Below are 55719 nucleotides of genomic sequence, written 5' to 3'. Positions count from 1 at the left end.
AGGAGACGGCGATCGGCGGCGAACCCCGGGGGCCGCCCACCGACCTGCGCGTTCCGCCGGAGGCGACCCGTCGGGCCGTCGAGGACGCGAGCGATCTGCGCCTCGCGCGGGAGGTCGACCTCCCGCCGTACCACTACGGGCTCGTCTTCGAGCGCTGAGGTAACGGGGTCAGTCCAGCGCCGCCAGCGCCTCCGCCGCCTCGCGGGCCGCCCGCAGGTGGTCGCGGGCGCGCCGCGGGTCGTCCGTCTCCTCGGCCGCGCGGGCGAACCGCGCCAGCGTCCGCGTCAGCGACGCGCGGGCGTCGGCGACGGTCCCCGATCCGGCGGGGTCGGTCGGCGGGGTCGCGGTCGGGTCCCCGCCGGACTCCTCGGCGTTCGCCGGTGACGACGCCGCCTTCGGGTTCACGGCGCTCTGCTCCGCCGCAGTCGGACGCCTCGGGTTCCGGCTCGTGGCGCCCGTGTCCCTCGGGTCTCGGCTCGCGTTTGCGGGGGACGACCGCGCCGGCGGCGCCGACGCGTCTCGGGCGTCTCCCCGCGGCGGGATCTCGTCGCCGTCGGCGGTCTGCGCGTCCGCCGGCGAGTCACCCCGTGTGTCCGCCGGCGAGTCCGCCTGCGCCTCCTCGCCCGACCCGGTCGCCTGACACGTCGGACAGAACTCCTGCCCGTCGTGGCGGAAGATGGGGTCGCCGCAGTCGTCGCAGTGGCGGTTCGTCATCGTCGCGCCCTGCAACAGCAGTTCGGACATCCGCTGGGTGTGTTCGCGCTCCTGTTCGTCCTCCGCGAACTTCTCGCGGAGCTTCTCGCGTTCGGCCTCCTTGTCGAACCCGTCGCTCATACGGGGACGAACGTGGCTCACGAGCAAAAGTCCGGTGGGCTCGGGACGGGGCGGAGCCGATCGAGGCAAGCGGGGAGGGGCGAGACGGGCGGACGGAGAGCCTACTCCTCGGTCTTCGTGCGGTCGTCGGGGTCGAGCTCGCCGCGGTGGATCTTCGAGCCGTCCTGCGCGACCTGCCGGCCGAGCACCGCGCACTTCACGCGCATCGGGGAGATGTCGACGCCGAGCATCTCGGTGACGTCGTCGGTGTCGAGCGCGTCGAGCTGCTCGATCGACATCCCGTGAAGGCGCTCGGAGAGCATGCTCGCCGAGGCCATCGAGATGGCGCAGCCGTCGCCGGTGAACCGCACCGCGTCGATCGTCTCGCCCGCGTCGTCGAGGGCGACCTGCATCTGGATCGTGTCGCCGCAGGAGGGGTTCTCGCCGACGTGCGTGAAGTCGGGGTCCTCGAGTTCCCCGTAGTTGCGCGGGTTCTTGTAGTGGTCGAGGATCTGCTGCCGGTACATGTCCGAGCCCAGTCCCATATCGGTCACGAGTAGGTCCGTGCGAGTCAAAAGGGTTCCGTCGGGACGAGAGGGCTCCGTCGGGACGAGAGGGCTACTCCTCCGACCGGGTCGTTTCCGGGAATCCGCCCGCGGCGGTCGTCGCCGAGGGGCGGGAACGGCGGTCGGCCACGATCGACAGGAGGCGGTCGAGGAGCCGGTCGTACTGCCCGCGCTCGGACCGCTTCTCGAAGTACGCGTCCGCGCCGGCGCCGAACGCCCGCGCCTCCGCCCCGGCCTCGCGACAGGTGGTGTGGAACACCACCGGGAGGGTTCGCCCCTCGCGGCGGAGCCGCTCGACGAGCTCCACGCCGGACCCGTCGGGGAGCCGCTGTTCGGTGATCACGCAGTCCGCTCCGTCGACGGCGTCATACGCCGCGTCCAGCCGGTCGACCGACCGGACCGACAGGCGGTCCGAGACGCGCTCCGCGAACGCCGCCAGCAGCTCCGTCGACCGCGGATCGGGCTCGACGTGAAGGACCGCGATCGGCCCGCCGTCGGAGACGATCGAACCGTCGTCCGGACCGACCGAGCCGGTGGAGCCGGCGGGATCGGTGGAGCCGGCGGGATCGGTCGCGGTGGTCTTCGAACTCGTCTCTGCAGGGTCGGACACGGCGGGTTGTTCGTCGTCAGTCATGTGGGTTGGGTGGCGGGCGACAGCTCGTCGAAGGGAGACACAACGTGCGTTGTTATTCTTCTTCAGTTGATGTGTCGGGCGGCGGGATATTAATCATTGCGCGATCACCGTTGTCACGGCCCGTATCGGCCGATAGCGGAGTGTCAGCGGAGAGTGAACGGAGCGGAAGCGACACGGAAGCCGAAACCGCGGGACCGGAGCGGGCCGAGAGCGGAACCGAGCCCGACGACGGCGAGGCGTGCTGTCGGCCGGGGCGTGCTGTCGGCGCGAGGTCGAACGCGATCCGGGACGGTCCGGCAGACCTACGCGAACAGATCGCGGGCCTCGCCGACGGCCTCGACGAGGGCGTCGACCTCCTCGACGGTGTTGTAGAGGTAGAAGGAGGCGCGCGCGGAGGCGGCGACGCCCAGCTCGTCGTGGAGCGGCTGGGTACAGTGGTCGCCGGCGCGGATCGCGACGCCGTAGTCGTTGAGGATGCTGGAGAGGTCGTGGGCGTGGACGCCCTCGACGTTGAACGCGACGAGCCCGCCGCGGTCGTGGCCCGGCGGGCCGTAGATCTCCACGCCGCCGAGGGCGGTCAGCTCGTCGTACGCGTACTCCGCCAGCAGGTCCTCGTGGGCCTGCACGTTCTCCATGCCGATCGCCTCCAAGTACTCGATCGCGGCCGCGAACGCGATCCCCTGCGCGATCGAGGGCGTGCCGGCCTCGAACTTCCACGGGAGGTCCTCCCACGTGGAGTCCTCGAAGGAGACGCGCCGGATCATGTCGCCGCCGTAGAGGTACGGCTGCATCTCCGCTAAGATCTCCTCGCGGCCGTACAGCGCCCCGATGCCGGTCGGACCGCACATCTTGTGGCCGGAGAAGGCGAGGAAGTCGACGCCGAGATCGTCGACGTCGACCGGTCGAGTCGGCACCGACTGCGCGCCGTCCGCGAAGACGTACGCGTCGTGGTCGTGGGCCATCGCCGCGATCTCGGGGATCGGGTTGACCGTGCCCAGCGTGTTCGAGACGTGGACGACCGACACCATCTGCGTGTCGTCGTCGATGAGCTCTGCAGCGTGCTCCATGTCGAGCCGCCCCTCGTCGTTCACCTCGATGAACCGCACGTCGGCGCCGGTGCGCTTGCCGATCTGCTGCCACGTCACCAGCGACGAGTGGTGCTCCATCTGCGTGAGGACGACGTTGTCGTCCGGGCCGAGCTCCTCGAGCCCCCACGCGTACGCGACGACGTTCATCGCCTCCGTGGTGTTCTTCGTAAAGACGATCTCCTCGCGGCCCGACGCGCCGACGAAGTCGGCGACGGTGTCGTGGGCCCGCTCGTAGGCGACGGAGGCCTCCTGGCTCAGCTGGTGGATCCCGCGGTGGACGTTGGCGTTGTAGCCGCGGTAGTAGTCCGCGATCGTGTCGACGACCGCGTCCGGCGTGTGCGAGGTCGCCGCGCTGTCGAGGTAGACGAGCGGGGTGTCGTCGCCCGCGCCCTCGCCCGGCGACTCCGGATCGCCGCCGACCTTCCGGTCGAGGATCGGGAAATCGGCGCGGACGGCCTCGACGTCGAACGGGTACTGTTCCTGAACTCCCATACCCGGATCTGGGTCCCGAGCACTAACACACCTTCGGTCCGGTACGTGTTGCCAGTGTCTCGGAGGTGTATTTGGTGAACCTCACAGCCGGTTCGGCCTTATCAACCCCGTTGTGACCTCTCATACAAGAGAGTACGTTTCGTGTGTTCTTCGCTAGACTCGAAAGTGATCTCGTCCACATACTAAGGGAGTACGTTTCGTCTGTTCTGTGAAATACGGAGAGTACGTTTCGTCTGTTCTGTGAAATACGGAGAGTACGTTTCGTCTGTTCTTCGGTTCTGTATCTACTTGCAGACTTACGATCAAAAAACCCACTCAGCGGGTCTGCTCAGCGATCTTCTTCCGTGTTTCGACAACGATGTTCGGATCGAGATCCAGTTCGTACTCGTAGTACTGTCCGCCACTTCGGCCCTGATTCTGTTCGTGCCGGATGAGAAAGCCGAGCATATGGAGATCGGAGAGGTGGTCCTGCACGCTTTTTAGCGTCGTCAACGGTGACGCCCCGTGGGCGTCGGCAACGGTCTCGTATACCGTCTGGACCTCCTTGGATCGTGCCGGAAGTTCATCTTCCTTGGCCAGCGTAGCGATCGCTTCGAGAATATACTGGGCGTTCTCGGTCTGATCACGGATCTTGTTCTGGAGACGGCCCCGCTGGACGAGCGTCCGTGCCCGCTCAATGTGATCGTCGATCACATGTCGGTCACCCTCCCGTTCTGCGACTTCGGATCCAACACGGAGAAAGTCGATTGCTTGCCGTGCGTTCCCCATGTCCTGTGCGGCGAGTGCCGCCGCCTTCGCGATAGCCGACTGGTCACAGACACCGTCAACGAACGCTTTCTCCGCCCGGTGACGAAGGATCGTTTGGAGTTCGCCCGCGTCGTACGGGCTGAACGAGATCTCCGTCTCCATCAGCGTGTCTTTGACCTTCGGCGACAGCGACTGGCGAAACGTGTAGTCGTTGCTAATGCCGACGATACCGACGAGTGCCTCCGAGATGTAATTGTTCGCGCGTGCCCGCGGCAGCTCGTACAAGAGTGTGTTTGCATCGTCGAGGTGGTCGATTTCGTCGATAACGAAAAGATGAGTTCCACCGATCCGATCGAGTTGTGTGTTCAGTTCGTCGAACGCGTCGCCCGTGCCGAGACCCCGCTTCGGGAAGTTGCTGGCCTCTTCGGGTAACAGACGGTTGACCAGTTGTCGAACGACCATAAATGGCTTCAGGTCACGGCCGAACTAGTGCGCTTTTGAACGCGGGGGACCTCGGTTCGGGTATGACCGATACGCTCAGGCTCGCGACGCGCGGGTCGGACCTGGCACTCCGGCAGGCCGGGACCGTCCGCGACGCCCTATCGAGCCGCCGACGCGACGTGGAACTCCGGCGCGTCGAGACCCGCGGCGACCAGATCCCCGACGAGCTGATCCACCGCCTCGGCAGGACGGGGGCGTTCGTGCGCGCGCTCGACGAGGAGATGCTCGACGGCGACGCCGACCTCGCCGTCCACTCCCTGAAGGACGTGCCCACCGAGGGGATGGACGACGTGGTGATCGCCGGCGTCCCCGAGCGCGCGCCCTCCGGCGACGTGCTCGTCCACCCCGACGGCCTCGGCATCGACGATCTCCCCGCGGGCTCGGTGGTCGGCACCGGGTCGCTCCGGCGGACCGCCCAGATCAAGGCCGCGCGCCCCGACCTCGTGGTCAAGCCCCTTCGCGGCAACGTCGACACCCGGATCGAGAAGCTGCTCGCGCCCCGCCTGCAGGCGGAACACGAGCGTCGGCTGATCGCCTCGGGCGAGGAGAGCGCGATGACGGCGGAAGAGGGCAGAGACGGCGGCGAGGGCGGAGACGGCGGCGAGGGCGACGACGAGAGCGACGACATCGACGAGGAGTTCGACCGCACCGTCGAGGAGTGGTTCGACTCGCTCTCCGATCTGGAGCGCTCGGCGATGGAGCGGAAGGTGGAGACGGAGTACGACGCCATCGTGCTCGCGGAGGCCGGGCTCCGGCGCTCGGAGCTGTTCTACGAGGTGGAGACGACGCGGCTCCCCCGAGAGGAGTTCGTCCCCGCGGCCGGGCAGGGCGCCATCGCCGTCACCGCGACCGATCCGGACGTGATCGAGGACGTGCGCTCCGCGGTCGACCACCCGCGGACCCGGGTGGCCGTCACGGTCGAGCGCACGATCCTCGGCGAACTCAACGGGGGCTGCGTCGCCCCCATCGGCGTCTCGGCGCTCGTGCAGGGCGAGCACGTCCACACCCGCGTCCGCGTGCTCTCGACCGACGGCACCGAGGAGGTGGCCGACACCCGCGATCTCTCGATCCGGTCGCACGCGAAGGCCGCCGAGGAGTTCGCGGCGGACTTGGCCGACCGGGGGGCCGCCGACCTGATCGAGGCGGCGCGCGAGGAGACCGAGGCCGAGGCCGACGAGGGGACCCGGGAAGGGACTGAGGAGGAGGCGGACGATGAGTGAGAGGGACGAGGCGGTGACGGCGACCGAGGAACGAGTCGGCACCGACGACACCGGCACCGTCTCCCTCGTCGGGTCCGGCCCGGGCGACCCGGACCTGCTGACGGTGAAGGCCGCCGAGCTGATCGAGTCGGCCGACGTGGTGCTCCACGACAAGCTCCCCGGCCCGGAGATCCTCGGACGGATTCCCGAGGCAAAGCGCGAGGACGTGGGGAAGCGCGCCGGCGGCGAGTGGACCCCGCAGGAGTACACGAACCGGCGCCTCGTCGAGCTGGCGCGGGAGGGGAAGTCGATCGTCCGCCTGAAGGGCGGCGACCCGTTCGTCTTCGGGCGCGGCGGCGAGGAGGCGGAATACCTCGCCGAGGCCGGTGTCCCCTTCGAGGTCGTCCCCGGCGTCACCTCCGCGATCGCGGGCCCCGCGGTCGCCGGAATTCCGGTGACCCACCGCGATCACGCCTCCTCCGTCTCCTTCGTCACGGGCCACGAGGACCCGACGAAGGAGGAGTCGGCGGTCGACTGGGACGCGCTCGCCGCGACCGGCGGCACCATCGTCGTGTTGATGGGCGTCGGCAAGCTCCAGGCGTACACCGCGGGGCTCCGCGACGCCGGCCTCGCCGGCGACACCCCGGTCGCGCTGGTCGAGCGCGCGACGTGGCCCGACATGCGCGTCGCGACCGGCACCCTCGACACCGTCGTCGACGCGCGCGACGAGGCGGGGATCGAACCGCCGGCGATCACCGTGATCGGCGACGTGGCCGCGACGCGCGAGCGGGTCGTCGAGTTCCTCCGGAACGACGGCAAGCGGGGTGACGACGGATGAGCGACGAGAGCGACGGCGGAAGCGGCGCGGCTGGCGTGAGCGGCGGCAACCCCGACGGTCCCCGCGTCGCCGTCTTCCGCCCCGCCGACGAGCGGATCGAGGACGCGGAGACGCTGTTGGCGTCGCTCGGCGCCGACCCGGTCGCCGACCCGATGCTCGCGGTCGAGCCGACAGGGGCGACGCCCGGTGACGCACCCTACGTCGTCCTCACGAGCAAGACGGGCGTCGAACTCGGGGCCGAGGCGGGGTGGGAGCCGGAGGACGCGACGCTCGTCGCCATCGGCCCCGCGACCGCGGAGGCGGTGCGGGCGGCGGGCTGGACCGTCGACCTCGTCCCGGACGAGTACACCTCCGCCGGACTGGTGGCGGCGCTGGAAGATTGCGTCGACGGCGAGCGCGTCGAGGTGGCGCGCTCGGACCACGGCAGCGACGTGCTCTTAGCGGGGCTCCGCGAGGCCGGCGCGACCGTGACCGAGACGGTGCTCTACCGGCTAACGCGCCCGAAAGAGGCCGGGAAGTCCGCGGAGCTGGCCGCCGCGGGCGACCTCGACGCCGCCGCGTTCTCCTCGTCGCTCACGGTGACGCACTTCCTCGACGCCGCGGCGGAGCGCGGGGTCCGCGAGGCGGCGGTCGACGGGCTGAACGACGCGGTCGTGGGCGTGATCGGTCCGCCGACCGCGGAGACGGCCGCCGAACACGGGATCGAGGTCGGCGTGATCCCCGACGACGCCGACTTCGAGGCGCTCGCGAGGGCCGTCGTCGAGGCGACCGACGGGTAGACCACCGGGGCGATCCATCGGCGAATCTCAGAACCGATACCGAAACGACCGAGCGGAATCAATCGGTCTGGGCGGCAGACCGGCTATTTCTTCGTCTCGGCATAGCTGCAATGCTTGGTAATATCAATTCTGATATCTCGGAGGGTACGTTTATCAGCCGGCGGGTGCGAACGCTTCGCATGGAACCGAGCGAGCGGTGGTCGATGCGGGTCGACGGCGGAGTGCTCGTCGTCGAACTCCCGCACGGGACCGGCCTCTCCCCGTCGGACGGCGAGGCGCTGCTCGATCGGTGGCGGACGCTCGCCGCCGAGCGATCGGTCGACGCGGTCGTCCTCGTGGTCCGAACGACGCGCCCCTGCTCGGACGCGGGCCGGCGGACGCTCCGGCTGGCCGCGCGTGACGCCGCCGAGCGCGGTGCGACGCGGTTCGCGATCGCCGCCGAACGGTCCAAGCGACGCTACCTCGAACGGACCGTCGACGTCGACGGGGCGAGCGTCGAGCCGTTCAACGACGCCGCGGCCGCGGTGCGGTGGGCGAAACGCTCGACCGAGCCGGCATCGTCGGCCGTCTCGGAGTGAGCCGGCGGCGTCGCCGCAGTTCTCTGAGCACGGCTGCGAGTAGCCGCCGCTACCGCCCGCTCTCGACCGCGACGTACATGTCCGTCGCGAGCCGCTCGGCGCGGTCGGGGTCGGCGGACTCGGCGTAGATCCGGATCTTCGGCTCGGTGCCGGAGGGGCGTACGAGCACCCACGCGTCCCCGTAGTCGAGCCGGTAGCCGTCGGTGGTGTTGGGCTCCGCGTCCGCGGTCTCGACGTAGGCCCGCGCGGCCGACAGCATCTCGTCGCGCTCGTCGTCGTCCGCGTACTCGACGTTGCGCCGCACGAAGTGGTAGTCGGTGTACGGTGCGACGACCTCGCTGACGGGCGTCCCGTCCGCGTCCGCGAGCAGTTCGAGGAAGCGCGCGCCGATGTAGGCACCGTCCCGCGAGAGCCGGTACGGCGGGAAGAACACCCCGCCGTTCCCCTCGCCGGCGATGGGGACGTTCGTCCCCTCCTCGTGGAGCTCGCGGGTCCGCGTGATGATGTTCGTCGCGCCGATGGGCGTGAGTTCGAGGTCCGCGTCGTTGACGTCGCAGACATCGACGAGCCGCTGCGAGACGTTCACCGCGCTGACGACGGCGTCGCCGGGGTCGAGGCAGGCGTCCGCCATCGCCGCGAAGGAGGCGTCGCCGTCGACGAACGCGCCGTCCTCCTCGACGAACACGGCCCGGTCCGCGTCGCCGTCGTGGGCGATCCCCACGTCGGCGTCGGTGGTCGCGACGAGCCGTCGGAGGTCGGCGAGGTTCTCCGGGACCGGCTCCGAGTCCCGGCCGGGGAAGTGGCCGTCGGGCGTCGCGTTCACGGTCAGCACCTCGCAGCCGAGCTCGCGGTAGATCCGCGGCGACGACACCGACGCCGTGCCGTGGCCGGGATCGACCGCGACCGTGAGGTCCGCGTCGCCGATCGCCTCGGCGTCGACCGCGTCGATCAGCTGGTCGACGTAGTCGTCGACGACGCCCTCGACCCGGGTCGTCGCGCCCGCCGTCCGCCAGTCCGCGTGGTCGTAGTCGTCGTCGAGGACCCGCCGCTCGACCCGTTCGAGCACGTCGACCGACAGCTCCACGCCGTCGTCGCCGACGAGCTTGACCCCGTTGAACTCCTTGGGGTTGTGCGAGGCCGTGACGAGCACGCAGGGGACGCCGGCCGACTCGCAGTAGTTCCCGACCGCGGGCGTCGGGACGACGCCGAGCCGGTCGATGTCGCAGCCGACGGCGGCCAGCCCGCTCGCGGCGGCGTTGGCGAACAGCTCGCCGGTAGTGCGGGTGTCGCGGGCGACGGCGACCCGGTCGGCGTCCCAGGTCGTGCCGGCGGCCTTCGCGATGTTGAGGACGAGCTCCGGCGTGAGGTACCGGAGCGCGACCCCGCGAATGCCGCTGGATCCGAACAGCTCCATGGGCGGCCATGCGCCGGCCGACGGGAAATCGGTTCCGAACCGGGGCGGAAGCGAGACGGGCTAACACGGTCGGAGCCGACGCGTGCGGTTCAAGCGGGCCGCGCTCTAACGGGTCGCATGAAGCGCACGCGACGCGATCTGTTGGCGACGAGCGCGGCGACCCTCACCGCCGCCGGAAGCGTCGGCGTCGCCGGGTGTCTCGACTTCTCCGCGGGCGACGGCCCGCAGGGTCCCGGTGGGGTCCCGGAGACGCTGACCTGCGAGGACGACGCGTTCGTCCGGCTGACGGCCCCCTTCGACGAGCCGGTCGAGGGGACCATCGTCGACGCCGCGGGAACGCGGTTCGAGCTGGCGACGGAGGGGAACGCCGAGACGTACGGCCAGTCGATGCGGCTCGTGTTCCGCAACACCGGCGAGGAGGCGGCGACGGTCCTCGGCAAGCACGCCTACTTGCTCCAGCGCGAGACGGGCGAGGGGTGGCTCGACGTAAGGGGTTCGACCGGGGGCGAGGCGGTCGAGCTTCCCCGAGCCGAGGAGACGCTCGATCCGAGCGGCGCGTACATCTGGTCGATCGACCTGGAGGAGGCGGCGATCGCGTCGGCGGTCCCCGACCGAGATCTGGAGGTGTGCCCGCCGCTCGGCGCCGGCACGTATCGGTTCGTCTACTGGGGGGTCCCGGACGCCCCGCCGCTCGGCGCCGAGTTCGAGCTGGTGGGATGACGGCGAGAGCGTCGGACGAACGGCCGAACTCCTAAAACGCGGTCCACTCGGAGGGTTTCCCGACCCGGCCGCGGACGCGGAACTCGCGATCGTCGCCCTCGACGCGGGTTTCGACGATCACGTCGAACGGCTCGTGGAGGGTGTGGACCACCTGCTCGTCGTGGGCGGTCGAGTTGACCACGCCGACGAACGGCCACCCCTCTCCCGAGGTCTGGGAGGTCATCACGCGGGTGAACCGGTAGATCCGCTCGGGGTCCCAGTACATCAGCAGCTGGGACAGCGAGTAGACGCCGACGGCGCGGTCGCGGCCGGCCGAGGACTCGACCACGTCGGTGAACTTGATCCCGATGTCGGTGAGGTTGCCGGCGCTGGCGACGTACTTCGTCGTCGGCGTGTCGTCGCGCTTGTCGCCCTGCTCGTGGGTGACGCAGTCGATGACGACCACGTCGTCGCCGTCCTCGCCGGTGATCGACTCGTAGTCGCCGCGGACCTTCTCCGCGGTGCGGCCGGTGGAGATGACGACCGGTCCGGTCGACCACTCGGCCAGCAGTCGGTTGAACAGGTCGTACTTCCCGCTCATCGGCGGCCCGGTGACGAGCACGCTGTCGGCGTCGCGGACAGCGTCGGGAAGCACGGTCATGTGTCTGGCTTGAGAGGGAGTGGGGTAAAACCCTTCCGAGGGATCACTTCCGGAGCATCGACGGGAGGTCGAGCGACGACGGGGGGCCTTCGCGGGGACCCCTCGTCAGTGTCAGTTCCGTTATCGCTCCGGGGAGGGCGGCCGACACGGGAGGCCCCCGGGGGGAGCCCGCACCGTCGACGAGCCGGTCCCAGACCGCCTCGGCGTCGTCGGCCTCGGCGGCGGCGTCGAGCGCCTTGGTTCGCCCCTCGTCGTACGCGAGCTCGATCAGGCTCCGGTCGTACGCGTTCTCGAAGGCGCCCAGCACGCGGTCGAGCTCGGCCGGGCGCTCGCTGCCGACGCCGTCGGCGACGCCGAGCGCGAACGCGCGCTCGACCGCCTCCTCGCGCGTGAGGTCGTTCCACTCCGTACCGAACGTCCGGTCGTACATCAGTGGCTCACCGTCGCGGCCGAGCCGACCCGGAGCCCGCCGTCCGTGAACTCGACGCCCTGAATGTCGGTGTCGATGTCGGTCCCGCGCATCTTCAGCACCTGAACCCCGCGCTGCATCCCGTCGTCTTCGAGGTAGTTGTGCATGAAGACGACGCCGTGCGCGAGGTAGTGCTCCTCGGAGTAGGCGCTCGGGTCGGTCATCTCGGAGATGAGCAGGGTCGTCGCGTCGGTGCGTTTCAGCGAGGAGAGCAGCTGGACCATCGTGTCCTCGTCGTCGTCGAGCAGGAACCGCAACAGCATGGTGGAGTCGAAGACGACTCGGTCGATGTCGCGGGAGTTGATGAAGCCGGTGAGGCGGTTCGTCACCCCCGAGTGGTCCCGTCGTTCTCCCGGCAGGCCGAAGAAGCGCCGACCGTCCGAGGAGAAGGAGTCGAGGAAGGTGACCCGATCGGTGTCGAGCGCGCGGTCGAACCCGAAGTCGTACTCGCCCATGTCGCGACGGATTCCGTCCTTCGTCTCGTGCATGCTGATGTACAGCACGTCCTCGCCGTTGCGGGCGCCCTGCGCGGCGAACTGCGAGCAGAACGTCGTTTTCCCGCTGCCGGGCGGGCCGCTGACAACGTACAGGCGGTTCTCCGGGAAGCCGCCGTCGACGAGGGCGTCGAACCCGGGAACGCCGCTTGAGGCGCGCATACCGATCGACTTCATCGGTCATCGGATAAGGGTTGGCTCCCGGTTCTCACGGGTGAGAACGATCGGGGCCGATCGCGGGACTGCCCGCGGGCGATCGGCTGGTCGGCGGTCGGCGGCTAGCGAACCGACGCGCTACGCCTCGGCCTCCTCGCTCTCGGCGGCGAGCTCGGCGGCGTCGAGGTCTCCGATCTCCTCGACGTCGGGCGAGACCCAGACGACGAAGCGGTCGTCGGACTTGACGATCCCGTTTACTCCCTCGTCGTCGACGGTCGTCGCCTGATCCACGTCCTCCGGGGCCACGTCGCGGACCTGGAACACCTCGTCGACCATCCAGCCGACGGTGCCGCCCTCGTCGATCTCGTCGTCGTCGAACACGACGATCCGCTCGCGGGGTCCTTCCTCCTCGATCGAAAAGAGGGTCTTCGGGTCGACGATCGTGGTCGTGCGTCCCCGCAGGTCCATCACGCCCTCGACGTGGTCCGGGGAGTTGGGTATCCGCGTGAGCTCGCCGGCGTCGACGATCTCGTCGATGACCCCGATGTCCAGACAGTACGTCCCGTCGCCCAGCCCGAACTCCAGCACCTTCGTGGGTTCGGCGTCCGTCTCGGTGGCTGCCATGGGAGAGCCTGCGGCGGAGGCACCAATAACCGTGTCCCCAGAATTATCAGGTGTGATTACCGGGTCCGTGGATTTATGCTGATTCTGGGCCCGCTTCCGGACATGAGTAGGACGACGGATCGGCGAGGCGGTCGCGACGACTCCTTGCAGGTGGTCGTCGTCGACGACTCGCCGTTCATGCGAGGGCTGATCTCCGACCTCTTGACCGACGCGGGGGTCGCGGTCGTCGGCGAGGCGGGCGACGGCGCCGAGGCGCTGTCGGTGGTCGCCGAGACGCGTCCGGACGTCGTGACGATGGACGTCGAGATGCCGGGGATGGGCGGGCTCGAAGCCGTCGAGCGGCTGATGGACGAGACCCCGACGCCGGTGTTGATGCTCTCGGCGCACACCGCCGAGGGCGCGGAGGTGACGTTCGAGGCGCTCGAACGCGGCGCGGTCGACTTCTTCTCGAAGCCCGGCGGCGAGGTCTCGGCCGGGGTCTCTCGCGAGTCGGACCGGCTCGTCGAGGCGGTCCGGTCGGTCGCGGGCGCCGACCTCGCCGCGGCGACGCGCGATCGGCGCGAGCGCGACGCGGCCGGCGGCGGTCCGAGCGCGGCGGCCTCGGGGGCGTCGACTCCTTCCGCGTCGGCCGCGAGCGCCGACTTGGACGGCCCGCTGACGGTCGTGATCGGCGCGTCGACCGGCGGACCGAACGCGGTCGAGCGCGTCATGTCGGCGCTGCCGACGGCGGACTGCCGGATCGTCATCGTCCAGCACATGCCGGAGGCGTTCACCCCGCGGTTCGCGGATCGCCTCGACGAGGCCTCGGCGTACGACGTGCGCGAGGCGAGCGACGGCGCCCGGATCGGCTCCGGCGAGGCGCTCGTCGCCCGCGGCGGGAGCCACACCCGGATCGACAGCTACCGGTCGGGGCGGCTCCGCGTGAATCTCGACGAGGACGACTCGCAGTCGGTCACCCCCGCCGCCGACGTGACGATGCGCTCGGCGGCCGAAGTGGTCGACGGCCCCCTCGTGGGCGTCGTGCTGACGGGGATGGGGTCGGACGCCTCCGAGGGAATCCGGGCGATGGCCGACGCCGGCGCGCGGACGATCGCGCAGAGCGAGGACACTTGCGTGATCTACGGGATGCCGAAGCGCGCGGTCGAGACGGGCGGCGTCGACGAGGTGTGCGACCTCGACGACGTCGCCGGCGCGATCGTGGGGGGTGAGGCCTGATGGACTCCCACCGCGCCGCGTTCGTCGCCGAGGCGGAAGACGGGATCACGGACCTGAACAACGCCCTGCTCGCGTTGGAGGCGGACCCCGAGGACGCCGAGGCGATGGACGACGTGTTCCGCGTCGCCCACACGCTGAAGGGCAACGCCGCGGCGATGGGGTACGAGGACGTCTCCGACTTCGGGCACGCCCTCGAAGACCTGCTCGACGCGGTCCGACAGGGCGACCGCGAGGTGACGCCCGAGCTGATGGATCTGCTCTTCGAGGGGGTCGACACCGTCGAGGCGATGGTGTCCGAGATCGCCGACACCGGCGACGTGTCGACCGATCCCTCCGACCTGGAGAGCCGGCTCCGCGAGATGGAGGAACACGGGACCGTCGGCGGCGGGGACGGCGACGCGGGCGACGAAACCGGCGAGCCGGAGACCGCCGCCGAAACCGGCGAACCGGAGACCGCCGACACCGACACGGCGGAAGACGGCGCGACCGGGGAGACCGGAGACGACGCGGACGCCGTCTCAGTCCCCGAACTCCCCGACGCGGCGGCCGCCCTCGACGACCCGGTCGTGTACGCGGACGTGACGGTCGGCGAGGCCGCCATGGCGGGGGTCGACGCCGCGCTCGTGTTGCAGGCGCTCGACGACCAGTTCGGCGAGTACGTCACGGTCCCCGACCCGGGGGCGCTGGAGGACGGGGAGTACGAGGAGCGGTTCGACGCGTTCGTCGCCGACGCCGACCCCGGGGTCGTCGCCGAGGGGATCGGCGCGCTCACGCAGGTCGAGTCGATCGCGACGGCTCTCGTCGGGGGTGACGACGGGGGCGACGCGGTCGAGGTGGACGGCGACGCCGAAGCGACCGCGGACGACGACGCCGGTGCTGCCGACGACGCCGAGTCCGACGCCGGTGCTGTCGACGACGCCGAGTCCGACGCCGATACCGAACCCGAAACCGACGACATCGACGGCGACGCGGACGCCGTCAGCGATGTCGACGATACAGACAGCGATGTCGACGATACAGACAACGAGGGCGCGGACGACGCGGACGCGGACGTCGAGAGCGACGAAGACGGCTCCTCGTCAGACACCAAGTCCGGCGACGAGATCAAGTCCATCCGGGTCGACGTGGATCAGGTCGACGAGCTGTACGGGCTCGTCGAGCAGCTGGTGACGAGCCGGATCAAGCTCCGCCGGGAGCTGGAGGAGCTGAACGCGCAGTCTGACGCGTTAGACGAGCTCGACAAGCTTGCGTCCAGCCTGCAGGACACGGCGATGGACATGCGGCTCATCCCGTTCTCGCAGGTGTCGGACTCGTTCCCGCGGCTCGTCCGCGACATCTCGCGGGACCTCGACAAGCGGATCGACTTCGAGATCGAGGGCGACGACGTGGAGCTCGACCGCACCATCCTCACGGAGATGCGCGACCCGCTCGTCCACGTCCTGCGGAACGCGGTGGACCACGGGATCGAGACCCCCGAGGAGCGCGAGGCCGCCGGCAAGGACCCGACCGGGCACGTCAGGCTCACGGCCGAGCGTGAGCGCGACCACGTCATCATCGAAGTGGCCGACGACGGCGGCGGGCTCGACCCCGACCAGCTCCGCGAGAAGGCGGTCGACGAGGGCGTCAAGAGCCGCGAGGCGGTCGAGGCGATGGAGGACGACGAGGTCTACGACCTCGTGTTCCACCCCGGCTTCTCCACCGCGGAGGAAGTGACCGACGTCTCCGGGCGCGGCGTCGGGATGGACGTGGTCCGGACGACCGCCCGCGACCTCGACGGCTCGGTCTCGGTCGAGAGCGACCCGGGAGAAGGGACGACGGTCCGGTTCCGCCTCCCCGTCACCGTCGCCATCGTGAAGGTGATGTTCGTCGACGTGGGCGGCACGGAGTACGGAATCCCGATCAAGTCGATCGCCGAGGTCGCCCGCGCGGACGACGTGGAGGAGGTCCACGGCGACGAGATCGTCCGCCACGAGGACGACCTGTACCCGGTGATTCGGCTGAACGAGCGGCTCGCGAACGGCGGCGCCGCGGCGGCCGGGGCGGGAAGCGGTGCCGGTGCTCCCGGCGGGGCGGCGGACGACGCCGAGTCCGCGGAGACCGACGCCGCCGCGACGACCGACGGCGGCGTGACCGACGAGGGGATGCTCGTGCGAATCCGCGAGGAGACGCGACAAGTCGCGCTCCACTGCGACGCCGTGCTCGATCAGGAGGAGGTGGTCGTGAAACCGCTCGACGGGCCGCTGTCGGGGACGCCGGGGCTCAGCGGCACGGCGGTCCTCGGCGACGGCGACGTCGTGGCCGTCCTCGACGTGGTGAGCCTATGAGCGGCGAGACCGAGACGGAGTTCGAGGGCGTCCTCAGACAGATCAACGACACGGTGCCGTTCGAGCCCGGCTACTACAACGAGTCGTACCTCGATCGCCGGATCACCGCCCGGATGCGCCGGCGCGACACCGAGTCGCACGCCGAGTACGAGCGGCTGCTCCGGGAGGACGACGACGAGCGCGAGGCGCTGATGGACGCGCTCACGATCAACGTGACGGAGTTCTTCCGCAACCCGGAGATGTGGGACGTGCTCCGCGGGGTGCTTCGCGAGCGGACGAGCGAACAGCGGCGGGTCCGCGTCTGGTCGGCCCCCTCGGCCGACGGCCGGGAGCCGTACTCGGTCGCGATGTTGGCCTGCGACGACCCCGAGATCGACGAGTCGCGCGTCGAGGTGCTCGGCTCGGACATCAGCGAGGAGGCGCTCGACAACGCCCGAGAGGGGGTCTATCACACCACCCGCACGACCGACATCGCGGCGGAACTCGAACCCCTCTCGGACCCCGACCGCTACGTCGAGCGCGACGAAGACGCGTTCCGGGTTCGCTCGGAGGTCAAACGGCTCGTCGACTTCGAGACGCACGACCTGATCCGCGACGGGGCGCGCGACCCCTTCGACGTGGTGTTGTGCCGCAACCTGCTGATCTACATCGACGTCGACCACAAGGGTGCGCTGTTCGACACGCTGGAGGCGTCGCTCGCGGACGACGGCGTGCTCGTGCTCGGGATGACCGAGAGCGTCCCGCCGGACCGCTCGGACAGGTACGAGCCGATCGACAAGCGCCGGCGGGTGTTCCGGAGGGTCTGATGTCGCTGTATCAGCACGCACGGGACGGGAACGCCGAGCGGCTCAGGGACGCCTTGGGCAGCGACAGCGCCGCGGTCCGGAAGCGCGCGGCCGAGTTCCTCGGGGAGGTCGCCGACCCCAGCGACCAGCCGTCGATCGACGTGCTCCTGCGTGCGGCGACGAGCGACGAGGACGCGCAGGTCCGGGGGGCCGCGGTGGACGCGCTCGACGAGATCGGCGAGGCGGCGCTCGAACAGCTCCTCTCGGAGCTCACCGGCACCAAGGGCTCCGAGGCCGAGTGGGTCACCGCTCGGAAGTTCGCCCGCGCGCTGCAGGCCGACCGCCCGGAGCTCCGGATGGCCGCCGCCAACGCGCTCGGCCGGCTCGACGACGCGAGCGGCCTCCAGCACCTCGTCGAGGCGCTCGACGACGAGGACCCCCGCGTCAGGCTCCGCGCCTGTCAGGCCTGCGGGACCTTCGCCGACCCCCGCGCGGTGCCCGAGCTGACGGAACGGCTCGACGACGAGCCGCGGGTCCGACGCGCCGCCGCCAACGCGCTCGGGACCATCGGTACGGATCAGGCGCTTTCTCCCCTGATCGACCTGCTCGCCGACGGCGACGAGTCGCTCCGGCGCATCGCCGCCGGCGCGCTCGGGAAGGCGAACAACCCGGACCCGGTCGAGCCGCTGGCCCGCGCGCTCGGCGACGAGAGCGCGGTGGTGCGCAACGCCGCGGTGTACTCGATCATCGAGCTGCTCTCGAACGTGCCGACCCAGCAGAGCCACGCGGTCCGCGACCGGGTCGTCTCCGAGCTGAAGCAGGCCGACGACGAGACGGTCGTCGAGCCGCTCGTCGAGATCCTCACCGACGGCCAGCAGAGCCGCCAGCGACGGAACGCGGCGTGGATTCTCGGCCGCGTCGCGGAGCCGGAGTCGGCGGTCGCGGTCGAGGCGCTGGCGGACGCGCTCGCGGACGACGACGCGCAGACCGCGCAGTTCGCGGCCACCAGCCTCAAGAGCCTCGGCGGGCCGATCGTCGAGGACCGACTCCTCGATCGGCTCGGTACCGAACATCCCGAAGAGGCCCGCGCGAAGGCGGTGTTCGTGCTCGGACAGGTCGGGGGACAGGAGACGCTCAACCGGCTCGAAGAGTTCACCGACGACGAGAGCCCCGCGGTCCGGAAGCGGGTGTTCTCGGCGGTCTCGAAGCTCCGGGCGGGGGGACCGTAAATGTCGGGGGAGAGCGGCGAGTACAAGGTCTCCGACACCCAGGCGCGGTTCGCCGTCGCCGTCCGCGAGGGGCGGAAGGTGAGCGACGTCTCGTGGACGCCGGGACGCGTCCTCCTCTCGAACCGCCGGCTAATCTTAGCCGGCAACGACGGGAAGCGCACGGTCCCGCTCTCGGATCTGGAAGGGCTCGGCGGGCGCCACGACGCCAACCAGTCGGTCGCACGCGTCTCCAACTACGTCAGCTTCGACCTCGGCGATCAGGTGCTGCTCGTCGCCGCCTCGGACCACGAGTCGTTCGAGCGCGACGTGTACCGGGCGCTGCTCGACCAGCGGACCGTGACCGCGAAACACCCGGCGATCGAGGGCGGCGTCGTTCAGGAGACCGAGTGGGAGCAGGCGCGGGTAAAAATCGACGAGAACGGGCTCAACGCGGCCATGGAGAGCGGCGCGTTCATAAAGTTCGACCTCGACGACATCAGCGGCCTCGACGCCGCGAAACGAACCGTCAACGGCGAGAAGAAGCCCGTGATCGAGGTGTCGCACACCGACGACGAGGGGACGAGCATCGAGACCCACATCGCCGGCGACCCCAACCGGATGCGGTTCGTCGAGGCGTGGCTCCGGAAGGGCGAGGAGCGCTCGTCGACGAACGTCGACCTCTCCAGCCGCGACCGGGAGGTGTTGATGGCGCTGTACTCCGGCGTCTCGCCGTTCGAGATCCCGTCGTTCCTCGGGATGGACGTCGACGCGGTCGAGGAGACGTTCGAGCGGCTCGTCGAGCTCGAAGTGGTCGAGGAGGTGCGGGTGCGCCGCGAGGTGGCGCTGAACTCCCGCGGGCGCAACATCGCCAGCGAGGCGATGAACGAGCAGTAGCCGGCTGGCGATCGCCGGCGGAGTCGCCGTCGAGGGATACCGCCGAGAAGTGGCGAACAGCCGGCGCGGTCGTCTTTTCCGCGGCGGTGCGCCGGGCTCCCGCCTCGGCCGCCGCGGGCGTCGCTCACGCCACGGAGGGCGTGGCCGCGGTATCCGTCATAAGCCGCGGGTTCGCTCGGACGCTCCGCACCGTCGGAGGTACTCCACGTCGTCGCGGCCGCTCCGCGTCTCCGCCGTCGAATCACTCTTAAGTCGCTCCCTGACCGAGGAAGCGCATGAGCTACGAGGCGGTGTTCTTCGACCTCGACAACACCCTGTACCCGTACGCCCCCTGCAACGAGGCGGGCAAGCGGGCCGCCCTCGCGGCGTTCCGCGACCGGGGGTACGAGATGGACCGCGAGACGTTCGACGAGCTGTACGCGACGGCGCGGCGGGAGACGAAGCGGGAGACGCGCGAGACCGCCGCCTCTCACGACCGGCACATCTATTTCAAGCGCGCGCTGCGGCGCCACGCCGGCGAGCACGACGCCGCCGACGCGCTAGCGCTCGGCGACGCGTACTGGGAGGGGTACGCGAGCGAGATGGAGCTTTGCGACGGGGTCGAGCGCGTCTTCGACGCGCTCACCGAGGCGGGGACCGACATCGCGGTCGTGACCAACCTCACCACCCGGGTCCAGCTCCGAAAGCTCTCGCGGCTCGCGATCGACGACCGGATCAACCGGCTCGTCACCTCCGAGGAGGTCGGCCGCGAGAAGCCGAGCGCGATCCCCTTCACGACCGCGCTCGCGGCGTTCGACCGCCGGCCGAGCGAGGCGCTCATGGTCGGCGACAACGTCGGCGCCGACGTGGCCGGCGCGAACGCGATCGGGATGGATACGGCGCTGTTCGTCGCCGACGGCGAGGCGCCCGCGATCGACGAGCTCGACGGCGACCGGCACCCGGACTACCGCCTCGGCGCGTTCGCCGACCTGACGGAGGTGGCGACATGAGTCGGGAGGGAGCCGATTCCGACGTCGACGCCGACGCCAACCCCGACCCCGACCTCCTGCGCGACGCGCGCGAGGCGGTCGTGGAGTACGCGCCGGCGCTCGCGGACCTGACGCCGGCGCGGACCGGGAACCTGAGCGTCCGCGAGGGCGAGCGGGTCGCGGTGACGCCCACCGGAGTCCCGTACGACTCCTTCGACGCGGCCGACGTGCCGGTGGTCTCGCTGGATGGCGGGCGGCTGGCGGGCCGGATGGCCCCGTCGAGCGAGGTGCCGATGCACACGGGGATCTACAAGCACGACCGGCCGGGCGCGATCGTCCACACCCACTCGCCGTGGGCGACGACGATGGCGACGCTCCACCGGAAGCTGCCGCCCGTTCACTACATGATCGCCGCGGTGGGTCGGGAGGTCCCGCTGGCCGACTACGCGCCGTACGGCACGGAGGAGCTGGCCGCGAACGTGGTGGCCGCGATGGCCGAGGCCGACTCCGACGCCGCGATCCTCGCGAACCACGGGCTCGTCGTCACCGGCCCGGACGTCGAGACGGCGGTCGAGAACACCCGCCACGTCGAGGACCTCTGCCGGCTCTACCTCCGGGCGTCGGCGGTCGGCGAGCCGCACGTCCTCTCCGACGAGCAGATGGCGACCGTCGAGGAGCGGTTCGAGAGCTACGGCCAACAGCCGGACGCCGACGGCTCGTAGTGAGGGGCGACAGCCGGACGCCGACGGCTTGTAGCAGGGGGCGACAGCCGGACGCCGGCGACTCGCACCCGACCGCTTCTTGCTCGGTTTTATCACTACCGAGCCGGCTACTGGATCGGTATGACCGACACGGAGCCGGCGGCCCCCGTTCGGGAGACCGCCGAATCGATCGCGACGATGGAGACCCGCGGCGCGGCGGCCATCGCGTCGGCGGCCGCGGAGGCGCTCGCCGCCCAGGCCGAGGCCGCGGCCGCGTCCGGCGAGACAGCGAGCGACCCCGCCGCCTTCCGGGCGTCGATGCGCGCCGCGGCGCGGACCCTCCGCGAGACCCGGCCGACTGCCGTGTCGCTGCCGAACGCCCTCCGCTACGTCCTCCAGCGGATGGAGGGGGAGACCGTCGAGGAGCTGCGCCGCAGCGTCGTCGGCGCGAGCGACGCGTTCGTCCGCCAACTCGACCGCGCGCAGGAAGACCTCGGGCAGGTCGGCGCGAACCGCCTCGCCGACGGCGACACGGTGATGACCCACTGCCACTCGACGGACGCGCTCGCCTGCATCGAGGCCGCCGTCGAGCAGGGGAAGTCGATCTCGGCGGTCGTGAAGGAGACCCGCCCGCGCCAGCAGGGGCACATCACCGCCGAACAGCTCCGCGACGCCGGCGTCCCCGTCACCCTGATCGTCGACTCCGCGGCGCGGCGCTACCTCGACGAGGTCGACCACGTCGTCGTCGGCGCCGACTCGATCGCCGCGGACGGCGGCGTGATCAACAAGATCGGCACCTCTGGGCTCGCGGTCAACGCCCGCGAGCGCGGCGTCCCGATCATGACCGCGGCCCAGACGATCAAGCTCCATCCGGAGACGTTGACGGGCCACACCATCGAAATCGAGATGCGCGACGAGGGCGAGGTGATCGACCCGGAGACCCGCGAGGGGATCGGCGAGATCGCGGTCGAGAACCCGGCGTTCGACGTGACGCCGCCGCGGTACATGGACGCGATCGTCACCGAGCACGGCCAGTTCCCGCCCGAGAGCATCGTGACGCTGATGCGGGAGCTGTTCGGCGAGGGCGCCGAGGAGCCGTGGGCCGAACCATGAGCGAGGAGGGCGCGGGACGCGACGGGACCGACGACTGGGAGGAGGAACTCGCGGAGTGGGACGAGGAGGTCTCCGAGTGGGAGGCCGGCGAGGAGGAGAGGGGAGAGGAGGACGACCCCGTCGACGACGACCCCGCCGCCGATGACCCCGTCGACGGCGATCCCGACCTCGAACCGGACGCCGCCGACCGCGTCCCGAAGGTGGTCTCGGCCGGCCACATCAACTGGGACGTGACGATCCACGTCGACGAGCTGCCGGAGCCGGACGGGGAGACCCGGATCGACCTGCTCGAACAGTCCGGCGGCGGCAGCGCCGCGAACGTCGCGGTCGGGCTCGTGGGATTGGGCGGCCAGTCGGTCGTCTACGGGAGTGTCGGCGGCGACGAGTCGGGCGCGCTGGCGCTCCGCGAGTTGGCGAGCGCCGGCGTCGATCCCGGACAGGTCCTCGTCGACGCGGACGCGCCGACCTCGGTGAAGTACGCGATCGTCGACGGCGGCGGGGAACTCCTCATGCTGGCGAACGGCGGCGCCAACGAGTCGTTCACCGCGGCCGAGCTCGACCGGGACACGCTGGCGGCGGCCGACCACCTCCACCTCACCGGCCAGCAGCCGGGGACCGCGGCCGCGCTCGCGACCGCCGCTGGCGAGGACGGAACAACCCGGAGCTTCGATCCAGGGCGCCGCGTCGGCGACCGCGAGTTCGAGGCCGCGCTCCACGCCACGGACGTGCTCTTCCTGAACGCCCCGGAGGCCGACGCGCTCGCCGACTCGACCGACATCGACCCGTGGGAACCCGACGACCGCGTCGTCGCGATCAAGCTCGGCGAGGAGGGCGCGACGATTCGGACCCCCCACGGCGACGTGTCGCACCCCGGCTTCGACGTCGACGCCGTCGACACCGTCGGCGCCGGGGACGCGTTCGCGGCCGGCTTCCTCGGCGCCGCCCTCCGCGATCCCGAGATCGCCGGCGACGGCTTCTCGCACGACCCGCGCGACTACCAGGTGCCCCTGCTCGTGGGCAACGCCTGCGGCGCGATCGCGGCCGAGACGGTGACCGCCCGCGCCGGACTCTCGTGGGACCGCGTCCGGTCGGTGATGGGCGAGTCCCCCGAGTCGGACCTGCTGATCGAGATCCGGGTCTGAACTGATTCGGAGGCGGACCGCGCTACCCGACGTAGTCGAACGCCACCGCGAGGTCGGCGGCACCCCAGAAGACGAACCGGTAGCGTCCGGGTACGAGGTCGGGACAGACGCGGAGCGCGTCCGCGTGCGGACCGTTCTCGACGAGCCCCGCTTCGGTCATCTCGAACTCCCAGTCGAGCGTCTCGCCCGGTCGGACGGCAAGCGCCTCGTCGGTGTACCCGAACGTGCCGTCCCCGTCGGTCCCGCGGATCTCGGTCCATCCCGACTCCGTGCGCAGTTCGAGGTTGTACTTCCCCTGATTGCCGACGTAGGCCTCGCGGCCCGAGACGTTCGTCAGCTCGATCCTGAAGCGAGTTCCGCGACCGATCGCGAGCTCCTCCGATCCGGCGTCGTCGTCCCCGGGAATCACGGCGCGGAGCGCGAGCGGTCCGTCGCCGCCCGCGTCGCTGCCCGCGCCGCCGCCGCCACCCCAATTGACCCCGTCCCCGTAGACCTGCGGGTGCCGCTCGAACCCCTCCGTCTCGCAGTCGAACGAGGCGGGGACGTTCGGGGGGTCGCCGTCGGGGCGGACGCCGCCGGGCAGCGCCTCGGGGTCGACGAGGCAGTCCTCACCGGTCAGCTCCGCGGTCTCGCCCCACCCGTCCGTCAGGGACAGTCGGATCGCGTCCGGCAGTGGGTCGGCAGTGACCCGAAGCAGCGCGCCGGAGAAGGTGATCGCCTCGCCGCACGCCTCGTCGGCGTCGGCGGTGTTCTCGACGGTCGCGCTCGCGACGAGCGTCCCGTCCTCGACGCCGACCTCGCCGAACGCGATCCGGTCGTGGCAGGTGGTCGGCCCGACCGACTCGACGTACGCGAGCACGGACGACGAGAAGTCGGTCGCCTCGACGAACTCCCCCGTCTCCGCCGGGGCGTCGTCGAACAGCCACCGGCTTTCGTCCTCGTCTGTGACCAGCGTGCAGAAGCCGCGCCGCGACTCGCGGCTCCACGCGGGGCCGGAGAGCGCGCCGCCGACCCGGTGGACCGCCGTGTCGGTGACGCCGGTCCCGCCGTCGTTTCCGTTCTCGCCGTCGCCGCCGTCCTCGCTGTCACCATCGTTTCCGTCGCCAGTTCCGCCGTCGCTTCCGTCTCCCCCGTCTCCCGCGCCGGGATCGGTTCCATCGGTACAGCCGGCGAGGGCGGCGACGCTTCCCGTCCCGATCCCGTATATCGCCGTTCGACGCGTGAGTTCGGTCATGGCGGGCGTCGCTACGACGGCCCTACATAAGGGCTTCCTGTAGGCGCAAACGCCTCTCTGTGTCACGCCGACAGGCCGCCTCGTCGCCGCCGATCGAACGGTCGTTTCGACGATCGTCGTCGATCGGGAGAAAAAGGGTGAGAGGACTCGATGAAGATTTAAACCGGTTTTGATGACGTTTTGAAACGTCGTCGAGCCGCGAGAAACGTGGTGAAATACCCCGAACCCTCTGCGGGCTATATGGGGTCGCCGGTCGTAGGAGGAAGTGTCCATGTCAACCCCCGCTTCCACGCGCCTCGCGTCCGGCCGGCAGGTCGCCGGACTGATGACCGGTACGGTGAAGGCCGCCGCCTTCTGGGCGGCGATCGCCATCCCGACCACGTACCCCGTGCTCCTCTACATGGGACTGGAGGGCACTCCCGGTCTGCTGTTCGTCGGCCTGCTGTTCGCGAATGCCCTGACGCTCGCGCTCGGCCACGACTACAAGCGCTGAGGCCGCCACGCTCTCCGAACCGCATCGTCACCGACGACCGACCGTCGCCCTCCGCCGACCGCCACCCTCCGCCGACCGCCACCCTCCGCCGACCGCCACCCTCCGCCGACCGCCACCCTCCGCCGACCGCCACCCTCCGCCGACCGCCACCCTCCCTCCCTCCCTTCGGACGACTGGCCGGCCGCTTACCGCTCTCGAAGCGCTTACCCACCGCCCGCTCCGACTGTCGGTATGACCGACGAGACGCACGTCGAGTGGCGCGACTGGGGCGCCGAGGCCTTCGCCGAGGCCGACGACCGGGACTGTCCGGTCCTCCTGTCGCTGTCCGCCACTTGGTGTGAGGGCTGTCACGAGATGGACGCGATCACCTACGCGGAGCCGCGGATCGCCGCCAACGTCAACGAGGGGTTCGTCCCGGTCCGCGTCGACGTGGACCGCCACCCGCGGGTGCGCGAGCGGTACAACATGGGCGGGTTCCCGACGACCGCCTTCCTCACTCCCGAGGGGAAGCTGCTGACGGGCGCGGGCTACCTCGACGTGGACGGGATGCGGCAGGTGCTCGAATCGGTCCGGCAGATGTGGGCCGACAAGGGTCGAGACGCCGGCCGAATCCCCCGCGCGCTCGACGCAGACCTCCCGCCGAGCGGGGAGGTGACGGACGCGGTCGAGAGCCACCTCGCCGGCCAGATCGAGGCGAAGTACGACGAGGAGCACGCCGGCTGGGGATCGGACGCGAAGTTCCCGCTTCCCCGCACCGTCGAGTTCGCGCTGAAGCGCGACCGCGACCGCGCCCTCCGGACGCTCGACGCGGTGCGCGACCACCTCGCCGACGACGTGGCCGGCGGCTTCTTCCGGTTCGCGGGGACGCCCGACTGGGGCGACGTGGCCTACGAGAAGCCGATCGACACGAACGCGGCCGTCACGCGCGCGTTCGCGAACGCCTACCTCTACACGGGCGACGAGGCGTACTTGGAGCCCGCGACCGACGCGGTCGAGTTCCTCACCGACGACCTCTGGACCGGTTACGGCGTCGGCGGAAGCGTCGGTCCGGGGCTCGGGCGCGCCTACTACGCCGCCTCCGCGGCGGACCGCGAGGAGCTCGACTCGCCCCGCCGTGACCTGACCGTCTTCGCGGGCGGGAACGCGCTCGCGGCCGACGCGCTGCTCGCGGTCGCCGCCTACACCGACGACGAACGCGCGCGCGAGTACGCCGACCGCATCCTCGACGGACTCGAACGCGACCTGATCGACGCCGACTCCGGCGAGGTGACCCGCTACCGCGGGAGCGACGAGGTCGGCGAGACGGACTTACTCGCCGACGCCGCCCGCGTCGTGAGCGCGTACGCCCGCGCCGCCGGCGTGCTCGGCGAGGGCGCCGCCGTCGCCCGCGCGGTCGCGGACCGAGCGATCGACCGGTTGCACGTCGACGGCTCCTTCGTCGACGGGCCGCGGTCGGGCGCGGGGCTGCTCGACCGTCCCTTCCGCCCGCTCGACGGCAACGTGGAGATGGCGACCGCGCTGCTCGACCTGGCGGCGCTGACGGGCGAGGAGCGCTACGAGGCGGTCGCCCGTGAAACGGCCGAGTCGTTCGCCGGCGCGACGGAGCGACTGAGCGTGCAGGTCGCCGGATACGGCAGCCTCGCGGGGCGGCTCCTCCGCGGCACCACCGTGGTCGCCGTCGGCGACGAGCCCGGCAGCGACCTCCACCGCGCCGCGTGGCGGGTCGCGGACCACGACAAGGTCGTCGTCCCGAACGCCCACCGGGAGGACGCGCCCGCCCCGCGGTCGGTGCCGACGGGGTCCGCGGTCGTGCTCGCCGGGGACGCCGCCTCCGAGCCCGCGGAAACACCGGACGAGTTGATGACGCGGGTCGCCGAGACGGTCGAGTAGCGACTTGACCGAACCGATTTCCTCCGGATCGGGGCGCTTTCGGTTCGTCATCCGCGTCGAATCCGACGGGGGTAGCTCGTGTAACGACCACCACTGCCCCGTGTAAACCGGCGACGTGTTTATACCGATCCCGACGGATGAGTCGGTATGGCATCTCTCCGCGACCTGGGGCTCTCGGAGTACGAGGCCCGCGCGTACCGCGCGCTCCTGCGCACCGGGCCGACGACGGCGAAGGACCTCTCACGGGCCAGCGAGGTCCCGATGGGGCGGGTGTACGACGTGCTCAACAGCTTAGAACAGCATAACTTGGTCCGGAGTCAGGCGGCCAGCCGACCGAAGAAGTACGCGGCGGTCGAGCCGGACGCCGCGCTCGACCGGCTGTTGGAGGAGAAGAAGCGGGAGCTGGAGACGCAGGCGGAGCAGTACGAGGAGGTCGTCGACGACATCTCGACGGAGCTCGACGCGGGCGAGCCCGTCGACGGGCAGTTCTGGACCGCCGCGGTCGGCGCGGAGGACGCCACCGACCTCCTCTTAGAGCGGATCGCGGCCGCCGAGCGCCGGATGGTCGTCGTCGCCGGCGCGCCCGCGACCGGCTTCGACCTCGGGACGATCGGCGAGCAGGTGACAGACGAGCTGGAGGCGGCGCTGGACCGGGGCGTCGAGATCCGCGTGCTGCTGTCGCCGGAGACGGTAGACGCGCTCCCGCGGAGCGTCGGCCGGCGGTACACCGCCGAGCTCTCGGACATGGACGGATTCGAGGTGCGCACGACCGCCGGCGTCGACGGGACCTTCTCCGTCTTCGACGGGATCGAAGTCTGTATCGAGGTGCCGCACCCGCTCTCCGGGGACGAGCCGTTCGCGATGATCGACGTGAAGGACGCGGAGTTCGCGGCGAGCGTGAAAGACCAGTTCGAGCCGCAGTGGGGCGAGGCGGAGCCGCTGACGTTCGGGTGATCCGACCCCGCTGTGACCCTCGACAGAAAACGTTCTGGGGCGAGTACGACCAGCACGCGAATAGCGGTGCCCGATAGCGGAAGTGGCCGTTGAAGTTCGTCGCTACCGAAATCGTAGTAAACAACCGTGAGCGGCGACGATCGCTTATAAAGAACGATGCGGTCGGCGCGTGCCGGCGAGCGGCCGAAGGCCGCGAACCGCGAGGCTGGGGCTTCGGAGGCCTTCACCGCGGAGACGTCGAAGACGCGATCGAGACCGATCCGACGAACTAGCGAGTCGACGACCCACCAAAACGAAACGCGAACGAAGAAACCGAGTACCGCCGCCTCAGGCGTACTTCGCGACGACGTTCAGCACGTCGTCGAGCTCGTCGCCGTCGAGCGAGTAGCGCTCCTGAGCGAACACCGAGCGCAGTTCGGTGCGGTCCTCGGGCAGGAGGTCCGCGATCTTCACCGCAGTCGGCACGTCGATCTGGTCGAGATCGGTCAGCTCCTCGACCAGCTCTCGGGACTCCTCGGCGTCGAGGTGGGCGAAGCGGTTGACGTGCTCGATCGCGCGGGCGAGTTCGTAGCGCAGGTCGCGGTCCTCGTCCTCCGCGCGCTTCGCCTCGATATCCACGAGGATCTCCTTCGCCTCGGAGGTGGTGACGTACTCCTCGTCGACCTTCTCTTTGAATATCGTCATTGCGTGTCAGTTCTGCTGTGCGCTCATGTGGGCGGCGGCGACGATGAGCGTCTTCGTCTTGCCACCGTCCGGGATCTCGACTTTGAACGCGGAACCCTGCTTGCCGACCACCGTACCGGTCCGGCCGTCGAAGCGCGGGTGGAAACGGCCCTTCTGGACGCTCGGGTCGATCTTGAGGTGGACCTGCGACCCCTCGTCGAACTCCTGGATCGCTCGCTGCGGCGGCGACGTGCCGCGGTCGCGGGGTTTGTTCGAGAGCTTGTCGCGGGTCGCCTTCTGGGGTCCATTGGAACTCGGCATGGTCTTGGGCGTCCTTCCGCTGCCGCGGTTATAAAAGGTGCGTTACGGCTCTCGACCGGGAGCCGGTACCATACCAGCGGTGGGGTCGTTTCGCCGTCGCCGCCGGATCGACGCCGGGTCTCCGCCGCCGGCAGACCGGCGTCGAGACCGCTCCGCCGCCACGCCGCCACCGAGACAACCCCACGCGACTCCCTCTTTCGAAAGGGCTAATCCCGTGACTCCCCACCGTATCCGTAATGAGTCACCAGCTGCCGGACGTCCAGGCGTCGGCGCCCGACGTCTCTGTCGGGCTCTCGCAGGTCGGCGTCACCGGCGTCGAGAAGCTCGTCAAGCTCGCCCGGGGCGACAAGCGCCCCATCGTCCTCATGGCGGAGTTCGAGGTGTTCGTCGACCTCCCGAGCGGTCGCAAGGGGATCGACATGTCGCGGAACCTCGCGACGATCGACGAGATCTTGGAGGAGATCACCCGCGAGGAGGCGTACCGCGTCGAGGAGGTCTGCGGCGACGCCGCGGAGCGACTCCTCGAAAAGCACGACTACACCACCACCGCCGAGGTGTCGATGTCGGCGGAGCTGGTCACCCGCGAGGACACGCCGGCGTCCGGGATCGAGACGCAGAGCACGGCGACGATCGTCGCCAGCGCCACCGCGACCGAGGCGGGCACCCGCGAGGAAATCGGCGCCGAGGTCACCGGGATGACGGTCTGCCCCTGCTCGCAGGGGATGAGCGAGGCCCGCGCCCGCGAGAAGCTCGCCGAGCTGGGCGTCGACGAGGAGACGACCGAGGAGTTCCTCGACGCCGTCCCGCAGCCGGGGCACTCCCAGCGCGGCCACGCGACGCTCACCGTCACCACCGACGACCACCCCGAGATCGACCTCCGGGACGTGATCGACGTCGCCCGCGACTCGATGAGCGCCCGGATCTACAACATGGCGAAGCGGCCCGACGAGGACCACATGACCTACGAGGCCCACGCCGACGCGAAGTTCGTCGAGGACTGCGTCCGCGCGCTCGCCGAGGGCACCGTCGCGGAGTTCGATCACCTCTCGGACGACGCGGTGATCCACATGAAACAGTCGAACGACGAGTCGATCCACCAGCACAACGCCCACGCCGAGCGGGAGGTCACGATGGGCGACCTGCGGGACGAACTGGACGCGAAGTAAGGAGAATTGTTCAAAAATCGGGTTGGGGGTATCGCTGGCGGCTGTTCATACGAAACTGACGACTTCGGGGTGAACTCTCCCAAAGCCCCAGCCGCTCGCTTATGAGCGGTTGACTGTCGACCGCCGGCGAACACCGCCAAAGCCCCAGTCGCCGGCGGCTGTCGGAGGGACCTTCGGTCCTTCGCTACTCACGACCGCCGAGGGCGGTCGCTCGGCGGTGCGCGCCACCGCCAGTCTTCTCATTCGGAGTTCGGATCGTCGCCGGCAGCGTCCCGATTCGTAACCCCTTACCTCCCGCGCCGTCGACTTCCCGCCGATGAACACCATCCACGTCGCCGGCGGCGTCGGTGTCGCCGACACGGCGATGGCCTCCTACGACGCCGCGCTCGCGGACGCGAACCTCCACAACTACAATCTCGTGGCGGTCTCCTCGGTCGTCCCCGCCGAGGCGACCGTCGAGTCGGTCCCGGAGGTGCCGGACCTCGGCCCCGCCGGTAACCGGCTCACGGTCGTCGAGGCGCGGCGGACGGTCGGGCCGGGCGACGCGGTCGACTTCCGCGAGGGCGGCCGTGCCGGCGCGGAGGACGCCGACTCGAAGCGGGCACCGCGCCGCCGCCCGGACGTGACCGCCGGGCTCGGCTGGGCCACCGGCCCGGGACCCGGGCTCTTCTATGAGGTGACGGGCGAGGACCCCGACGACGTGCGGGGACGGATCGAGGCGGGACTCGACGCCGGAGGCGACCTCCGCGACTGGGATCTGCCCGACCGCGAGGTCCGCGTCGAGACCGCGGCCGCGGAGCCCGACCGGTTCACGACCGCGGTCGTCATCGCCGCGTACGGGGAGTCCGAACCGATCCTGTAGGCGAGGGGGCGCCGAGCGAACCCCCTCGGGTTCGCCCTCGCCGACGCCTTTTTGAGTGGGCTCCGCGTATCGAACGTGTCTTCGATGAACGGCAACAACCCGTACGCCGGGGCACCGGGTGTGACGAACGCGGGCGAGCCCGCGGCCGTCGACCTCACTCCGGACCAGAAACGGCGCCTCCGGCGCGCGGTCGCCGGAATCGTCTCGCGAACCGAATCGTATCTCCCGGACAGCTACGCCGTCGGCTCCGAGCTGTCGGTCGGCACCAACGGGCCGCAGGCGACCGTCGCCGTCAATCCGCCCGCGGGCCACCCGGTCTCGGCCGGGTTCACGCCGGACCCCGACGAGCTGGAGGCCGGTATCGCCGACGCCGACACCGACGAGGTCGCCCGCGGGCTTGCCGCCAGCGCCGCGATGCAGGTGATGGACGCGGTCGGCGACGTGACGCCGACCGCGAAGTGAGCCCGGGCTACTCCGTCTCGACTTCCTCGACTGTTCCGTCCGTTTCTCCGACCGCATCGCTTCCCGCCGCCGTCCCTCGCGCCGACGCCGGCGGCTCCAGCGTCCCAGTTACCCGCCCGTAGATCCCGAATATCTCCTCGTAGCCGTGTTCGCTCGCGAGGATCGGGACCACGCCTTCCTTCTCGACGCGGTGGGTGTACACGTCATCCTCGGCGAACACCTCCCCGACGGGAATCTCTTCGAAGTTGGCGAAGTGGACCGCGGGCTCGCCGCCACCCTTCGGCACCTCCTCGTCGCCCTCGACGACCGTCGTCTCGGTGAACGTCGGCGGCTCGTCGTCGATCGCGCCGTGCGCGCGGAGGAACGCCAGACACGCCCCGTAGCCGAACGCGACCGCCTCCTCGCTCCCCTGTCGGCCGACCTCGATCGAGACGGTGCGGGGGACCGTGGAGTCCAGCGTCGTCCCGCGGAGGCCGCTCGCGTCGACGACGTAGTCGACGGGCATCGCCGTCACGCTCCGGCGAACTGACGGCGTGAGGTCGCTGTGGATCGCGAAGGGCGGCGGCGCGCTGTGTGAGGTGTGAAGCGCGAGCACCGCGTCCATCCCATCCAGCTCGGCCGCGAGCCGCGGCGCGAGCGCTCGCTCGTACTCGTCGCTGTCGGCGTCGCCCGGAAACGCGCGGTTCAGGTCGGTGTCCGTGTAGCGCGTCTCCGCGGCCAGCGCCGGCTCGTTGGCGACGATCAGTCGAACGATCCCCCCGCCGTCGTCGGACCCGTCCCGCTCCTCGTCGAGCTCGTCGGCGAGTCGCCTGACGATCCGCTCGCCGGCGGGCTCGTCGCCGTGGATTCCGCCGACGATCGCGACGCGGGCCGACCCCGCCGACCCGCGGTCGATCGTTTCCATGCGCTCACTACGCGCCGGCCCGGATAAAGTGTCGCCGTTCCGACCGGGAGGGTGAGACGCGGGGGTCGCCGGTGCGCGCCGGGACGCTCCCGAACGTGACGAGCCGGGAGCACGGCTGGGTGATCCGCCACGCCAGCGCGTACACGCCGTAGGCGGCCGGACCGAGCCCGCGAGCGAGGACGACGAAGTCGGTCTCTCGGTTCACGGATTCGACTACCGAACCGGTCCTCGTTCCGGTGTATATGCCGTGCGTTTCCGCACGCCGCTCCCGGTTCCGGCAGTATTTATCATGGTCGTTCACAAAGATTTATTCCGCTCACACCCCCCACCCTTTCCATGGGCACTCAACCCGTGTCGGACGGTACCGGGGATCGCGAGGCGTCGGCGGCGGACGAGTCGGCGGCGCGCTCGGATCCGGTACGCGACTCGGCACACAGTTCCGGGCGCGGTTCGGCGCTCGATCCGTCCGCCGCGGCCCTCGGCCACGACCGACCGGACGTGCCCGCCTACCGGGCTCTCGCCGCCGACCTCCGCGAGCGCGTCGACGGCGGGGTCGAGTTCGACGAGTACGCGCAGGTGCTGTACGCCACCGACGGGAGCGTGTATCAGGCGCGGCCCGCCGGCGTCGTCTACCCGACCGACGCCGACGACGTTCGGGCGGCGATGGCGGTCGCCGCCGACCGCGAGGTCCCCGTGCTGCCGCGCGGCGCGGGCTCCTCGCTGGCCGGCCAGACCGTCGGCCCGGGCTGCGTCGTCCTCGACTTCTCGCGACACATGGACGCGATCGTGGACGTGGACCCGGACGAGCGCCGCGCCGTCGTCCAGCCGGGCGTCGTGCAGGACGACCTCGACGACCGGCTCGCGGACCACGGGCTGAAGTTCGCGCCCGATCCGGCCTCCTCGGCGCGGGCGACCGTCGGCGGCGGGATCGGCAACAACTCCACCGGCGCGCACTCGGTCCGGTACGGGATCACGGACGCGTACACGGAGGAACTGCGGGTCGTGCTCGCGGACGGTGCCCTCATCGAGACCCGCGAGGTCGTCCTCGACTCACCGGAGTACGAGGCGATCGTCGCCGGTGAGGAGGGCGGCGAACGCGAGGCCGCGCTGTACGAGACGGTCCGGGGGCTCGTCGAGGACCACGAGGCGGAGATCGCGGAGCGGTACCCGACACTCAAGCGGTCCGTCTCCGGCTACAACCTCCACAAAGTCGTCTACGAGAACGACGACGGGAAGCGGGTGATCAACCTCTCGAAGCTGTTCGTCGGCGCGGAGGGGACCCTCGGCGCGGTCGTCGAGGCGACCGTCTCGCTGGTCACCCGCCCCGAGGAGACCGCGCTGGCGCTCTTCGCGTTCGACGCGCTCGACGACGCGATGCGCGCGGTGCCGGAGGCCCTCTCGTTCCCGGTGAGCGCGGTCGAGCTGATGGACGACGAGGTGTTCGCGCTCGCGGCGGGGTCGCCGGAGTTCGCGGAGTACGCCGAGCCGATCCCGGACCGCGCGACCGCCGCGCTCATGCTGGAGTGGGACTCCGAGCTGGTCGACGACTTCGAGGCCGCGATCGCGGACGCCACCGCCCACTTCGTCGAGGAGGGCGACGCCTTCGAGGCGCTGGAGGCGTACAGCGCCGCGGATCAGGCCGATCTCTGGAACCTCCGGAAGGCGGCGATCCCGCTTTTGATGAGCATGGAGGGCGACCCGAAGCCGTACCCGTTCATCGAGGACGCGTCGGTGCCTCCCGAGGAGCTGGCCGAGTACGTCGGCGAGTTCGAGGCGGTGTTGGAGGACCACAACACCTCGGCGGCGTACTTCGCGCACGCCGGGAGCGGGACGCTCCACATCCGGCCGATCCTCTCGCTGAAGGAGTCGGAGGGCGTCGAGAAGATGCACTCGATCGCCGACGACGTCACCGACCTCGTCGTCGAGCACCACGGCGCCTTCTCCGGGGAGCACGGCGACGGGCTGGCGCGCACGGAGTTCAACCCGAAGATGTACGGCGAGGAGCTGTGGAGCGCCTTCCAACAGCTCAAGTCGGCGTTCGACCCCGACTGGCGCATGAACCCCGGGAAGGTCGTCTACGTCGACGGCGACGCGGCCGCGGAGCGCGGCTACCCCGACACCGCCGCCGACACGGACATGCGCGAGCACCTCCGGTACGGTCCCGCCTACCAGTCGATCGAGCCGCAGACGACACTCGACTTCGACGACGAGGGTGGGTTCTCGCACCTCGTCGAGCTGTGTAACGGCTGCGGCACCTGCCGGGAGACCGACTCGGGCGTGATGTGTCCCACGTACCGCGCCTCCGGCGAGGAGATCCAGTCGACCCGCGGCCGGGCGAACATGCTCCGGGCCGCGATCAGCGGCGAACTCGACGACGGCGAGATCCACTCCGACCGGTTCCAGGAGGAGGTACTCGACCTGTGCGTCGGCTGTAAGGGGTGTCAGAGCGACTGTCCGACCGGCGTCGACCTCGCGAAGCTGAAGGCCGAGGTGAAACACGAACACCACGAGGAGGAGGGGGCCGGGCTCCGCGAGCGGCTCTTCCGCGACATCGACCGCCTCTCCGGAATCGCGAGCAGGCTCGCGCCGCTCTCGAACGCCGCGCCGAAGCTCCCCGGCGCCCGCGCGGTGATGGGCGCGGTCGCCGGGATCGCGCCCGAGCGCGCCCTGCCGACGTTCCGGTCCGAGAGCTTCGAAGCGTGGTTCGAGCGGCGGGGCGGCTCGACCGTCTCCCCGGCGGCGGCGGTCGACACGGTCGCGCTGTTCCCGGACACCTACACGAACTACAGCTACCCCGCGGCCGGCAAGGCGGCGGTCGCGGTGCTTGAGGCCGCGGACGTCCGCGTCGAGGTCCCCGACGACCTCGCGCCCTCGGGGCGGGCCGCGTTCTCGACGGGGTTTCTCGACGCCGCCCGCGAGCGCGCCGCCGCCAACGTCGCGGCGCTCGCGCCCCGCGTCCGAGAGGGGCAGTCGGTCCTCTTCGTCGAGCCCTCTGACGCGGTGATGTTCCAGGACGAGTACCTCGACCTGCTCGACGGTGACGACGTCGAGGCCGTCTCCGCGGCCGCGTACGGGGCCTTGGAGTACCTCGACGCCGGCCGGATCGACGAGCGGCTGGCGTTCGACGCGCCCGCCGAGTCGCTGACCTACCACGGTCACTGCAACCAGAAGGCGACGAACCGGGACCACCACGCGGTCGGCGTGCTCCGGCGCGCGGGGTACGGGGTCGACCCGCTCGACTCCTCCTGTTGCGGGATGGCGGGTTCGTTCGGCTACGAGGCCGAGCACTACGACCTCTCGCAGGCGATCGGCGAGATTCTCTTCGATCAGGTCGACGCGAGCGACGGGGAGGTCGCGACCGCCCCCGGCGCCTCCTGTCGGTCGCAGCTCGGAGACCGAGAGGGCGGGACGACGCCGCCGCACCCGATCGAGAAGGTGGCCGAGGCGCTCGACGAGTGAGCGCCGACCCGCCGCCGCGGCGCGTCCGCGCTCCCCGGCCTCACCAGCGCTGGTGGACGTGCTCGCGGACGAACTCGTCGTACACGTCCGCGACGGCCTCGCGGTCGGCCTCGACCGCGCCGACGTCGCCGAGCGTTCGGTGGTGCATGTTCGCTTTCACCTGATCGGGGCGACGGCAAGGGCGTTCCAGAGACGGAGCCGTCGGCGGGAGGTCGGGATGCGGTCAGCGAGGCGGTCGAGAATGAGATCCGCGAGGCGGTCGATTTTTGACGAGTGGGCTCCGACGAGACGTATGACCATCGATCCCGCCGAGATCGCCGACCTCATCGAGGCCGGCGTCCCCGACGCCGTCGCCCGCGTGACGACCCCCCGCGTCCACGACGACGAGGACGAGGACGCCCACTTCGCGGCGTGGGTCGTTTCGCCCGCCTTCGAAGGGGAGTCGCTCGTCGACCAGCACCAGCGCGTGTACGACGCCGTCGGCGACCACATGACCCGGTCGGTCCACGCCTTAGAGATCAAGACGTACACCCCCGAGGCGTACGCGGAACACGGCGACGGGACGCTCGACGACGAACTCCGCGAGGCGGGGCTGTTCCCGGTCGACGAGGCGTAACGACCCGAGGTCGATCCGCACCACCGCCCCGCCTGACCATGCCCTCACCCCTCCGATGCGCCCTCCGCGGCATCCTCTCGGGAGTCTCCGCACTGGCGTTCGTCGCGCTGGGAGGCGCCCTCTACGCTCGTGCCGCGCCGCCGAGGGTCCTCGCCGGCCTCGCCGTCGTCGCGGTCGGGACGCTGCTGGCCGCCGGTGGTCGGTCGGCGGTGCTCGAACTGCTCGGACGCGGACCGGCCGCGGACGGGGGTACGACCGCCGACAGCCTCCCCGACGACGACCCCGACTGGTGGCTCGCCCGGATCGAGCCCGCGCTCGACGACTCTTGGAACCGTTGGTCCGAGGTCGTCCTGACCGTCGGGCTCGCGGCGGTCGGCGTCGGCTCCTTCGCGCTGCTGGTGACCCACCCCGGCGAGGAGCCGCCGCTCGGGCTGCTCGTGACCGGGACGCTCGGGATCAACGGCGCGCTGATGACGCTGGCGTTCGTGTTCGAGTGAGTCGCGTTCGAGTGAGTCGCGTTCGAGCGAGTCGCGTTCGGCTGAGGAACGCGTGCGTGCCAAACCGGCTTCCCGCGGCGCGGGAACCGTGGCCGCTTCCAGTAGCTTTTACCCGGTCTCGCGGGAACGCGCACGCATGGGTGATGACTACCGCACGGAGGAGGACAGCCTCGGGGAGATGCAGGTGCCGGCGGACGCCTACTGGGGGGCACAGACCCAGCGCGCCGTCGAGAACTTCCCCGTTTCGGGGATTCCGATGAGCCGCCGGTTCATCCGCGCGCTCGGCGTCGTCAAGAAGGCGGCCGCGCAGGCCAACCGTGATCTGGGCCTCATCGACGACGACACCGCAGACGCCATCGTCGCCGCCGCCGACGAGGTCATCGCCGGCGACCACGACGACCAGTTCCCCGTCGACGTGTTCCAGACCGGCTCCGGCACCTCATCGAACATGAACGCCAACGAAGTCATCGCCAACCGCGCCGCCGAACTCGTCGGCGCCGAGATCGGCGACCGCGTCGTCCACCCCAACGACCACGTCAACTACGGGCAGTCGTCAAACGACGTGATCCCGACCGCGATGCACGTCGCCTCCCTCGAAGCCGTCGAGAAGGACCTCGTGCCCGCGCTCGAAACGCTCCACGCCGAACTCGAAGCCAAGGAGACCGCGTTCGACGGCGTCGTCAAGACCGGCCGGACGCACCTGCAGGACGCCACCCCGATCCGGCTCGGACAGGAGTTCAGCGGCTACCGGACGCAGGTCGCGAAGGGCATCGAGCGCGCCGAGACCGTCCAGTCGAACCTCCGCGAGCTCGCGCTGGGCGGCACCGCGGTCGGCACGGGGCTCAACACGCACCCCGAGTTCCCGGATCTCGCCGCCGAGTACATCTCCGACGAGACGAACACCACGTTCCGCGAGGCCGACAACCACTTCGAGGCGCAGGCCGCCCACGACGCCATGAGCGAGGCTCACGGCGCGCTCCGCACGATCGCCGGCAGCCTCAACAAGATGGCCAACGACCTGCGACTGTTGGCTTCCGGTCCCCGAAACGGCCTCGGCGAGGTCGAACAGCCCGAGAACCAGCCCGGCTCGTCGATCATGCCCGGGAAGATCAACCCGGTCGTCGCGGAGTCGGTCAACCAAGTCCACAAGCAGGTCGTCGGCAACGACGCCGCGGTCTCCGCCGGCGCCGCCCGCGGCGAGATCGACCTGAACCTCTATAAACCCGTCATCGCCCACAACTTCCTCGAGTCCGCGGAGCTACTCTCGAACGTCGCGGCGACGTTCGGCGAGCGCTTCGTCGCGAAGCTCGAGGCCAACGAGGAGCACTGCGAGACGCGCGTCGAGCAGTCGATGGCGCTCGCGACCGCACTCAACCCCGCGATCGGCTACGACAAGGCCTCGAAGGTCGCGAAGACGGCGCTGAAGGAGGGCAAAAGCGTGCGCGAGGCCGCGGTCGACGCCGGCTACCTCACCGAGGAGGAAGCCGACGACGTGCTCGATCCCGAGGCGATGACCCATCGCGTCATCCTCGGCGACGACGACTGAGGGCCGGCGAGGGGCGAACCGGGGCGACGACCGAACTGGGAGCGCCGAGAGCGCCGGAGACCCCGCGTCCCGTGCCGGCGCCGCGGGACGCGATTCGCGCCGGATCGGCACCATTTAAGCCGCAGTCGGTCCGGTTTGCAAACGGATGAAACTACACGAACATCAAGCGAAGACTATCTTCGCCGACGCCGGGATTCCGGTCCCGGACTCCCGGCTCGCGACGACCGTCGACGAGGCGCTCGACGCGGTCGACGAGATCGGCTACCCGGCCGCGATCAAGGCGCAGGTCCACGTCGGCGGCCGCGGCAAGGCCGGCGGGATCAAGATCGCGACCGACCGCGAGGAGGCCGAGCAGTACGCCGAGGAGATCCTCGGCATGGATCTGAAGGGGTACACCGTCGACTCGGTCCTCGTCGAGGCCGGCGTCGACTTCGTCGACGAGCTGTACGTCGGCGTCACGATGGACCGCGGCGAGGGCAAACCGGTCCTGATGGTCTCGACCGAAGGCGGCGTGAACATCGAGGAGGTCGCCGAGGAGACCCCCGACGCGATCGCCCGCGAGCACGTCGATCCCGCGTTCGGGCTCCACCCGTATCAGGCCCGGAAGGTCGTCTACGAGGCCGGCGTCGACGCCGACGTGGCGCTCGACGTGGCCTCGATCCTCACGACGCTGTACGACCTGTACGAGGAGAACGACGCCTCGGAGATCGAGGTCAACCCCGTCATGATCACGGGCGACCGCGACGTGATCGCCGCCGACGCCGTGATGAACATCGACGAGGACGCGCTGTTCCGCCAGCCCGACCTCGCCGAGATGGCCGAGGAGTCCTACGAGGACGACTTAGAGCGGAAGGCCGGCGAGTACGGCTTCGACTACGTCCGCCTGTCGGGTAACGTCGGCATCATCGGCAACGGCGCCGGCCTCGTGATGACGACGCTCGACCTGGTCGACTACTACGGCGGCGCGCCCGCGAACTTCCTCGACATCGGCGGCGGCGCGAAGGCGGAGCGCGTCACGCAGGCGCTCGATATGGTGTTCTCCGACGACAACGTCGACGCGGTCGTGTTCAACATCTTCGGCGGGATCACCCGCGGCGACGAGGTCGCCAAGGGGATCAACGAGGCCTTAGGGCAGTTCGACGAGATCCCCAAGAAGGTGGTCGTCCGGCTCGCCGGCACGAACGCCGAGGAGGGGATGGAGATCCTGAACACCGACCTCGTCGAGGTCGAGAAGACGCTGGAGGACGCGGTCCAGCGTGCGGTGAAAAACGCCGAGGAGGTGGCCCAATGAGCATTTTCGTCGACGACGACACCAGAGTGGTTGTACAGGGTATCACCGGCGGGGAAGGGAAGTTCCACGCCGGGCAGATGATCGAGTACGGCACCAACGTCGTCGCCGGCGCGGTGCCCGGCAAGGGCGGCCAGGAGGTCGACGGCGTCCCCGTCTACGACACCGTCGACGAGGCCGTGGAGGCGGAGAACGCGGACGCCTCCGTGATCTTCGTGCCGCCGGCGTTCGCCGCCGACGCGGTCTTCGAGTCGCTCGACACGGACCTCGATCTGGCGGTCGCGATCACCGAAGGAATTCCGACGCAGGACATGGCGAAGGTGAACAAGCGCCTTTCGGAGACCGACACCCGCCTCATCGGCCCGAACTGTCCGGGCATCATCACGCCCGGCGAGGCGAAGCTCGGTATCCTCCCCGGCAACATCTTCTCGGACGGCAACGTCGGGCTCGTCTCCCGCTCCGGCACCCTCACCTACCAGGTCGTCGATAACCTCACCGAGCGCGGGCTCGGCCAGTCGACCGCCATCGGCATCGGCGGCGACCCGATCATCGGCACCTCCTTCATCGACGCCCTCGACGCGTTCGAGAGCGACCCCGACACCGACGCGGTCGTGATGTGCGGCGAGATCGGCGGCGAAGACGAGGAGCAGGCCGCCCGCTTCATCGGCGAGAACATGGACACGCCGGTCGCCGGCTTCATCGCCGGCCGCACCGCGCCGCCGGGCAAGCGCATGGGCCACGCGGGCGCCATCGTCTCTGGCTCCGGCACGGGCACCGCGCAGTCGAAGATCGACGCGCTCAACGACGCGGGCGTCCCCGTCGGCGACACCCCCGAAGAGGTCGCCGACCACGTCGAGGAGTTCCTGTAGGCCGGTTCCGAGGAACGTCGTGATGGGGGGAGCACCCCGCTGCCTCCGTTCCCGTGCCGTTCCCGGTTTCGGAAATCGGAGCGAAAGGTAAAATTGCCCGTAGAGCGACGTGCGCCCATGGATACCGATCCCGCGGACGGTCGGGACGGACCGGAGGCCGACGCCTTCCGGGGGTCGGAGCCCGCGGGGGGCGGACCGCGACGGGTGCTCCTCGTCGACGACGAGCCGGGCGCCGCCGACCTCGCGGCCACGCACGTCGAGCGACTCGTCGACGGGGTAGAGACGGTGACGCGGACCGCACCCGCGGACGCGATCGCGGTCGTCCGCGACGAGCGGGTGGACTGCGTCGTCAGCGACTACAACATGCCCGGCACCGACGGGCTCGAACTCCTCGAAGCGGTCCGGTCGATCGATCCGGGGCTCCCGTTCGTGCTGTTCACCGGCCGGGGGAGCGAGGAGCTCGCGAGCGAGGCGATCTCGGCGGGCGTCACCGACTACCTCCAGAAGGGGGTCGGCCGCGACCGGTACGAGATGCTCGCGAACAGCGTCGAGAACGCCCTCGACCGGCGCCGGGCCGAGCGCGACCTCCGGGAGGTGAACGCCAAGGTCACCGCGATCCACGAGTTCGCGACCGAGGTGTCCGGGGCCGAGAACGCCCACGAGGTGTTCAGGCGGGTCGTCGACGCCGCCGAGGGCATCCTGGAGTTCGACCGCTGCGTCACCGCGCGGCGCCGCGACGGCCGGCTCGTGCCCGCGGTGCTCTCGGACACCGTCGGCGAGGACGAGGTCAGGACGTTCGACCTCGACGAGGGCGTCGTCGGGACCACCGTCGCCGAGGAGCGGACGATCGTCGTCGACAACATCAGCGTCGACCCGGCGGACCCAGACGACCTCGAAGACCCGGAGAACCCCGGGGGGCCGGGGCCGAAGCAGACGGCCGACGGGGAGACGGACGCCGGCGCCGCGGGCGGGGGCGACGCGGAGGGGCCCGCCGACACAGAGGAGCTGGCCGACCCGGAAGAGCTGGCCGACCCGGTGGCCGACGACATCCGCTCGGCGATCAGCGTCCCGATCGGATCATACGGGGCGTTTCAGGCCATCTCTGACGGATACGCGGCGTTCGACGACGGCGACGTGGAGTTCGCGGAGCTGCTGGCGGCCCACACCGCCGACGCGCTCGAACAGATCGAGACCGAGAACGCGCTCAGGGCCGAGCGCGACAGGCTCTCCGCGCTGTTCGAGGACCTGCCGCTGCCCGTCGCCAGGACCACGTCCGGGGAGGGGGACGAGCGTCGCCTCGACGCCACCAACGAGGCGTTCGAGGAGACGTTCGGGTTCTCCGAGGCGGAGCACGACTACGAGACGATCCGCGGGGCGATCATTCCCGACGACGGGGATGTCGTCGACCCGGCCGCGGTGATCGCGGACGACGAGCCGATCCGCCGGGAGGTGCGCCGGCAGACCACAGACGGGCTCCGCGATTTCATCCTCAACGTGATCCCGGTCGAGCGACCGGACGAGACGATCGTCTACAACGTCTACGCCGACATCGGCGAGCAGAAGCGGGTCGAGCGCACCCTCCGGCGGCTCCACGAGACGACCCGCGAGATGTTCCGCGGCGAGGACCGCGAGGAGGTCGCCGCGCTCGCGGGGCGCGCGGCGATCGACATCCTGGAGTTCCCGAGCAGCGGCGTCAGGCTGTACGACCCAGACGCGGAGGCGCTGCTCCCGACGGCCATCTCCGAGGAGGCGACCGACGCCCTCGGTGAGCGGCCCGCCTTCGGTCCCGGCGACGGGCGTCTCTGGGAGGCGTTCGAGACCGGCGAGCCGGTCGCCGTCGACGACCTCGACGCGGTCGAGACGGCCATCGGCTACGGCGACCTCCGGAGCCTGCTCGTCGTCCCGCTCGGCGACCACGGCGTGATGCCGCTCGGCGCCCGGGAGTCGGGCTTTTTCGACGACACCGCGACGCAGCTGGCGCGGGTGTTGGCCGCGAACGTCACCGTCGCGCTCGACCACGCACGGCGCACGGCCCAGCTCCGCGAGCGCGACGCGGAGCTCCAGCGGGAGATCGATCGGCTGGAGAAGTTCGCCGGAGTCGTCTCGCACGACCTCCGGAACCCGCTCAACGTCGCCGCCGGCCGGCTCGACCTCGCCCGAGCGAGCGTCGACGGCGACGCCGCCCTCGACGAGCTCGATCGGATCGCGGACGCCCACGATCGGATGAGGGAACTCATCGACGACCTCCTCGCGCTGGCGCGGCAGGGGCGGACCGCCGACGAGGTCGAGTCGGTCGCCCTCGCCGACGCGGCCGAACAGGCGTGGCGGACCGTCGACACGGCGGGCGCGAGGCTGGAGCTTCCCGAGGAGTCGCTCGCGGTCGACGCCGACCCCGAGCGGCTGCGCACCCTGCTGGAGAACCTGTTCACGAACAGTATCGAGCACGGCTCGGCTCGCAGTCGGGCGAAGCCCGACGACAGCGTGGAAGACGGTTCCACCGGCAGCCGGACGGAATCCGGCGTCACCGTCGGCGTCGGCGCGCTCCCGGACGGGTTCTACGTCGCGGACGACGGGACCGGGTTCGACATCGACCCCGACGAGGCGACCGAGTACGGGGCCTCGGCCGAGCCGAACGGAACGGGGTTCGGGCTCGCGATCGTCCGCGAGATCGCGACCGCCCACGGCTGGACGTTCGACGTCCTCGACGAGGACGGAGCGCGGTTCGCGTTCCGGACCGGCGGCTGACCGGGCGGCGCTCCGGACGAAGGGGTACATAAAACGGTCGTGGACGTGCGGCGGGGGCGCACACCCGGGCCACGGTTATGGCCGACTCGACCGTTTACTTCGGATATGGACGAAGCCACCCGCGAGCTACTCGACCCGCTCCCGCCGAGCGCCAAGCTGGTCTACTACGTCCTCGACGAGGAGGGCCGGTTCGACCAGACCGGGCTCGCCGAGGAGACTCGCCTCTCGACCCGAACCGTCCGGTTCGCGGTCGAGAAGCTCACCGAGGTCGGGCTCGTCGAGGAGGGGCTCTGCCCCAAGGACGCCCGCCGGTCGGTGTACGCGCCCGTCCCCGAGTCGGAGCGGTCGACCGGCTCCGAGCCCGAGGCCGCCTCCGAACCCGAGGCCGCCTCCGAGCCCGACGCGGAGGCGCCGACGGCGACCGCGGTCGCCGAGGACTGAGGCCGGCCGAACCGTCTCCCCCCGATCGGGTCCCCTCCCCGATCCGTCGCGTTTTTGCCCGCGCGACCGGTAGTGAGCCCACTCGATGGCGACGTATCACATCGAAACGTACGGCTGTAGTTCCAACCGGGGCGAGAGCCGGCAGATAGAGCGGGCGCTGCGCGACGGCGGCCACCGCCCGGCCGACGGTCCCGAAGACGCCGACGTCGCCATCCTCAACACCTGTACGGTCGTCGAGAAGACGGAGCGGAACATGCTCCGGCGCGCCGAGGAGCTGGAGGAGGTCACCGCGGAGCTCGTCGTCACCGGCTGCATGGCGCTCGCGCAGGGCGAGCTGTTCGCGGAGGCCGACGTCGACGCCGAGATCCTCCACTGGGACGAGGTGCCCTCGTACGTGCTCAACGGCGAGTGCCCCACCGTCACCCCGGACGCGGAGCCCGTCCTCGACGGCGTCGTCGGCATCCTCCCCATCGCGCGCGGCTGCATGAGCAACTGCTCGTACTGCATCACGAAGTTCGCCACCGGGCGGGTCGACTCCCCCTCGGTCGAGGAGAACGTCGAGAAGGCCCGCGCGCTGGTCCACGCCGGCGCCAAGGAGATCCGCGTGACCGGACAGGACACCGGCGTGTACGGCTGGGACGACGGCGACCGGAAGCTGCCGGAGCTGCTCGACCGGATCTGCGACATCGACGGCGAGTTCCGAGTGCGGCTCGGGATGGCCAACCCCGGCGGCATCCACGGCATCCACGAGGAGCTGGCCGACGTGTTCGCCGACAACGAGGAGCTGTACGACTTCGTCCACGCGCCGGTCCAGTCCGGCTCCGACGAGGTGCTCGAGGAGATGCGGCGCCAGCACCGCGTCGAGAAGTTCCGTGAGGTCGTCGCGACGTTCGACGACCGGCTCGACCACTGGACGCTCTCGACCGACTTCATCGTCGGCTTCCCCACGGAGACCGAGGCCGACCACGAGCGGTCGATGGACCTGCTCGCCGAGGTCCGCCCGGAGAAGATCAACGTCACGCGCTTCTCGAAGCGCCCCGGAACCGACGCCGCCGAGATGAAGGGGCTCGGCGGGACCGTCAAGAAGGAGCGCTCGAAGGCGATGTCGGAGCTGAAGATGGAGGTCGTCGGCGAGGCGTACGAGTCGATGGTCGGCGAGACCTTCGAGGTGCTCGTCGTCGAGGAGGGAACCGGCGACTCCGTGAAGTGCCGCGACGGCGCCTACCGACAGATCATCGTCCAGAACGCGCCCGAGCGCGGCGTCGCAGTGGGCGATTTCTTGGAAGTCGAGGTGACCGGCCACAACACCGTCTACGCGTTCGGCGAGCCGGTCGACGAAGCGCCGTCGGACACCGCGGGCGTCGACGACGCCGGTCGGGTCCCTGGCGACGACTGACCCTCACCCCTCGTAGATCAGCTCGACCTCGTCGGCGAAGCGGTCCAGAATGTTGCGCCGCTTCTTCTTCATCGTCGGCGTGAGCAGGCCGTTCTCCTCGGTGAACTCCTCTTCGACCACCCGGAACTGCTTAATCTGCTCGTACCGCTCGAACTCCTCGTTGACGCGGTCGACCTCCTCCTGAATCCGCTCGCGGACCCGGTCGTCGCGGCAGATCTCCCTGCGGTCGTCGGGGAGGTCGATGCCGCGCGTGTCGGCCCACGCCGCCACCTTCTCGAAGTCCGGGACGATGAGCGCGGAGACGAACTTCCGGCCGTCGCCGAGCACGACGCACTGCTCGACGAACTCGTTCGCGGCGAACCGGTCTTCGATCGGGCCGGGCGCGACGTTCTTCCCGGTCGAGAGCACGAGCAACTGCTTCGCACGCTCGCGGAAGGCGACGTACCCGTCCGGCCGGAGCTGGACGATGTCGCCGGTGTGGAACCACGGATCGTCGGGGTCGCCGTCGCGTTCTTCGGGGGGCGTGCCGGCGACGACGGCGTCCTCCGGGAGCCGGTCCGGCTCGGTGAACGCCTCCGCGGTCGTGTCCGGGCGGTTCCAGTAGCCGTCGGTCACCTGCGGGCCGCGCACGAGCAGTTCGCCGACGTCGCCCGCGAGGTCCGCGACCGCCTCGCCGACGACCGTCCCGTCGATCGCGACCTCGGTGTCGACCACCGGCGGGCCGATGGTTCCGACCGTCGGCTCCTCCGGCGGGTTGACGCTGATGACGGGCGAGGTCTCCGTCAGTCCGTACCCCTCTAGAATGGGCAGGTCCATCGCGTGATACAGCGCGCACAGCTCCGCCGACAGCGACCCGCCGCCGGAGATGAAGAAATCGACGTTGCCGCCGATCGCCTCCCGGACCGACGAGAAGACGAGCCGGTCGGCGACCGCGCGCTTGGCGTCGAGTATCGCGCCCGGCTCGTCGGCCTCGTGGTGAGCCCGTCCCACGTCGACCGCCCACTCGAAGATGCGTTCTTTGACCGGCGACTCGCTCGCCTGCTCGCGGATCGCGTCGTACAGCTTCTCGTAGACGCGCGGGACGCTCGTGGTCGTCGTCGGGCGCACGAGCCCGAAGTCCTCCCGCAGGGTGTCGGGGCTCTCGGCGTATCCGACGGTCGCGCCCGCCGCGAACATCATGTAGTGGCCGGCGAGCCGCTCGAAGACGTGCGCGAGGGGGAGAAAGGAGAGCGTCGTCGACTCGGCGCTGATCCCCGGCACGTCGCCGTCGCGGTCCGGGCGGTCGGCGAACCGCCGGTAACACTGATTGACGTTCTCCCGGAAGTTGGCGTGGGTGAGACGGACGCCCTTCGGCTGGCCCGTGGTCCCGGAGGTGTAGATGAGGCTCGCGAGGTCCCCGACCTCGATCGCGTCGATCCACGACTGGTAGGCCTCCTCGTCGAACGCCTCGTCGCCGAGGGCGTGGACCTCTCCGAGGGTGTACACGTCGTCGGCGGAGAGCCCGGTGTCACCGTCGCCTCCCGCGCCACCACCGATCTCCGCGTCGAGATCGGTCGTGTCCACGTCGTCGAACGTCACGACCGCGTCGAGGTCGTGGTTGAGGTCGTCGGCGACCCCGAGCACCTCGTCGAGCAGCTCGCGGTTCTCCGCGACCACGACGGTCGCGCCCGGGTCCTCGATCAGGTACCGGACTTGGCTCGGCGAGGAGGAGGCGTACACGGTCGTGACGGTCGCGCCCGCTGCCAGCGCCGCGAAGTCGGTCTGGGCCCACTCCATCCGGGTCTGCGCGTACAGCGCCACGCGGGTGTCGCCGTCGACGCCGAGTTCGCGGAGCCCGGCCGCGAGCCGCCGGACGATCGCGCGCATCTCGGCGTAGGTCACGTCCGCGTACTCGCCCGCCGAGGCGGGCGGGAGCACCCCGGCGGAGACCAGCGACCGGTCGTAGATCCCCCCCTTGTACCGCTGGGCGAACCGGTCCGCGTTGCGCTCGGCGGACCGCTCGAAGGTACGCGGGAGCGTCTCTCGGGCGACGACGTCGTCCGCGAACTCCCGCTCCGCCTCTCGCCAGTTCATACCACGAACTCCCGCCCAAACGGGATAAACGATCGGGTAGTTTTGAGTTTATTCGGGGGCGCCGCCAAACGAGGGTTTAATTCCGAGAGCGCGCCAGTGGCAGTCGTGGACCCCGATCGGATCCCCGCCGAGTTCCCCGCCCCGAGCTTCCGCGGGGCACAGGAGCGGGCGCTCGCGGACATCCGCGACGCGTTCGCCGCCGGCAACGACGTGGTCTTGGTGCGCGCGCCGACCGGCAGCGGCAAGTCCCTCCTCGCGCGGGCGATCATGGGCGCGTCGGCCACCGTCGACGAGACGGCCCCGAGCGAGGCGACCGGCGCCTACTACACGACCCCACAGGTGTCGCAGATCGACGACGTGGAGGCCGACGACCTGCTCGACGACCTGGCGGTCATTCGGGGGAAATCGAACTACGACTGCATCCTCCCCGGCGAGCACGACACGCCGGTCAACCGCGCCCCCTGCGTCCGCCAGCAGGGGTTCGACTGCTCCGTGAAACACCGGTGTCCGTACTTCTCCGACCGCGCCATCGCCTCCGGGAACCGCTACGCCGCATTGACGTTAGCCTACTTCATGCGGACCGCCGGCTCGGAGGTGTTCCGCAAGCGCGACGCCGTCGTGATCGACGAGGCCCACGGACTCGCGGAGTGGGCGGAGATGTACGCGACGATCGAGCTCTCGCCCGACCGCGTCCCGGTGTGGGACGAGGTCGGCGTCCCCGATGTCGAAGCCGACGCCGGTCCCGAGGAGGACGCGCTCGACCGCACCGCGCGGTTCGCCGCGTCGCTCCGCGACACGGCCAAGCGGGCGAAAGACGAGCTGACCGGCCGGCCCGAGCTCGACCGCGAGGAGGTCGCGCGCCGAGACCGCCTGCAGGAGCTGATTTCCGAGCTCGGGTGGTTCTTGGAGGACTACCGCGACCCGGAGTCGCCGACGACGTGGGTCGTCGACCAGCCCGACGGCGAGGGGTCGGCGCTCGCGATCAAACCACTCGACCCGGCCCGCTACCTCCGGCACACGGTGTGGGACCGCGGGAACACGTTCGCGCTGCTGTCCGCCACCATCCTCTCGAAGGAGGCGTTCTGCCGCGGGGTCGGCCTCGACCCCGCGAACGTCGCCCTCGTCGACGTCGAGCACACGTTTCCGCTCTCGCACCGGCCCCTGTACGACGTGACGCAGGGACAGATGACCTACGAGCACCGCGACGAGACGGTACCGAAGATCGCCCGCCTGATCGTCCGGCTGATGGCTGAACACCCCGACGAGAAGGGGCTTATCCACGCGCACTCGTACGACATCGCCGGCCGGCTCACCGAGCTGCTCGGCGAGTTCGGCGTCGCCGTGCGGGTCCGGCGGCACGACCGCGCGAACCGGGACGCGGAGCTGGCGGCGTGGAAGGCGAGCGGCGACCCGGAGGTGTTCGTCTCGGTGAAGATGGAGGAGGCGCTCGACCTGAAAGGCGACCGCTGCCGGTGGCAGGTCGTGTGTAAGGCGCCGTACCGCAACACCAACGACTCCCGGGTCGCCCGCCGGCTCGCCGACGACCAGTGGGCGTGGTACCACCGGACCGCGCTCCGGACCGTGATTCAGGCGTGCGGCCGCGTCGTCCGCGCGCCCGACGACCACGGCGCGACGTACCTCGCGGACGACTCCCTACTGGACCTCTTCGACCGCGCGAAGGCCGACACGCCGCCGTGGTTCCGCGACCAGATCGACGCGATGACGACGCCGACGCTCCCCGACTTCGATCCCACCGCGGCGCTCGCCGGGATCGACGCCGAGCCGTCGGGTCCGTCGCGGGCGGCCCGTCGCGGAGGGTCGTCTCTCGGCGGCGGGTCGAGCGGGAGCGGCGGCCTCGGGAGCGACGGCTCGCGAGCGAACAGTTCGGGCGCGGGCGACTCAGGCGCGGGCGGCTCGGGCGCGTCCGGCGGGACGGGGTCCGGCCGCGGGACGGACGGCGGGGGCGGAACGACGCGAACGCGCTCGGAGGCGGACGCGGAACGCCGCGATGATCACCCGCTCTCAGACGTGTGGGGCGATCGCTAACGGTTGCCGACAGGGAGAGTCGCAGGCGGTGACGGTCCCCCAGTCCGGACCGCGATCGCCCGACCGGTTCCGTTCGGTGCTTACAGGAACGCGAACGAGACGCCCCACACCACCATGGAGCTGACCATGAGGAAGGCGAAGAACAGCGCGAACAACTGTGATCTGTCCATGTGCCCGCTACGACCGCAGAGCGTGATAACTCCTGCGGGCGCGGGTCGGCGTCGGTCGACGCCGATCGACGTTACGTACCGATCGAGAGGGCACCCGGAACGCATTATATTACCACGGACTGATCAACTGTCAATATATATCGTATAAGGTGTATCAGGAACCTCAATCGATTAGTAACCTTCATAAACCCTCACGCCAGTAGAGTAGGTATGGCAACGAAGGGGCTGGCGACCGCGCTGACGCTGTACGGGGCGCGAACACTGACACTCTCTCAGGCCGCCGCGCAGGCCGGTCTCAGCGAGGCGGAGTTCGTCGAGCAGTTGGAGCGCCGCGGGATCGAGGTGACCGAGTCGGAGCGCGCCGCCGCGCTCGGGGAGGAGCAGCCCGTCCACGCCGACTGATCGGAAGCGACTGAACGACGTCGACACGCGAGGCGGCGGATTTCGATCCGTCAGGGCTGTTGAGATCCTCTTCTGCAGATATATTCTCGTCCGCAACGGCAGATCGCTGAGCGGTGCTTCTCGATCGATGACGGGAGTACGTGATGCGGATCGGGTGAGGTATCACTTATAAGCGGCCATCGCAGTCGCTCGGGGATATAAATACCGGAGGTGCTGGCGAACTACTCCTCGGGGACGAGGTGGACCTCGCCGCCGTGCTCGAACGCGAGCACCGAGTCGGCGTCGCCGTCGACGAAGTCGGGGTTCGGAACCGTCTTCGCCTCGTAGGTGACCGGGTCGAGCACCTGGACCGCGTTCTCGTCTTCCACCGTCACCACCGTCGTCTCCGCGGCGTCGTCCCGGCGACCGAGGCGGGTCGCGTCCGGGGCCGCCGCGTCCTCGAACTCGGAGATGTACTCCGCACCCGTGGCGAGGCGGACGCCGCGGAGCCGGCCGGAGACGCTCGTGACGAGCACGGGGCCGTCGCCGTCCTCGGGGTCGATTACCTCGCCTTCGGCGTAGCGCGGGAGGCGGACCGCGAACGTCACCCGGTACACCTCGTTGCCGTCGCTGTCTTCGGTGACGAGCGTCGGGTACGACTCGAAGCTCCCGCCGAGCGACTCCGTGATCCGCGTCGCGACGTTCTGTGCGAGCCGGTTCGAGGAGAGCTTGATGTCCGGCCCGTCGTCGGTCTCTTTGACCTCCGTGATGAACGCCTCGCGGTCGCCGTCGGCCTCTTGGTCGGCGACGTACGACTCGGCGATGTCGAGCGCCTCGGCGCGCTCCACGGGCGTCAGCTCGCGCTCGTCCGCGCGCACCTGCACGATCCCGGCGTAGTAGCCGCCGGCGATCCGACCGCAGCGGTCGCAGGTCCCCCGCGAAATTTTGACCGGGACGGTGACCTCCGCGGAGCGGAGCGTCCCGCGGACGACCCCCGAGAACCGGCAGTGCATCCGGACATTGTTCTCGTCGACCTGCTCGGGCTCGACGCCCCACTCGACGTCTTCGGCGTCGACGTGGACCCCGAGCGCCTCCGCGACCTCGTCGACTGCGACGTCGGTGTAGTCGCGCGCGCCCACGTCCCGCCACGACTCGCCCCGGCGGACCGCGCCGCAGCCGGAACAGACCAACACCTCGATCCGGTCGGGCGCGTCGACCAGTTCGAAGTCCTCGAAGTAGCAGTCGTCACACAGCAGCGCGTCCCGTCCGCCGGGGTCGCCGGGAAGCGGCTCGCGCCGCTCCGGGACGGCGTCGCCACACCGGGGACAGAACTCCCGCGACTCGCTCATTACCGGCGGCTACGCCGAGGAGGCGTTTAAGCGGCGCGGACCGGCCTCGCTCGGGGCCGCCGGGGGCGCGTCGCGGTCGATCCCTCTGAAACGGTCGATCCCTCTGAAACGGTCGATCCCTCCGAAATCGTTTTTCGCACGGACCGAGAACGGGTGCGTATGAGCGAGACCCCCGACGACGAACGGCTCGAAGAGCTGCGAGAAAAGAAGATGGAAGAGCTCCGCGAGCGCCAGCAGGGCGGCGAGGCCGACGCCGAGGCCCAACAGCAGGCGCAGGAGCGCGCCGAGGCCCAACAGGAGGCCGTGCTCAAGCAGTACCTCACGGACGGCGCGCGCCAGCGGCTCAACGCGGTCGCGATGTCGAAGCCGGAGTTCGGCGACAAGGTGAAACAGCAGGTCGCGGCGCTCGCGCAGAGCGGGCGGATTCAGGGACAGATCGACGAAGACCAGATGCGCGACCTCCTGAAGGAACTCCAGCCCGACCAGCAGAGCTTCGACATCCGGCGGCGATAGATGGAGCTCGCGCTGCTGTACAGCGGGGGGAAAGACTCCTCGCTCGCCGCCCACCTGCTCGACCGATTCTACGACGTGCGCTGCGTCACCGGCAGCTTCGGACTCACCGACGACTGGGAACACGCCGAGCGCGCGGCCGCGGAGCTGGGCTTCCCGTTCGAGCGCGTCGACCTCGACCGGGAGGTCGCCGAGGAGACGGCCCGGACGATGATCGACGATGGGTACCCGCGAAACGGGATTCAACGGGTCCACGAGCACGCTTTGGAGGCGATCGCGGGCCGCGACGTCGACGCTATCGCCGACGGCACGCGCCGCGACGACCGGGTCCCCACGGTGTCGCGCGCGCAGGCGCAGAGCTTGGAGGACCGTCACGGGATCGACTACATCTCCCCCCTCTCCGGCTTCGGCCGCCACGCCGTCGACCGCCTCGTCGAAGAGACGTTCGACGTCCAGCAGGGGCCGAGCGAGGAGGTCCCCAAGGCCGACTACGAGGACGAGCTCCGGACGCTCATCGCCGACGAACACGGCGAGGAGACCGTCGGCGAGGTGTTCCCGGACCACGACCAGACGTACGTCCACGGCCGGAACGACTGAGCGGGCCGAGCGGCGAGGGCAGGGAAATCGACTCGAGCGGGCGGAACGACCCGGCGAGTTGAACGACGGAGACGAGCCCTTCACGCCCCGGCGCCATCACCGACCCCGTTTCGCCTTCCCTCGCCCGCCGTCGCTCCGTTTCTCAGACGGCGACATCTTCGAACCGGATTCGGAGCTGTCGCGAATCCACCGTTTGATACCGTGTCACGCGTTCTCTCAGCCCTCGGGCATAAACCCCATGCACCCGATTATCTCATCCGATAACTCGGGGTTAGGGGTTAAACCCCGGAGCGGATTCCGAACGCGTGTGTGTCGTAACAGACCGATAACGAAACGCAGCCGTCGCGAGCTGCTGGCCGCGGCGTCCGGAGCCGCCGCGCTCGGGCTCGGCGGCTGTCTCGGATCGAACGCCGAACGCACCGAAGATCGCCGCACGCCCCTGTCGGAGCGGACCCTCCGGTACGGGGGCGTCATGGCGCTCTCCGGCGGGTTGGAGTCCGTCGGCACCCCGATCGCCGACGCGGCCAAGCTTCCGGGGAAACAGCTCGACGCCTCAGACGTCGAGGCCGACGTCGAGTGGCGGATCGAGGACTCGGAGACGACGGCGCGCGGGGGGATCGACGCGATGCGGACGCTCGTCGACGCGGGGTTCCCCGCGGTCGCCGGGCCGCTCGGCTCCGACGTGACCCTGCAAGCGGTCCAGCAGGCCTCCATCCCCGCGGAGGTCGTCAACTGCTCGCCCGCGAGCACGACGCCGACGCTGTCGATCCTCAACGACCGCGGGTTCAGCTTCCGGACCGCGCCGGACGACTCGCTGCAGGCCGTCGTCGCCGCGGGGCTCGCTGCCGACGAGCACGGCGCGTCCTCCGCGGCGACGCTCCACATCGCGGGCGACTACGGCCGGCAGCTCTCCGGCGCCTTCGCCACGTCGTTCGACGGCGAGATACAGCGACAGGTCTCCTTCTCCGACGAGTACGAGGAGCCGCTCGCGACCGCGCTCTCCGGCGAGCCCGACCTGCTCTTCGTGATCGGCTACCCGGAGGACGGCGTCGAGATATTCGGTCACTACTACGACGGCTACGCCGGCGACGAGACCGTGTTCACCACCGACGGGATGATGGACTCGTCGCTCCCGGAGCAGGTCGGCGAGCCGATGTCGAACGTCTACGGGACGGCGCCGTCCTCGAACGGTCCGGGGTACGACGCCTTCGCGGAGCGCTACGAGTCCGAGTACGGGAGCGCCCCGACCATCTTCACCGCGAACGGGTACGACGCCGCGGCGGTGCTCCTCCTCGCGAACGCCGCCGCGGGCGAGAACGACGGGGGCGCGATCCGTGAGCAGATGCGCCGCGTCGTCTCGCAGGGCGGCACCGAGGTCACGCCTGACTCGCTCGCCGAGGGCGTGCGCCGCGCCGCCGCCGGCGACCCCGTCGAGTACCGGGGCGCGTCGAGCGAGATTGCCTTCGACGAGAACGGCGACGTCTCCGGGATCGACTACGAGTACTTCCGGTACGACGCCGACGGGATCAGCGTCATCGAGGAGGTCTCTCCGGAGGTGGGCGCATGAGCGACGAGGAGTCGCAGAAGATCGGTGACTCGTCGAACAACACCGCGAACGACGCCGACGAAACGGTCGTCGGCCGAGCCACGAGGCGGCTTACGCCGGGCGTGATCCGGCGCAACTACCGGGCGAAGTTCGTCATCTCCATCCTCCTCGTCGTGGTCGTCCTCGCGGTCGTCGGCGGCGTGAACTACGCGAGCGCCGAGGCCACGGTCGAGCAGGACGCCGAACAGCAGCTCACATCGACGGTGGACATGCACGCCGACTCGATCAACGAGTGGGCGGTCTCGATGGAGACCCACACCCGATCCGTCTCGTCGACGCAGGCGCTCTCGGGGGCGGACGCCGGGACTGCCGAGGGAGAGCTGATACAGAAGCAGGCGCAGCTTCCGGTCGACGTGCGGGCGATCCACCTCGTCGATACGGCCGAGGGGAGCGTCGTCACGAGCACGTCGCCCGCCCTCCGCGGCGAGTCGGTCGACGGGATCGAGGCTCCGTGGAGCGACGTCGAGCCCGGCGTCGACCTCACCTCGTCGAACGACGTCTGGAACTCACCGAGCGCCTACGAGTCGAGCGCCATGGGCGATCAGGTGATGGCGTTCGCCAGCCCCGTCGCGGGCGACGAGTCGCGCGTCGTCGTGCTGGTCGGGACCCTGCAGTACCGGGTCGACAACCTCCGGCAGCTCCACGCCGACCAAGAGACGATGATCGTGGACTCCGACGGCGAGACTATCCTCTCCGGCGGCAACGCCACGCTGAACGCCGAAAGCGACATCGTCGGCCGGCTCGGGGCGTCCCGCGACGGGACCGCCTTCGATCGGGGTGACGACGAGGTGGCGGCGTACGCCTCGACCGGCGACAAGGAGTGGGTCGCCGTCACCACCGTTCCGACCGCGCAGGCCTTCGCCGCCGGCGACGCGGTCGGAACCAGCGTCCTGACGGTGATCGGCGCCGGGCTCCTCTCGCTCGTCGTCGTCGGGATCGCGTTGAGTCGGCAGACGGTCGGCCCGCTGCGCGACCTCCGCGACCGCGCGGAGCGCATGGAGGCCGGCGACCTCTCGGTCGATCTGGAGACGAACCGAATCGACGAGATCGGCCGGCTGTACGGATCGTTCGGCGCGATGCGCGACTCCCTCAGCACCAAGATCGACGAGGCCGAGACCGCACAGGAGGCCGCCGAGGCCGAGCGCGAGCGGATGGCGCGGCGCAACGACCGGCTCCAGTCGACCGCCGACGACTACGGCGAGACGATGCGGGAGGCGGCCGACGGCGACCTCACCGCACGGATGCGGACCGACACCGACGACGAGGCGATGGCCGCGATCGCCGAGGAGTTCAACGGGATGATCGCGGAGATCGAGCGGACGTACGCCCGCCTCTCGGCGTTCGCCGACGAGGTCGCCTCGGCGTCCGAGCAGGCGACGGCCTCCGCCGAGGAGGTGGCCGAGACGGCGTCCGAGGTCGCGGGCTCGGTCGACGAGATCTCGCGGGGCGCCGCCGATCAGAACGAGTCGCTGATGGAGGTGAGCGACGAGATGAGCGACCTCTCCGCGACGATCGAGGAGGTCGCCTCGTCGTCCGACCAGGTCGCCGACGCCGCCGCGCGGACGGCGGAGGCGGGGAACCGCGGTCAGGAGGCCGCCAGAGACGCGATCGACGAGATGGAGACGACCGAGGAGACCGTCGAGGAGGCGGTCGCGGCGATCCACGCGCTCGACGAGGAGGTGAGCGAGGTGGACCAGCTGATAGACCGGATCTCCGAGATCGCGGAGCAGACGAATATCCTCGCGTTGAACGCCAACATCGAGGCCGCTCGCTCGGCCGGGGAGGCCGGCAAGGGGTTCGAGGTGGTCGCGGAGGAGATCAAGACGCTGTCCGACGAGGTGAAGGACGCCGCGGAGACCGCGGAGTCCCGGATCGACGCGATCCGCGACCGGATGGATCAGTCGACGGCCGAGGTCGAGTCGACGAGCGATCAGATCGACGATGCCGCGGAGCGCGTCGAGGCCGCAGTCGACGACCTCGAACACATCGCCGACCTCGCCGACGAGACCAACGACGGGGTCCAAGAGATATCCGACGTGACGGAAGAGCAGGCCGCCTCCACCGAGGAGGTCGTCTCCA

At 70.3% G+C, this 55719-nt stretch carries 52 protein-coding genes and 1 pseudogene (2 of these 53 running past the window's edge); 36 read left to right on the top strand and 17 right to left on the bottom strand.

Annotated features, from left to right (window positions below):
• Window positions 1-158, top strand: the final stretch of a protein-coding gene (locus ESO89_RS00535) for a class I SAM-dependent methyltransferase (protein ID WP_128903743.1). The gene continues 436 nt to the left of window position 1, outside the view; only the last 158 of its 594 coding nucleotides appear in the window; its start codon lies off the left edge, out of view; it ends in the stop codon at window positions 156-158.
• A 10-nt stretch (window positions 159-168) separates the two neighbouring features.
• Here the strand turns inward: ESO89_RS00535 and ESO89_RS00530 are convergent, their stop codons facing one another.
• From ESO89_RS00530 to ESO89_RS00510, 5 genes and pseudogenes are all read right to left on the bottom strand, one after another.
• Entirely contained in the window at window positions 169-834 is a 666-nt protein-coding gene (locus ESO89_RS00530) for an Sjogren's syndrome/scleroderma autoantigen 1 family protein (RefSeq protein WP_128903742.1), read from the bottom strand.
• Between the two features lie 101 nt (window positions 835-935).
• On the bottom strand, window positions 936-1358 hold the full coding sequence (sufU, locus tag ESO89_RS00525; RefSeq protein ID WP_128903741.1) for a Fe-S cluster assembly sulfur transfer protein SufU: 423 nt from the start codon (window positions 1356-1358) through the stop codon (window positions 936-938).
• Window positions 1359-1431: 73 nt separating this feature from the next.
• The gene (locus tag ESO89_RS00520) at window positions 1432-2013 is read right to left on the bottom strand and encodes a response regulator (RefSeq protein WP_128903740.1); all 582 of its coding nucleotides are present in this window, start codon (window positions 2011-2013) and stop codon (window positions 1432-1434) included.
• Between the two features lie 302 nt (window positions 2014-2315).
• Entirely contained in the window at window positions 2316-3593 is a 1278-nt protein-coding gene (locus ESO89_RS00515; protein ID WP_128903739.1) for an aminotransferase class V-fold PLP-dependent enzyme, read from the bottom strand.
• 315 nt (window positions 3594-3908) lie between these two features.
• Window positions 3909-4823 (bottom strand): annotated as a pseudogene (locus tag ESO89_RS00510) (cell division control protein Cdc6); the annotation flags it as partial.
• A gap of 41 nt (window positions 4824-4864) precedes the next feature.
• Here ESO89_RS00510 and hemC point away from each other — a divergent pair.
• The 4 genes from hemC to ESO89_RS00490 all read left to right on the top strand — a co-directional run bounded on the left by hemC (window position 4865) and on the right by ESO89_RS00490 (window position 8235).
• Window positions 4865-6061: a hydroxymethylbilane synthase gene (gene hemC / locus ESO89_RS00505; RefSeq protein ID WP_128903738.1), complete on the top strand. Its 1197-nt coding sequence runs from the start codon at window positions 4865-4867 to the stop codon at window positions 6059-6061.
• The gene (cobA, locus tag ESO89_RS00500; protein ID WP_128903737.1) at window positions 6054-6878 is read left to right on the top strand and encodes a uroporphyrinogen-III C-methyltransferase; all 825 of its coding nucleotides are present in this window, start codon (window positions 6054-6056) and stop codon (window positions 6876-6878) included. Before hemC ends, cobA begins: the two co-directional genes overlap by 8 nt.
• Window positions 6875-7657 (top strand): uroporphyrinogen-III synthase, encoded by a 783-nt coding sequence (locus ESO89_RS00495; RefSeq protein WP_128903736.1) that lies wholly within the window; start codon window positions 6875-6877, stop codon window positions 7655-7657. Before cobA ends, ESO89_RS00495 begins: the two co-directional genes overlap by 4 nt.
• Window positions 7658-7836: 179 nt before the next feature.
• Window positions 7837-8235 carry a hypothetical protein gene (locus ESO89_RS00490; protein WP_128903735.1) on the top strand — a complete coding sequence of 133 codons (399 nt, stop codon included), beginning with the start codon at window positions 7837-7839 and terminating at the stop codon, window positions 8233-8235.
• Between the two features lie 49 nt (window positions 8236-8284).
• Here the strand turns inward: ESO89_RS00490 and glmM are convergent, their stop codons facing one another.
• Window positions 8285-9649, bottom strand: coding sequence for a phosphoglucosamine mutase (glmM, locus tag ESO89_RS00485; RefSeq protein WP_128903734.1), 1365 nt, complete (start codon window positions 9647-9649; stop codon window positions 8285-8287).
• A gap of 117 nt (window positions 9650-9766) precedes the next feature.
• On the opposite strand from glmM, the gene ESO89_RS00480 reads away from it, so the two are divergent.
• Window positions 9767-10369, top strand: coding sequence for a hypothetical protein (locus ESO89_RS00480; RefSeq protein ID WP_128903733.1), 603 nt, complete (start codon window positions 9767-9769; stop codon window positions 10367-10369).
• Between the two features lie 31 nt (window positions 10370-10400).
• Here ESO89_RS00480 and ESO89_RS00475 read toward each other — a convergent pair whose 3' ends face one another.
• The 4 genes from ESO89_RS00475 to ESO89_RS00460 form a co-directional block, all read right to left on the bottom strand.
• Window positions 10401-11009: a DUF7504 family protein gene (locus ESO89_RS00475; protein ID WP_128903732.1), complete on the bottom strand. Its 609-nt coding sequence runs from the start codon at window positions 11007-11009 to the stop codon at window positions 10401-10403.
• Between the two features lie 43 nt (window positions 11010-11052).
• Entirely contained in the window at window positions 11053-11439 is a 387-nt protein-coding gene (locus ESO89_RS00470) for a hypothetical protein (protein ID WP_128903731.1), read from the bottom strand.
• Entirely contained in the window at window positions 11439-12134 is a 696-nt protein-coding gene (locus ESO89_RS00465; protein ID WP_128903730.1) for an RAD55 family ATPase, read from the bottom strand. The genes ESO89_RS00470 and ESO89_RS00465 overlap by 1 nt, the downstream gene beginning before the upstream one ends.
• A gap of 132 nt (window positions 12135-12266) precedes the next feature.
• The gene (locus tag ESO89_RS00460; protein WP_128903729.1) at window positions 12267-12752 is read right to left on the bottom strand and encodes a chemotaxis protein CheW; all 486 of its coding nucleotides are present in this window, start codon (window positions 12750-12752) and stop codon (window positions 12267-12269) included.
• A 102-nt stretch (window positions 12753-12854) separates the two neighbouring features.
• Between ESO89_RS00460 and cheB the strand changes: the two genes are divergently transcribed.
• The 9 genes from cheB (at window position 12855) to ESO89_RS00415 (ending at window position 23102) form a co-directional block, all read left to right on the top strand.
• Complete coding sequence (gene cheB, locus ESO89_RS00455; protein WP_206731709.1) at window positions 12855-13967, top strand: chemotaxis-specific protein-glutamate methyltransferase CheB; 1113 nt, start codon at window positions 12855-12857, stop codon at window positions 13965-13967.
• Window positions 13967-16291 (top strand): chemotaxis protein CheA, encoded by a 2325-nt coding sequence (locus ESO89_RS00450; RefSeq protein WP_128903727.1) that lies wholly within the window; start codon window positions 13967-13969, stop codon window positions 16289-16291. Before cheB ends, ESO89_RS00450 begins: the two co-directional genes overlap by 1 nt.
• A complete protein-coding gene (locus ESO89_RS00445; protein WP_128903726.1) occupies window positions 16288-17097 on the top strand; it encodes a CheR family methyltransferase in 810 nt (269 codons plus the stop codon). Before ESO89_RS00450 ends, ESO89_RS00445 begins: the two co-directional genes overlap by 4 nt.
• Complete coding sequence (locus tag ESO89_RS19140) at window positions 17097-18305, top strand: HEAT repeat domain-containing protein (RefSeq protein ID WP_128903725.1); 1209 nt, start codon at window positions 17097-17099, stop codon at window positions 18303-18305. The genes ESO89_RS00445 and ESO89_RS19140 overlap by 1 nt, the downstream gene beginning before the upstream one ends.
• The gene (locus ESO89_RS00435; RefSeq protein WP_128903724.1) at window positions 18306-19178 is read left to right on the top strand and encodes a CheF family chemotaxis protein; all 873 of its coding nucleotides are present in this window, start codon (window positions 18306-18308) and stop codon (window positions 19176-19178) included. It abuts the gene before it with no gap.
• 275 nt (window positions 19179-19453) lie between these two features.
• Window positions 19454-20167, top strand: coding sequence for an HAD family hydrolase (locus ESO89_RS00430; RefSeq protein ID WP_128903723.1), 714 nt, complete (start codon window positions 19454-19456; stop codon window positions 20165-20167).
• Window positions 20164-20868, top strand: a complete 705-nt coding sequence (locus ESO89_RS00425) for a class II aldolase/adducin family protein (RefSeq protein WP_128903722.1) — start codon at window positions 20164-20166, stop codon at window positions 20866-20868. Before ESO89_RS00430 ends, ESO89_RS00425 begins: the two co-directional genes overlap by 4 nt.
• 120 nt (window positions 20869-20988) lie before the next feature.
• Window positions 20989-21960 (top strand): ribose 1,5-bisphosphate isomerase, encoded by a 972-nt coding sequence (locus tag ESO89_RS00420; protein WP_128903721.1) that lies wholly within the window; start codon window positions 20989-20991, stop codon window positions 21958-21960.
• Window positions 21957-23102: a carbohydrate kinase family protein gene (locus ESO89_RS00415; protein ID WP_128903720.1), complete on the top strand. Its 1146-nt coding sequence runs from the start codon at window positions 21957-21959 to the stop codon at window positions 23100-23102. Before ESO89_RS00420 ends, ESO89_RS00415 begins: the two co-directional genes overlap by 4 nt.
• A gap of 22 nt (window positions 23103-23124) precedes the next feature.
• Here ESO89_RS00415 and ESO89_RS00410 read toward each other — a convergent pair whose 3' ends face one another.
• On the bottom strand, window positions 23125-24336 hold the full coding sequence (locus ESO89_RS00410) for a hypothetical protein (protein ID WP_128903719.1): 1212 nt from the start codon (window positions 24334-24336) through the stop codon (window positions 23125-23127).
• A 271-nt stretch (window positions 24337-24607) separates the two neighbouring features.
• Here ESO89_RS00410 and ESO89_RS00405 point away from each other — a divergent pair, with 271 nt between their 5' ends.
• The 3 genes from ESO89_RS00405 (at window position 24608) to ESO89_RS00395 (ending at window position 27673) form a co-directional block, all read left to right on the top strand.
• Window positions 24608-24829 (top strand): hypothetical protein, encoded by a 222-nt coding sequence (locus ESO89_RS00405; RefSeq protein WP_128903718.1) that lies wholly within the window; start codon window positions 24608-24610, stop codon window positions 24827-24829.
• 231 nt (window positions 24830-25060) lie between these two features.
• Complete coding sequence (locus tag ESO89_RS00400; RefSeq protein WP_128903717.1) at window positions 25061-26719, top strand: DUF255 domain-containing protein; 1659 nt, start codon at window positions 25061-25063, stop codon at window positions 26717-26719.
• A 147-nt stretch (window positions 26720-26866) separates the two neighbouring features.
• Window positions 26867-27673 carry a TrmB family transcriptional regulator gene (locus tag ESO89_RS00395; RefSeq protein WP_128903716.1) on the top strand — a complete coding sequence of 269 codons (807 nt, stop codon included), beginning with the start codon at window positions 26867-26869 and terminating at the stop codon, window positions 27671-27673.
• Between the two features lie 327 nt (window positions 27674-28000).
• Here the strand turns inward: ESO89_RS00395 and ESO89_RS00390 are convergent, their stop codons facing one another.
• Both ESO89_RS00390 and ESO89_RS00385 read right to left on the bottom strand, forming a co-directional pair.
• Complete coding sequence (locus ESO89_RS00390; protein WP_128903715.1) at window positions 28001-28357, bottom strand: RNA polymerase Rpb4 family protein; 357 nt, start codon at window positions 28355-28357, stop codon at window positions 28001-28003.
• A gap of 6 nt (window positions 28358-28363) precedes the next feature.
• Window positions 28364-28657 (bottom strand): 50S ribosomal protein L21e, encoded by a 294-nt coding sequence (locus ESO89_RS00385; RefSeq protein WP_095637575.1) that lies wholly within the window; start codon window positions 28655-28657, stop codon window positions 28364-28366.
• Between the two features lie 236 nt (window positions 28658-28893).
• On the opposite strand from ESO89_RS00385, the gene mptA reads away from it, so the two are divergent.
• The 3 genes from mptA (at window position 28894) to ESO89_RS00370 (ending at window position 31147) form a co-directional block, all read left to right on the top strand.
• Window positions 28894-29823, top strand: coding sequence for a GTP cyclohydrolase MptA (gene mptA / locus ESO89_RS00380; protein ID WP_128903714.1), 930 nt, complete (start codon window positions 28894-28896; stop codon window positions 29821-29823).
• Window positions 29824-30139: 316 nt separating this feature from the next.
• Window positions 30140-30685, top strand: a complete 546-nt coding sequence (locus ESO89_RS00375) for a pyruvoyl-dependent arginine decarboxylase (RefSeq protein WP_128903713.1) — start codon at window positions 30140-30142, stop codon at window positions 30683-30685.
• 84 nt (window positions 30686-30769) lie between these two features.
• Window positions 30770-31147: a DUF5811 family protein gene (locus tag ESO89_RS00370; RefSeq protein ID WP_128904091.1), complete on the top strand. Its 378-nt coding sequence runs from the start codon at window positions 30770-30772 to the stop codon at window positions 31145-31147.
• A gap of 7 nt (window positions 31148-31154) precedes the next feature.
• Here the strand turns inward: ESO89_RS00370 and ESO89_RS00365 are convergent, their stop codons facing one another.
• Window positions 31155-32051: a M14 family metallopeptidase gene (locus ESO89_RS00365; RefSeq protein WP_128903712.1), complete on the bottom strand. Its 897-nt coding sequence runs from the start codon at window positions 32049-32051 to the stop codon at window positions 31155-31157.
• A 7-nt stretch (window positions 32052-32058) separates the two neighbouring features.
• Complete coding sequence (locus tag ESO89_RS00360; RefSeq protein WP_128903711.1) at window positions 32059-32256, bottom strand: hypothetical protein; 198 nt, start codon at window positions 32254-32256, stop codon at window positions 32059-32061.
• 131 nt (window positions 32257-32387) lie between these two features.
• On the opposite strand from ESO89_RS00360, the gene ESO89_RS00355 reads away from it, so the two are divergent.
• The 9 genes from ESO89_RS00355 to ESO89_RS00315 all read left to right on the top strand — a co-directional run bounded on the left by ESO89_RS00355 (window position 32388) and on the right by ESO89_RS00315 (window position 44908).
• The gene (locus tag ESO89_RS00355; protein WP_128903710.1) at window positions 32388-35510 is read left to right on the top strand and encodes an FAD-binding and (Fe-S)-binding domain-containing protein; all 3123 of its coding nucleotides are present in this window, start codon (window positions 32388-32390) and stop codon (window positions 35508-35510) included.
• Window positions 35511-35802: 292 nt separating this feature from the next.
• Window positions 35803-36126: a BolA family protein gene (locus ESO89_RS00350; RefSeq protein WP_128903709.1), complete on the top strand. Its 324-nt coding sequence runs from the start codon at window positions 35803-35805 to the stop codon at window positions 36124-36126.
• Between the two features lie 38 nt (window positions 36127-36164).
• Complete coding sequence (locus ESO89_RS00345; RefSeq protein ID WP_128903708.1) at window positions 36165-36623, top strand: hypothetical protein; 459 nt, start codon at window positions 36165-36167, stop codon at window positions 36621-36623.
• A 136-nt stretch (window positions 36624-36759) separates the two neighbouring features.
• The gene (locus tag ESO89_RS00340; RefSeq protein WP_128903707.1) at window positions 36760-38169 is read left to right on the top strand and encodes a class II fumarate hydratase; all 1410 of its coding nucleotides are present in this window, start codon (window positions 36760-36762) and stop codon (window positions 38167-38169) included.
• 145 nt (window positions 38170-38314) lie between these two features.
• Window positions 38315-39460, top strand: coding sequence for an ADP-forming succinate--CoA ligase subunit beta (gene sucC, locus ESO89_RS00335; RefSeq protein ID WP_128903706.1), 1146 nt, complete (start codon window positions 38315-38317; stop codon window positions 39458-39460).
• Window positions 39457-40326 (top strand): succinate--CoA ligase subunit alpha, encoded by an 870-nt coding sequence (gene sucD / locus ESO89_RS00330; protein ID WP_128903705.1) that lies wholly within the window; start codon window positions 39457-39459, stop codon window positions 40324-40326. Before sucC ends, sucD begins: the two co-directional genes overlap by 4 nt.
• Window positions 40327-40443: 117 nt before the next feature.
• Window positions 40444-43071 (top strand): hybrid sensor histidine kinase/response regulator, encoded by a 2628-nt coding sequence (locus tag ESO89_RS00325; RefSeq protein ID WP_128903704.1) that lies wholly within the window; start codon window positions 40444-40446, stop codon window positions 43069-43071.
• A gap of 105 nt (window positions 43072-43176) precedes the next feature.
• Window positions 43177-43512: a helix-turn-helix domain-containing protein gene (locus ESO89_RS00320; RefSeq protein ID WP_128903703.1), complete on the top strand. Its 336-nt coding sequence runs from the start codon at window positions 43177-43179 to the stop codon at window positions 43510-43512.
• A gap of 85 nt (window positions 43513-43597) precedes the next feature.
• Window positions 43598-44908, top strand: coding sequence for a tRNA (N(6)-L-threonylcarbamoyladenosine(37)-C(2))-methylthiotransferase (locus ESO89_RS00315; protein ID WP_128903702.1), 1311 nt, complete (start codon window positions 43598-43600; stop codon window positions 44906-44908).
• Between the two features lie 3 nt (window positions 44909-44911).
• Here ESO89_RS00315 and ESO89_RS00310 read toward each other — a convergent pair whose 3' ends face one another.
• Window positions 44912-46981, bottom strand: a complete 2070-nt coding sequence (locus tag ESO89_RS00310; RefSeq protein WP_128903701.1) for an AMP-dependent synthetase/ligase — start codon at window positions 46979-46981, stop codon at window positions 44912-44914.
• 105 nt (window positions 46982-47086) lie between these two features.
• On the opposite strand from ESO89_RS00310, the gene ESO89_RS00305 reads away from it, so the two are divergent.
• Entirely contained in the window at window positions 47087-49027 is a 1941-nt protein-coding gene (locus ESO89_RS00305) for a helicase C-terminal domain-containing protein (protein ID WP_128903700.1), read from the top strand.
• A gap of 380 nt (window positions 49028-49407) precedes the next feature.
• Complete coding sequence (locus ESO89_RS00300) at window positions 49408-49599, top strand: UPF0175 family protein (RefSeq protein ID WP_128903699.1); 192 nt, start codon at window positions 49408-49410, stop codon at window positions 49597-49599.
• Window positions 49600-49820: 221 nt separating this feature from the next.
• Here ESO89_RS00300 and ESO89_RS00295 read toward each other — a convergent pair whose 3' ends face one another.
• Window positions 49821-50927 (bottom strand): 60S ribosomal export protein NMD3, encoded by a 1107-nt coding sequence (locus ESO89_RS00295; RefSeq protein ID WP_128903698.1) that lies wholly within the window; start codon window positions 50925-50927, stop codon window positions 49821-49823.
• A 159-nt stretch (window positions 50928-51086) separates the two neighbouring features.
• Between ESO89_RS00295 and ESO89_RS00290 the strand changes: the two genes are divergently transcribed.
• The 4 genes from ESO89_RS00290 to ESO89_RS00275 form a co-directional block, all read left to right on the top strand.
• Window positions 51087-51440: a DNA-binding protein gene (locus ESO89_RS00290; protein WP_128903697.1), complete on the top strand. Its 354-nt coding sequence runs from the start codon at window positions 51087-51089 to the stop codon at window positions 51438-51440.
• Entirely contained in the window at window positions 51441-52034 is a 594-nt protein-coding gene (locus tag ESO89_RS00285; RefSeq protein ID WP_128903696.1) for a DUF7411 family protein, read from the top strand. It abuts the gene before it with no gap.
• Between the two features lie 307 nt (window positions 52035-52341).
• Entirely contained in the window at window positions 52342-53601 is a 1260-nt protein-coding gene (locus tag ESO89_RS00280) for an ABC transporter substrate-binding protein (RefSeq protein WP_128903695.1), read from the top strand.
• Window positions 53598-55719: the 5' portion of a methyl-accepting chemotaxis protein gene (locus tag ESO89_RS00275; protein WP_128903694.1), read on the top strand. The gene runs 335 nt beyond the window's last position; the window shows 2122 of its 2457 coding nt (coding positions 1-2122); the start codon lies at window positions 53598-53600; the stop codon falls past the right edge of the window. The genes ESO89_RS00280 and ESO89_RS00275 overlap by 4 nt, the downstream gene beginning before the upstream one ends.

Origin of the sequence: Halorubrum amylolyticum (assembly GCF_004114995.1) — an archaeon.
Taxonomy (GTDB): domain Archaea; phylum Halobacteriota; class Halobacteria; order Halobacteriales; family Haloferacaceae; genus Halorubrum; species Halorubrum amylolyticum.
The sequence above is the reverse complement of the archived record's forward strand: the minus strand, read 5'-3'. Positions and strand labels throughout refer to the sequence as shown.

What these genes read in the sequence shown, in the direction of transcription:
- ESO89_RS00465 (WP_128903730.1), bottom strand. Translation starts at nt 12,134, where the DNA reads ATGCGCGCCTCAAGCGGCGTTCCCGGGTTCGACGCCCTCGTCGACGGC.
- ESO89_RS00310 (WP_128903701.1), bottom strand. Translation starts at nt 46,981, where the DNA reads ATGAACTGGCGAGAGGCGGAGCGGGAGTTCGCGGACGACGTCGTCGCC.
- ESO89_RS00420 (WP_128903721.1), top strand. Translation starts at nt 20,989, where the DNA reads ATGACCGACACGGAGCCGGCGGCCCCCGTTCGGGAGACCGCCGAATCG.
- ESO89_RS00385 (WP_095637575.1), bottom strand. Translation starts at nt 28,657, where the DNA reads ATGCCGAGTTCCAATGGACCCCAGAAGGCGACCCGCGACAAGCTCTCG.
- hemC (WP_128903738.1), top strand. Translation starts at nt 4,865, where the DNA reads ATGACCGATACGCTCAGGCTCGCGACGCGCGGGTCGGACCTGGCACTC.
- ESO89_RS00365 (WP_128903712.1), bottom strand. Translation starts at nt 32,051, where the DNA reads ATGGAAACGATCGACCGCGGGTCGGCGGGGTCGGCCCGCGTCGCGATC.
- ESO89_RS00445 (WP_128903726.1), top strand. Translation starts at nt 16,288, where the DNA reads ATGAGCGGCGAGACCGAGACGGAGTTCGAGGGCGTCCTCAGACAGATC.
- ESO89_RS00520 (WP_128903740.1), bottom strand. Translation starts at nt 2,013, where the DNA reads ATGACTGACGACGAACAACCCGCCGTGTCCGACCCTGCAGAGACGAGT.
- ESO89_RS00470 (WP_128903731.1), bottom strand. Translation starts at nt 11,439, where the DNA reads ATGTACGACCGGACGTTCGGTACGGAGTGGAACGACCTCACGCGCGAG.
- ESO89_RS00340 (WP_128903707.1), top strand. Translation starts at nt 36,760, where the DNA reads ATGGGTGATGACTACCGCACGGAGGAGGACAGCCTCGGGGAGATGCAG.
- mptA (WP_128903714.1), top strand. Translation starts at nt 28,894, where the DNA reads ATGAGTCACCAGCTGCCGGACGTCCAGGCGTCGGCGCCCGACGTCTCT.
- ESO89_RS00415 (WP_128903720.1), top strand. Translation starts at nt 21,957, where the DNA reads ATGAGCGAGGAGGGCGCGGGACGCGACGGGACCGACGACTGGGAGGAG.
- ESO89_RS00530 (WP_128903742.1), bottom strand. Translation starts at nt 834, where the DNA reads ATGAGCGACGGGTTCGACAAGGAGGCCGAACGCGAGAAGCTCCGCGAG.
- ESO89_RS00495 (WP_128903736.1), top strand. Translation starts at nt 6,875, where the DNA reads ATGAGCGACGAGAGCGACGGCGGAAGCGGCGCGGCTGGCGTGAGCGGC.
- ESO89_RS00405 (WP_128903718.1), top strand. Translation starts at nt 24,608, where the DNA reads ATGTCAACCCCCGCTTCCACGCGCCTCGCGTCCGGCCGGCAGGTCGCC.
- ESO89_RS00375 (WP_128903713.1), top strand. Translation starts at nt 30,140, where the DNA reads ATGAACACCATCCACGTCGCCGGCGGCGTCGGTGTCGCCGACACGGCG.
- ESO89_RS00410 (WP_128903719.1), bottom strand. Translation starts at nt 24,336, where the DNA reads ATGACCGAACTCACGCGTCGAACGGCGATATACGGGATCGGGACGGGA.
- sufU (WP_128903741.1), bottom strand. Translation starts at nt 1,358, where the DNA reads ATGGGACTGGGCTCGGACATGTACCGGCAGCAGATCCTCGACCACTAC.
- ESO89_RS00390 (WP_128903715.1), bottom strand. Translation starts at nt 28,357, where the DNA reads ATGACGATATTCAAAGAGAAGGTCGACGAGGAGTACGTCACCACCTCC.
- sucC (WP_128903706.1), top strand. Translation starts at nt 38,315, where the DNA reads ATGAAACTACACGAACATCAAGCGAAGACTATCTTCGCCGACGCCGGG.
- glmM (WP_128903734.1), bottom strand. Translation starts at nt 9,649, where the DNA reads ATGGAGCTGTTCGGATCCAGCGGCATTCGCGGGGTCGCGCTCCGGTAC.
- cobA (WP_128903737.1), top strand. Translation starts at nt 6,054, where the DNA reads ATGAGTGAGAGGGACGAGGCGGTGACGGCGACCGAGGAACGAGTCGGC.
- ESO89_RS00515 (WP_128903739.1), bottom strand. Translation starts at nt 3,593, where the DNA reads ATGGGAGTTCAGGAACAGTACCCGTTCGACGTCGAGGCCGTCCGCGCC.
- ESO89_RS00290 (WP_128903697.1), top strand. Translation starts at nt 51,087, where the DNA reads ATGAGCGAGACCCCCGACGACGAACGGCTCGAAGAGCTGCGAGAAAAG.
- sucD (WP_128903705.1), top strand. Translation starts at nt 39,457, where the DNA reads ATGAGCATTTTCGTCGACGACGACACCAGAGTGGTTGTACAGGGTATC.
- cheB (WP_206731709.1), top strand. Translation starts at nt 12,855, where the DNA reads ATGAGTAGGACGACGGATCGGCGAGGCGGTCGCGACGACTCCTTGCAG.
- ESO89_RS00300 (WP_128903699.1), top strand. Translation starts at nt 49,408, where the DNA reads ATGGCAACGAAGGGGCTGGCGACCGCGCTGACGCTGTACGGGGCGCGA.
- ESO89_RS00295 (WP_128903698.1), bottom strand. Translation starts at nt 50,927, where the DNA reads ATGAGCGAGTCGCGGGAGTTCTGTCCCCGGTGTGGCGACGCCGTCCCG.
- ESO89_RS00350 (WP_128903709.1), top strand. Translation starts at nt 35,803, where the DNA reads ATGACCATCGATCCCGCCGAGATCGCCGACCTCATCGAGGCCGGCGTC.
- ESO89_RS00325 (WP_128903704.1), top strand. Translation starts at nt 40,444, where the DNA reads ATGGATACCGATCCCGCGGACGGTCGGGACGGACCGGAGGCCGACGCC.
- ESO89_RS00370 (WP_128904091.1), top strand. Translation starts at nt 30,770, where the DNA reads ATGAACGGCAACAACCCGTACGCCGGGGCACCGGGTGTGACGAACGCG.
- ESO89_RS00345 (WP_128903708.1), top strand. Translation starts at nt 36,165, where the DNA reads ATGCCCTCACCCCTCCGATGCGCCCTCCGCGGCATCCTCTCGGGAGTC.
- ESO89_RS00315 (WP_128903702.1), top strand. Translation starts at nt 43,598, where the DNA reads ATGGCGACGTATCACATCGAAACGTACGGCTGTAGTTCCAACCGGGGC.
- ESO89_RS00400 (WP_128903717.1), top strand. Translation starts at nt 25,061, where the DNA reads ATGACCGACGAGACGCACGTCGAGTGGCGCGACTGGGGCGCCGAGGCC.
- ESO89_RS00460 (WP_128903729.1), bottom strand. Translation starts at nt 12,752, where the DNA reads ATGGCAGCCACCGAGACGGACGCCGAACCCACGAAGGTGCTGGAGTTC.
- ESO89_RS00480 (WP_128903733.1), top strand. Translation starts at nt 9,767, where the DNA reads ATGAAGCGCACGCGACGCGATCTGTTGGCGACGAGCGCGGCGACCCTC.
- ESO89_RS00490 (WP_128903735.1), top strand. Translation starts at nt 7,837, where the DNA reads ATGGAACCGAGCGAGCGGTGGTCGATGCGGGTCGACGGCGGAGTGCTC.
- ESO89_RS00320 (WP_128903703.1), top strand. Translation starts at nt 43,177, where the DNA reads ATGGACGAAGCCACCCGCGAGCTACTCGACCCGCTCCCGCCGAGCGCC.
- ESO89_RS00435 (WP_128903724.1), top strand. Translation starts at nt 18,306, where the DNA reads ATGTCGGGGGAGAGCGGCGAGTACAAGGTCTCCGACACCCAGGCGCGG.
- ESO89_RS00430 (WP_128903723.1), top strand. Translation starts at nt 19,454, where the DNA reads ATGAGCTACGAGGCGGTGTTCTTCGACCTCGACAACACCCTGTACCCG.
- ESO89_RS19140 (WP_128903725.1), top strand. Translation starts at nt 17,097, where the DNA reads ATGTCGCTGTATCAGCACGCACGGGACGGGAACGCCGAGCGGCTCAGG.
- ESO89_RS00475 (WP_128903732.1), bottom strand. Translation starts at nt 11,009, where the DNA reads ATGACCGTGCTTCCCGACGCTGTCCGCGACGCCGACAGCGTGCTCGTC.
- ESO89_RS00285 (WP_128903696.1), top strand. Translation starts at nt 51,441, where the DNA reads ATGGAGCTCGCGCTGCTGTACAGCGGGGGGAAAGACTCCTCGCTCGCC.
- ESO89_RS00355 (WP_128903710.1), top strand. Translation starts at nt 32,388, where the DNA reads ATGGGCACTCAACCCGTGTCGGACGGTACCGGGGATCGCGAGGCGTCG.
- ESO89_RS00425 (WP_128903722.1), top strand. Translation starts at nt 20,164, where the DNA reads ATGAGTCGGGAGGGAGCCGATTCCGACGTCGACGCCGACGCCAACCCC.
- ESO89_RS00450 (WP_128903727.1), top strand. Translation starts at nt 13,967, where the DNA reads ATGGACTCCCACCGCGCCGCGTTCGTCGCCGAGGCGGAAGACGGGATC.
- ESO89_RS00395 (WP_128903716.1), top strand. Translation starts at nt 26,867, where the DNA reads ATGGCATCTCTCCGCGACCTGGGGCTCTCGGAGTACGAGGCCCGCGCG.